Source organism: Fibrobacter succinogenes, from assembly GCF_902779965.1.
In the GTDB taxonomy this organism is placed as follows: domain Bacteria; phylum Fibrobacterota; class Fibrobacteria; order Fibrobacterales; family Fibrobacteraceae; genus Fibrobacter; species Fibrobacter succinogenes_F.
In genome coordinates this window covers 1-57,317 of the sequence record NZ_CACZDK010000033.1, presented here as the reverse complement: position 1 = coordinate 57,317, position 57,317 = coordinate 1, and the positions used below count along the sequence as shown (strand labels likewise).

Genomic DNA, 57,317 nt, shown 5'->3' with positions numbered 1-57,317 from the left:
CTTGGAACATTTCCAAGGCTTTTGCCCACTCTTCTTCTGTGTGTTTCTTATACATGAAAACCCCGAAAGTTGTGTCCAACTTTCGGGGTTCACATCAAATGACGGGGCCATTTTTGCACATATACTTTAATTCAAAATAAATTTTATCTTCATATTTAACACCTTTTTATTCATTTATTTCGTTATAATAGAAGAGTCCCTCATAGATGAATTCGCACAGAATTTTCGACTAGACCTAACAAAATACTTATCGTTACAATACATATCGTCAATTTCAAAATCCGCAAGAACAAAGCAAGAATCATCAACAGACACATTTAAAAGAAGTGAATCGTTATTTACCTCTGATTCATAAAACTTGGAAACCGAATCTATTTTTTCTATTTCATTTCTTTCATTCACTCTCCATTTTTTCATTGTCGAATCTACTGTTAAAGCAAAACTATATGCTTCCTTTTTTTTTAATCCAATCATTATAAGGCATTTTATGGATTGAAAAATGACCATTCTGTATTTCCAATGTATCATTCAAGGAATCAATAACAATCTTTGAAAATACAGAATCTTTTCGAAGATCCAAAACAACCTTACTCGTTGCAGAGAATGTCAAAGTTGTATTCTTTTCATAAACACCATTATAAAAATACCTATCAAACGCATAATATTTTGTCAAGAGCACGTCATGTCCAAAGTTGCCTGAATCTGAAGAGCAACCAGCATTCCATTCTTCTGTAGAGCAACCCCAAAAAACAAATATACTAAGAATCAGTAACAGGACCTTCATTTTACATCCCCATCCAATTTATAATTTCTTTCAAAACAATACTCCAATATTGCATTTTTTGTTATCATAATTGGGCCAAGAATTCCTTTTGAAGAATTATTATTATCGTCATCTATTGTAATAAATTGTCTTTTAATATATAAATTTACACAAATAAAATCAAGATTTTATGTATAAACAAATTGTACTGCCAAAACTCCTCACCACCGGCGCTATTGTGGAGAAGATCGTGGGCAGTGGGAAGTAGGCGGTAGGAAGTAGGAAGTTGGCAGTAAACAGTGGTTAGTAAACAGTGTTTACGTCATTGCGACCCTCGTAGAGGGGAAGCAAGCCATCCCATAGATGTATGAAGTGAAAGCATCCTCGGAGCCGTCATCCTCCACTAGGAGATCCATACAGTTCTGAATACGCTTGTATTTTATGCACACGATGTGAGAACGCAAAAAAGGTGGCCTGAAGCCACCTTTTGATTTTATGAAATAATGGATACCCTCCCAAACGTAGATACGAGAAATGATGGTTTCCCTCCCTTCGGTCGAGAATGACAAGCTCCGAGGATGACAGGGTCGAGAATGACAACAAAGGAAAGGAAGACTCTACTAAGTTCTAAGCTCTAAGAGGTCGCCTAATGGCGACCGAGCCAAGTTCTAGACACGCTTGCCTTCGCGCTTGTAGCGTTCGATGCATTCCTGATAGAAGTCGAATGTCTGCTTGGCAATCGTCTTCCAGCTGAACACGTCAATAGCGCGCTTGCGGCTGACTTCGCCCATTTTCTTCGCAAGTTCCGGATTTTCGAGAATCTTGTTAAGCTTGTTCGCAAAGTCCGTCTGGAAGGCCTTCGGGTCGGCCGGTTCAAAGTTCGTCGCAGACACAGCCTTGAGCGGCACAAGGTAACCCGTTTCGCCATCGACGATGATTTCCGGGATGCCACCGACTGCAGAACCCACAACCGGAGTGCCGCAGCTCATGGCTTCGAGGTTGATAATGCCGAACGGCTCGTAAAGCGACGGGGTCGCAAACACGGTCGCATGGCTATAGAGCACGCGGAGTTCCGTATGCGGTACAGCATCCTGAATCCAAACGACGCCATCACGCGTTGCCTGAACCTTTTCAATCAAGCTCTTGCATTCGTCGGCAAGTTCCTGCGTATCCGGCGCACCGGCGCAAAGCACAACCTGGGCGTTCTTGTCGATTTGCGGGATAGCCTGAATCAATTGGCTAATGCCCTTCTGGCGCGTAATGCGCCCCACGAACAGCACAAACGGACGCTTCGGATCCACGCCCCACTTCTTCAAGATTTCTTCATCGAAAGTAGGCTTGTAAAAGTCCGGATCGATACCATTGTAGATAACCTTCACACGATCTTCCGGCACACCATAAAGCTTCATCACATCGCGTTTCATGCCTTCGCTCACGGCAATCACACCATCAGCGGCTTCGTAAGCGGTGCGTTCAATCCAGCAACTCATGTTATAGCCGCCGACACCCAGCTGTTCGGCCTTCCACGGACGGTGCGGTTCGAGCGAATGCGTTGTGAGAATGAGCGGGCACTGCAAAAGGCGACTTGCCACCACGCCACCGAAATGGCTATACCACGTATGGCAATGAATCACATCGATATCCTTGAGCGAAGACATCCACTGAAGATTGATGTCCAGCGGCTTCAAGATTTTCTTGAAACGTTCGTCTGCCGGATTGTGTTCGAGCTTCTGGCTAAAACCAATGGCACGAATATTGTCAGCATCGTCGTTCTGCGGGCCAAAGCAGCGGGCTTCGATGTGGCAGAGCTTCGAAAGTTCCTGACTCAAGAACTTGACGTGAATACCTGCACCGCCATAGATTTCTGGCGGAAACTCATTAGTAAGGATAGCAGCGTTCATAATACAGCAAACAGTGTTTAGTGGGCAGTGGTTAGGTAGGTGTCCGCAAACTGTTTTCACTGATAATATTAAAAATTTAAACCCTGAAAATCAATAGTTTCACTGTAGCAAACTATTGAATTGTCTCCTTCATCACTTTACAAATTCTTGCGCTTTTTCAATATTGCGAATAATCTTTGCCGGAACGCCATTTCGCTTGGCAAATTTTGGCCACTGGCGCACGGCATCTTCGACTTCGGCAAGGATTTTCTTAAAACGCCCCTGTTTGAGCCCTGCGAATTTCGCAACCGCCTTGAAATCGTCAAGTGTAAATCCGCTGCGCTTACCATTGAACGTCATCTGGTGCGAACCCGTCCATGCCCCCTCTGGATTGTAGGCGTAAGTCATATCGAACGCCGGCGCAAGCGTCCACACGCCACGCTTATCCATGAGGAACCCGATATTTTTCGCATGATCATCCTGGTTCCTTGCGCAAATGTTGAACACCGCACGGCGATACATTTCTTCCAAGGCATCGTAACCCAAACCGAGCCGTTTGACAATATCCAACGCTTGTTCGTAACTATACGCTCCGGGCAAATTAAAATCGTAATGGGCAAGTCCGCAAAGCGACTGGTAATGCAATTTTTTCCCACCATCCAAACGGTCAAATCTTCGCGTCATAAAGTGCTTATGACCAGAGCATTCATAAAGTCTGCATTCCGTCATGTCAATGCCCGCGGACTTCACCATCTGCGAATACGAGTATTCAATGGCGCCATAACCGAACAGATCAGCGGATTCCTTGTCGCTATTGTTCTCGACATCATCGAGTTTCAAAAGCCAATAACTGAATTCAGGCGAAGTCGCCACTTGCCCCGAACGCATCTCACCTGTTTTTTCATTGTAAGCCACGAGAATTTTTGCACGGGCGCCGCCCGCTGAAGTTCCTACGCGCAGAATTTCCTCAAAGGACTTTTGCTTTTTTCGGCTCAGCGATTTCGTCGAAAAAGTTTTTCGTTGATTCAAGACTTCGGCCGCAAAGGATCTCAAGTTTTCAACATCCAGCGATTCGCTTTCTGCAGAATCGGGCCCAAGCAAAGGCAAAAACTCCAATGCCCCCATGCCGCGGTTTCCCGTATAGCAAAGGCGTTCGAGTGCGGTAAAGCTTTCAGGATCACGCCCTTGTCGCACAAGCCAGGAATCAATTACTTTGTTTCCAAATTTATCTGGTATAGAGTCCACAAAAAGTCCTGGCAAGCCATGGAACGTCCGCGAAAGCAACGGGAACGAATAAATCTGCTTGGACACCGGCATCACCATCGGCGATGGCTCCACACCTGCCCCGACAAAAGTCGGAGCATATTCGAAACGGGCAACAGTCTCACCCTTTTCCATCGAGAGCGCCCCGATAGTCGTTCCCCAAAGTTTGACTTCAACCGCAATCATATCTTACCGCTACTTATCCTCGTCCCAAACCCAAGCTGTTTTGCGCTCTTGCATATCGCCATCGGAATCATCGTCAAAAGCAGTATATTCAGCGGAATTATCCGCAACAGCATTGCTAACCCGAGCCTTTTTGCCCGACGTTCTTGCCCGCTGACGGAGCTTCATTTTGCCCATGTACAAAAGTTGCATCGGTGAAGGGGTTTCATCAGGGAATATGTTCAAAAACACATCTACATTGCCGCAAGCACGCAATACCTTGACCAAGTTCAAAACCTGCACTGATTCACCACGTTCAATGCGCTCCACCGTTCCCTTGCCAACGCCAGCTTTTTTAGCAAGATCCGCCTGGGTCCAGTTATTCCTGACCCTAAACGACGCCAATCGCTTTCCCAAAAGAGCAAGAATCGATTCATCCGTCTGTGCAGAATATTGCGAATGAAGCTTTTCCATAAACACACCCTCCGTTTATAATCAATATACTATTTTTTTCCGAAAAACACAATTAATAATTCTCTAATATTACAGAATATATATCAAAATATACAGTTTTCTCTTTAAAATAAGAGAATTATTTTCACAGCAGCCAACAAATCATTTTCCCCCAAAGTCATTCCATAACACAAAACAAACGTCCCGACCACAAGGATCGAGACGCTTGGTGTTTTGGAGTGTTTAGAATGAAAAATTAGAAGTTCTTACACTTGCCGTTCCAATTGCCATCGCCACCAATGATACGCTCATTAATGTACTTGCCACTGGCGCCGACAAAATCAGCCTTGCGGAAATCTTCGCCACCGAGGTGCCAACGCATCCAGGCAACCGTTGCAGCCATGCCGCCCCACGGACCAGAACCATGCCCCCAGTCAGCGCCTTCCATCATGATCAAGCAAGCCGGAGCCTTCACGCCGCCATTGTTGTAGTCGGCTTCGGCATTCGGGCGTTCCATACCGTTGTTTCCATAGACAATGCCAATGGTCTTATCGGTCGGAACCTTCGCCATTGCAGAATGACCAAGGTCACCGCTATTGTTGAGCATGGCGGTAATCACGCGCTTGTCCTGAATCACCATCTGTTCGGATTCGAGGCCGCCCATGGAGTGGCCGGAGCAACCGACCTTCGTCATGTCAAGTTTCTGGTAAAGCGGATCGTTCGGATCGTTATTCTTCTTTTCGAGCCAATCAAGAGCAGGCTTGCCCTGAGAAGCGTTACCCGGAGATTCGCGGAGCGCAATCACAACAAAGCCATGAGAAGCGAGACGATGGATCATTCCACCATATGCGCCCGGTTCAGTACCGCCACCCGGTCCCCAAACGACAACAGCATGCTTCTTGTCGCTAGAAAGGCGTTTCGGATAAGCAAGAATTCCACCGCCGTCAAAACCGGTATGTTCGATGTAGTTGACTTCCATCTGGTCCTTTTCTTCTTCCTTACCATCGGCAAGGAAAATGCCGGACTGTTTCGGGGCTTCGCTCGAAGATGATTCGACCTTTTTTTCGGAGCTAGATGAGCTAACAGCAGGGACCTTTTCAGAACTGGAGCTTTCAACCTTAGCTTCGCTAGAGGAACTTGCCGGAGCAACATCTGCGCTAGATGATGGAGCCGCTACAGAGCTGGAGCTTGCGGCAACATCAGCAGAAGATTCCGGATTATGAGCAGTCGCGCTGCTAGATTCTGCAGCAGAGGAAATTTCGGTGCCACCTTGCTGGTTTAATTCACCACCCTGAACATCGGATGTAGAACTAGACGAATCATCGACCAGCTGAACTTCTGCAGCAGAGCTAGACGAAAGTCCGCTATAATTCGAAATTGCAGATGTGGCAGCATCGTCACCACAATTGAAGAAGGCTAGCGAGCTCGCTAACACCATTGTCTTTAAGAGTTTGGATTTCATTTTTTGTTCTCCTATTTACCATAACCTGATTAGAAATTACCTTATATTTCCGCAGGTTTTCTTCATTTTGAACAAAGTCTCGTGGATAAAAAATCCAAGCAGTTAATTTATTTAAAACACACCATCTGCAAATGGTTTAATTTTCAAAATTACAATTCGCAAAAAGTAAAATCTAATTTATTGCAAATAAAAAAAATCCCGACCGCATGGATCGGGACTTTTTGGTTGTTGGAGTGTGGAAATTTCTATTGTTTAATTAGAAGTTCTTGCACTGGGTTTTCCATTTACCCTGCTTGCCAATAATGGAGCCGTCAATGTACTTGCCACTGCTGCCGACGAAATCAGTCTTGCGTTCCGTTTCGCCACCGAGATGCCAACGCATCCATGCAACAGTTGCAGCCATGCCGTCCCAAGAGCCGGAACCGTGACCGTAACCGCCTTCGGAGTTACGCGGGCCACCCGTCATTTCGATGAGGCAAGCCGGAGCCTTCACGCCAGCGTTGTTGTAGTCGTTCTTGGCGTTGTCCTTTTCCATACCGACTTCACCGAAAAGAATTGCAATCGTTCTGTCCGTTGCGACCTTGTTGGCACCTGCACCATTCCAGTCACCACTGTTGTTGAGGAACGCCGTAAGCACGCGCTTGTCCTTGATAACAGCCTGTTCAGATTCGAGACCGCCCATGGAGTGGCCGGAGCAACCGACAACATTCATGTCGAGCTTGCCAAACAGCGGGCTATTCTGATCCTTGTTCTGCTTGTCGAGCCAATCCAAGGCCTTGATAGCCTGAGAAGCATCACCCGGAGATTCCTTGAGGGCGATTACCACAAAGCCATGAGAAGCCAAGCGACGGATCATGCCTTCGTATGCGCCCGGTTCGGTACCGCCGCCCGGTCCCCAAACCACGACACCGTGCTTCTGCGTCGAAGAAAGCTGCTTCGGATACGAGAGGATTCCACCGCCATCCCAGCCGGTGCGAGTCTTGTATTCCACTTGCATCTGGTCCTTTTCTTCTTCCTTACCGCTAGCAAGGAAAATGCCCTTCGGGGCTTCGGCACTAGAACTAGATTCTACCTTCTTTTCGGAGCTGGAGCTTTCCACCTTTGCAGAGCTAGATGATGCCAGAGCCTTCTCGGAGCTGGAACTTACGACAGGAGCCTTATCAGAGCTAGAGGCCGGATTTTGCACATCGGCGCTGGATGCAGGATCCTGAACGTCAGCACTGGAGCCCGGTGCAACATCGCTGCTAGATGTCGGATTCGAGCCCGAGCCGCAAGCATCAGGCAAGCTAGAAGCCAAGCAACTTTCATCAACACTGCTAGAGCTAAGCGTTTCAGCCGTCCCCGTAGAACTGGACGAAACTCCAGAGATTTCGCCCTGTTGCTGACCAGCTTGTTCCGCAGAGCTAGAAGAGGCCCCATCGCCCAGCTGGACTTCACCAGAACTAGACGAAAGTTCTCCATAATTGGAAATAGCAGATGAGACTGATTCATCTCCGCAATTGAAGAATGCCAGTGAGCTCACCAACACCATCGTTTTTAAGATTTTTGATTTCATCTTTGTACTCCTCATTTTTTCAAAAACCTTACAACCCATCCATTAGCCTTTAAGGAGGCTATTTTTTAAACTAAATCAAAAAGAGAGGAGGATTTATATATGTAAAATTCCTTTTATTGACAAAAAATCCATAACGCCCCTAAAAAAAGAAAAGCCGGAACGAAAGTATCCGGCAAAACTGCGTAAAACAAAATTTCAGCCCCCAAATTTCGCCCGGTTTTAATCCGGGATAGGGCCCCAAAAAGCATTATGGACTATCTAGGAGCGTAAATGCGGGACATGAACTCAGCGCGAGTCTTTTCGTCGGTCTTGAAACGACCCAAAAGCTGCGTCGTGACCATCATGGCACCCGGCTTTTTCACACCGCGCATCGTCATGCACATATGGCTCGCTTCCAAAACGACCGCGACACCCTTCGGCTGGAGCACTTTCTGGATGAGTTCTGCAATCTGGCGCGTCATGCGTTCCTGGATCTGCGGCATGCGGGCGTAATATTCCACCACGCGCGGAATCTTCGAGAGGCCGACCACGCAATCACCCGGGATATAGGCCACGTGGGCCTTGCCCGTGAACGGCAAAAAGTGGTGTTCGCACATGCTTGCAAACTGGATGTCCGGCACGATAATCATTTCATCGTACTTCTCGTGGAAGCGGGTCTTGAGGATGTCTTCGGCCTTCATTTCGCCCGTAAGGCTTGTCATGAGCTCAGCGTACATCTTAGCAACACGCTTCGGCGTATCGATAAGGCCTTCACGGTTCGGGTCTTCGCCCATGCCTTCCAGAATCATCCGGAAGCCGTCTTCCATTTTCTTAAAATCCATAATGTACCCGCAAGCTATGAGGTATGAGGTCGGCCGCCTTCGGCATCCTTTGAGGTATAGAAAACACCAAGAATCACCAAGGCGGTGTAAAGATAGAAAAAAGTTAAATCGATAATCTCTAGTAACTATTGACTAGTATCTAGTAACTGCGGCATAGCCGCTACACCCACTCGACTTCGTTACCGACGCGAGGCGTTTCCGTACGGTTCGGGAGTCCCGATTCCGTATCAGCATAGCCAATTGCAACAGAGGCGTAAACGCGTTCATCTTCCTTAAGGCCGAGGCCGCGCAAGTATGAGAGAAGCGTCGGGTCTTCGTTCAGCCACTTGAGCTGATTGATATAGCAACTGCCGAGGTCGAGTTCATTTGCGGCAAGCATCATGTTTTCGACAGCGCAGGCGACATCGGCCATATTGTTACCGTATTCCTTCTTGTTCGCAACGACGATAAGCACAGGCGCCGTGTAGCAGAAAGAATAATTGCCCTTGCGCGAAAGCGTGATGGAATTCTTGAGGCTCTTGTAAAGGTCATCACGAAGTTCCATCGCAGCAAATGCGGACTGCACAAGTTCCTTGAGCTTTGCAATCACCGCCGCATCCGAAATCACAAAGAAGTGGTTCGTTTGGCAATTTCCGCCGGTCGGGCCGAACTGCCCTGCTTCGACAATGGCTTGCAATTTTTCGATTTCAACAGGCTGAGCCTTGAACTTCCGCGTACTGCGACGCGTCTTGATATTTTCCAGTGTATTCATATTTTAAATGTAATATTATTCTTCTGGCTTTTCTATGCTTTTCAAAATCCATTCACCACTTAAAGACGGCACAAAGTTATAAACAGTCCCATCAAGATCCACAGAATAATTATAGGGGCTATTAAGCGTTCCCCCAGCAAAACGGCTCAAGTCTAGAGGGTCCGGCAACGAACACTTTTCCGTTTCTTTCAATTTAACCATTCCCCAACGCAATCCGTCTCCATCCTTGACACACCCCCAAAGCGCCGAGGTTTTCTCGTTCCAATGCAAGGTTTCATTCGAAAGAGTATCGCAACTACCAATGCTATCGCGATACGCATAGCCGACTGACGTTACAGAATCTACAGCAAACCACATGTTCAACGCCGTGCATTGATAGTATTTCCCGTCGTACCCTTTTACGGTATTAAGCAACTCCCAGGTACAAATATCCCCAGCCTTTTCTGGAGGCGTAAGTTTTTCCTTGTCTACAGAATGCCATTCGCCATCCTCGCACATGTAAAATTCGCCATCGTAAACTTTTTTCAGATAGTTATAGGTGAAAACATTTTCACACGTATCCATGTTAATCACAGGAGGAATCACTTCTGCACTATCAAGCTTGCGCCATTTGTACACCGCGCTGGAATCGTCCTTTTTCTCATCACTCTTTTCACAAATAAAATAATTCGCACTATCTCTAGATACTTTTTTTAGCGTCTTGGCAGTGCACGGTTCTCCCGCATAGACAGGCCAAGGGATTTCAGCCCACACGGTATCGCCAGCACCGTAATCAGCAAAATTACGGCACCCATAATAAATCCCGAGGTACTTCCCTCTCACATTATCCTTTGCACAGTGGCCGATATGATACGTCAACGAATCCACCTCAAGCCATTTTGAATTAATGCACTGCACATATAATTCATCCAGCTTTTTCGTAGCGCCATAACCATTGGTATAGCACCCTCCAAATTTTTCGACCGCTTTCGCTTCGATATATTTTGCAAAAATCGCAGAATCTTTTCGAGAGACTTCTTTGCCGGCGTACTTATCGTTCCAGGCGCAATTATTCGATTTGTCGCATTCGCAAATAAACAACGAATCCCTCGCAAAAACAGCTTCGCCATTCTTGGAACTCACACAAGATCCATAATAGCTATACAGCAGTTCATCATGGTGCACATTCTTTTTCCAAATGTTCGAGCCATTTTCGCATAAATATTCACTATCCTTATACACGGCAAGAGACTTTGTCATACGCAGGCACAGTCCAATAGTATCTTCGATGGGATTTTTTAATCTCCATTGTGCATCATACTCGCTATAGCCATCACGGTCATAATAAAAGCATTCCCCATAAAACTTACTAGACTTTTTTTCGATTCTCACAGAATCTTTCGTCGTGAATTTTATTTCATAAACTTGGCTAAAAAAGTCCTTCTGCATATTCTTCAAGCCCACGGCTGTATCCCTCGAAATACTTCGAAATACAGTCTCGTGCGAACCTGTATCAGGAACATTTTCAAAAGTCGAAAGCCACGCATCAGCAGCTGTAATAGCCATCGCCGAATCCACTAAGCTCTTCTCGCCATAGTATTCGCGCAACTTCTTAAAGTCGTTATAGAACAGGCTATCTGAAATCTCGTGACGACAAAGAACATATATAAGCAAATCATCAAATCCAATGTTGTAAGAAGGGAATTCATAGGTCTTGATTGTATACGCGCTGAGGCCAAATCTTTTCGACATCTCGTTCAACACCGAATCCTCGGCATCTGCAAAACTGTAGCCTTCCTTCTTTACAAAATGTTCAATGCGCGAAGCCGCAAGTGCCATAAAAATATTTTGACTATTTTCGTTATAACGCGACGTCCCTAAACGGTAATACTGCGAAAATTCCATCTTAGATTTTTCACCATACGGGAACTCCGTTACAATCCTCAAAAGTGGATATTCAATTTCCTGAGAACTCATAGAAAAACGGTTCCCCTTCCAATCCGTAGAATCCTTCGACAGCTCAATCGTATCCACGGCATTCAGTTGCTCATCGACAACCTCAACACGAACCGCCGAAGGCTTCATCGTCGGCAAATACTCGACAACAACACTTATCGAGTGTGGCGAATACTGATATCCGGTTTCGTCAAAACGGGCAATGACACCACCTTCATCATTATCAGAACAAGCGGCAAAACACAAAGCCGCAAACATCGTCAAAACAAAACTTTTAAAATTCATCATACCGCCTATTCGCCCTCGACTAAACGCCATTTATTCGCATACGAGCCCGCATACCATTTGCAACTCACAGATACGCTATCGAGCTTTTTTACTTCGCCGTCATGCTCACTCGAACACTTCCCAAATTCTCGAACCGCTTTTGCATTCAACACTGAGTTATACAGCTTATCACCTTTCTGGAACACCGTATTTACATACTTGTCCGTCCAGTCACACTTATTCGAGCTATCACATTCGCAAACAAATAGAGAATCTCCTAAACAACCCGATTCACCATCGGATATAGACCGCCCCCTACAATATCCATACATTTTATTCAAAATAGTATCACGATTAGATTCTACATTCCACACCGCAGAGCCAAGCCTGCAGCGATAATAAGCGCCATTGCTCACAGCAGCAGAATCCTTTCCATACAAACAAATTCCAATTGAATCTTCTAGCAATGTTTGCAGGCGCCAAAAGCCAAGAGCCTTATCATAGACAAAGGTACGTCCATAATACAAGCTAGACTTGTTTTCAATACGGGAATATATTTCTGAACCCGTTTCCCAGACCTCCGTGGTCAACTGCACAGGAGCTCCATAGGCACGCCTAAGAAGGTTATAATCACAGCAGCTCACCCCAAAGACAGAATCCCTCGACAAACTTTTAAATTGAGTATGCCCATCCATATCGTCAAAAACTTCAAAAGTCGAAAGCCACGCATCCGCAGACTTTACAAGCAAAGCGGAGTCCGCAATTCCCGACTTGGCAAACTTTTCACGATATTCCTTGAACGTGCTATAGAAAACGCTATCCGAAATTTCATGGCGGCAATAAATGTACATCAAGAGCCCGTTAAGCCTAGCCTCGTTTGCAATATACTCATAGACATACATTTCATAAGACATGACATCGGACATCGTATTAAACGATTGACGCATTTCATAAATCGCCCGCGCCCGCGCCGAGTCGAAATCCAGTTCCTTTTCACGCATCAACGTTTCAATACGCCCAGACATCACCGCCTCTGGGAGATTCAGCGCGATGTCAATATTGTATTCTCTCAAGCGCACATACTGCGCGAATTCCATCTTTGCATTTTTATCCAGCGGGAACACCGGCACAATCTTTACAAACGGGAATTCATAATCACGATCATCCACCTTAAAGGCATACTCCCCGTCATCATTCTTTTCAACCGGCACTTCAATAGAATCGATAGGATTGAGCTTTGCATCAACGCTTACAATCTTGACCTTTTCCGGTTTCAGGTCTTTCAGGTATTTGACCGTTCCACGCAAAAACGTGGGGGAATACTGGACGCCATCATCGTAGCGAGCAATGACTTCGTCATCGCCATCAATGCTAGAGCATGCGACCACCCCCAAAACAAGAAACAGCAAAGACGCTTTTACAAAGTTCATCACAAACCTCTAGTTTTCGTCCTTATAAAGTTCCAGATCCGACTCATTTGCAATTTGCCAGTAATACAGTTCCTTACCTTCCGTAACAATCCTACGGCAAACAAAGAATTCTTCACCGTACTTCTTTATTTCCTTTTCGTTTTTGGAAGTGCAGGAGTCGCCCTTCACGACAGGCGCATAAACGTCCTCTTCTGAGACCTCGTTCCATTTTTCATTTTTACAATGGAAATACTTGTCATCATATTTTTTATAGATATCGGCAGTCACCCAGTTGCACAAGTCCCCTTTTACATCGGCATACGTGCACCGTTCCCACTTCTCTCCGCCATAAGCCCTGCACTTATAGTAATCACCATTTTCCATCTGGCCAAATTCATCCCTATTGGAACTATTTTTGCAAATTCCCATGTAGTATGAGAGCGTATCGACTTTAAGCCACTTTGACCAGTGACAACGCACTAGAATACTATCCATCACATGCTTTTCGCCATCATGTCCCCTGCATTCGCCATAAAGCTGTGTAGCCAAGACACTGACCGTCGGCGTATCCAGCACGGTTGCCTTAAAGTCCTTTTTGACTTCGGTCCAATTGCACTTGTTCGCAGATTCACAATCGCAAACATACATATTATCTTTATAGAAACCTATTTCGCCATAATCGCCATAAGATTTTCCCTCACACCTGATGTACTTGTAGCTCAAAATGGTATCCACATCGCTTACAGGTTCCCACACAAACGATTCATCGCGGCATAAATAAAAGACCCCATCAAGTTCCGCATAACGACTCCTGAAATACAGACAGGCACCAATCTTTTCTTCAAGCGGGGCCTTCAGGCGCCATCCGCAAGAACTCAAGTTGCATCTTTCCTCATAGACAAACATACGTCCATTGTATTCGCTATGTTCATTTTCAATCTTGACGGAATCTTTCCAGGCAGCATCAAACCCATATGCCCATTTAAAGAAGGCCGTATCCAAACGTTTCAGAACTGAAAACGTATCGCGACTTGAACTTTTAAAAAGTTCACGCTCCATAGAATCCGACGAAATCTTAAAAGTCGAAAGCCAGGCATCGGCCGCTCGCACCTTTATCGAAGCGCTAACCGTCCCATCCTTAGCAAAGGAATCACGCAGTTCCTTGAAGTCGCTATAGAACAAGCTATCCGAGATTTCATGCCTGCAAAGGATGTAACCCCATAGGTCAAAAAGTCCCTGTTTTCCATAATCATCGCGGTCGTAAAAAGCCCTACTTTCAGGACTTCCAATAGATTCTCCCAATGCATTGTTGAGTTCCTTGTAAGCCTGTTCTTTCGCATCACGCAGGCAAAGGCCCTTATTACGGACTAGTGTTTCAACACGTCCAGAAATCAAGGCGCCATAGAACTGCAAAAAGATATTCGAGTTATACCTTTGCAAGTTCAAATACTGCGGAAACTCCATTTTCCCGTTTTTTCCTAGCGGGAAAATCGTCACGAGTTTCACATACGGGTATTCGTAGTCACGTGAGCCCACCTTGAATCCAGTAGAATTCCAATCCAGCGAATCTATCGGCACCTCAAAAGAATCCACCGGATTTAGCGATGCATCGACAACTACAATCCTGACAGACTCCGCCTTCATCGAAGGCATATACCCCACAATGCCATCTATTTCCGTCGGGGAATACTGGACTCCATTTTCATCGTAACGGGCAAGGATTTCTCCACCATCATTACCGTTATCAGAACATGCCATCAAAAACAACAGCGAAAAGAGCAACGCAAATGCAGCCTTAGACACTCTCATCATTTCTCCCTATTTTTTGTAAATATACAAACTCTATTTTGCACAGAGTATATAAAATAGATAATCCGGCCTTAAGGCCGGAGGGATTTTTGAAAGGAGGAACTATTTAACAAAATGGAGATTCCCGATTGTCATCCCGGACTTGTTCCGGGACGGGAATGACAGCGATTGCGAAATGTCCGCGGATTACTTATCCAGCGGGAGCATCAAGATTCTGGACTTGCGCTTTTGATTGTAATGTTCACGCTTGCTCTTTGGCAATTCTTCGATTGTTCCGTCTTCGAAACCAAGCTGGTAGAACCAATCGAGCGCCTGCGTCGTAAGCAGGAACAACTTCTTATAGCCCTTCATGCGGCCAAGCGAAATCAGGTGGCGCACAATCGCATCGCCAATACCCGACTTGCGGTAGTTCGCGCCAACGGCGATTCCTGCCACTTCGGCCATTCCGTCTTCGAATGCATGGAGCGCTCCGCAGCCGTGGATGCTATTGTCGATGCTATAGACAACATAATCTTCCAACTTTTCGGAAATGGAATCCTGCGTGCGCGGAACCAAATAGCCCTTTGCAATGTAGTCCTGCATAATGCGCAAGATATCCGGAATATCTTCGATATTCGCCGGGCGGATACACGAATACTGGTTCGCGTACACCATGGTTCCGTCACCACGCGCCGAGAAAACTTCTTGCAGAACGCTTCCCTGAAATTCACCGCTCAACAAATGCACACGGTTTGCACCGGCTTCGCAAGCATGGATGGCATTCATCAAGTAATCCATTTGCGCAAAGTCGAGCACATCGGAATTGAGTTCCAAAAGTTCCTTTGCCTGGTCCACATCCATTGCTGAAATGAGCCCGTTATCCGTCGGTTCCAGATACTTCGTGTTCTTGCCGGTCACAAGACCTTCAAGCTTGATGCCACTTTCACTTCCGATAAAGAAGAGCTTTCCGACCTTCAAGTATTTGCAAAGTTCCGTCGCCAGTTCCGTACTCGAAATGTTATATGCATGACCAATCTTGTTCCAGCCAATCGGCGGAATGATAGGCACAAACTTCTCGTCCATGAGCTGTTCCAGCAAATCGCGCTGGATGCGTTCGATGCGTCCGGTGCGCATATAATCGACACCGTTGATCACGCCCATGCTGCGCGCCAGAATCCAGTTGCCCTGAATGCCGCTGAGACCGCTCGCCGTAAGGTGGCTCATGATGCGCTGCGCAACACCCAAAGACGCCTGCTCCACAAGCGGGAGCGCTTCTTCGTTCGTAAGTCTTACGCCGTTATGGAATTCCGTTTCAAGGTCCCAGGCCTTGAGCTGAGCGTCAATGCTATTTCGCGTTCCCGGCACAATGATAATGCGAATGCCCGCCTTGTGCAAAAGGGCAATATCGCGCATCAGCACGGGGAACATCGGATGGTCCATCAAGCTATCGTCGATCTTCAAGACGAAAAGCTGGCCCTTGAACCTGTCCATGTAGCCAAACACTTCCCGGATGAATCCGGCCACTTCGAAGTGTTGAGAATAAAAATCAGACGCTGCGTTATTCATGGCCTAAAAAGTAGCAACAGAAAAAGCGAAGGACAGAACATCCTTCGCCATTTGAACAAATATTTAGCACTTTTCGTGCGAACCGGCTCTCGCCCACAAAGTTAATTATTGGAAGGGAACACCTGCAGCAATTCCACTTCGAATACCAAAAGCGAATTAGACGGAATAGATGGCGGAGCACCAGCTTCACCATAAGCAAGATGACTTGGAATCCAGGCCCTTACCTTTTCGCCAACTTTCATGTCCATGAGCAAATCCTGCCAGCCTTCAATCACAGCCGACACCTCAAACTCCATCGGGGCGCCGCGCTTGACGCTATTGTCAAATTCCGTTCCGTTGAGAAGAGTGCCCACATAATGAACTCGAACTTTATCGTTTGCCTTGGGCTTAACTCCAGTTCCTTCCTTGAGCATTAAATACTGCACACCTTTTTTCGTGACCCAGATTCGCGGATCCTGGATATTCTTTGCAAGGAATGCGGCCTGATCGCAAAGCGCCTTACGTGAAGCAGCCGACTCATCGATTTCCTTCTGCACCTGCATCTGGTTCAGCAGGTCTTGAAGAGCGGCCTCGGACTGCGAATCCGTCATGAGAACTTCACGGCTAGAATCAAGGACATCGCGCATGGCATCCACAAGGACATCAAACTTTACAGGCACGTTGATATTAGAAACGGCCCTGCCAAAATCAACACCGAGCGCATAACTATAGCGGTCAACGGCATTATTCAAGAACACTTTCTGCTCTTGAACTGGAGCAGGTTCTGGCAATGGCGACAAATCGGGAACAACGGGAGCCGGTTTCACGGCTGGAGCAGGTACAGGGCTCGGATTAACAGCTGGTGCAGGTTTACCACCACAGCAGGCTACAAGCCCATTCACCGCAAGAAATGCCAGCAAATAACAAATTTTTTTCATAAAAATGTTTCCAATCCTAAACTTTTAAAAAAAAGATACCTTTTTTGGCGAAAAAAAACGAAAAAATTTGTGACTTAAATCTCTAATTTTTACAATTGTAAAATAATTCACACATTTCCCCTTTAAAATTAGGTATTTATTTACTATCTTGAAATATCAGAAGGGAAGTACAGAATGAAAAACAGCTTTAAGTGTTATCTCGATTCGGCCGCAGCCCAAAAGAGGCTGTTCGATGAATCCATTAATAACGTTAAAGATTCTTTAGTAAAAGTTGTAGCTGAATCCACATTGCAAAGCAATAACGAGCTGCAATTCCTAAAGAAACCAGAACCCGTTTACTCAACCGGTTGGCTCAGGGGTTCTCTCTCTTATCCTTGGGCTATTATCGTCGGTATCATCATCCCATCGTTCTTTGGGAATAAATTTTAATTCAACTTAAATAAATTTTTTTGGGGGCCCGCCACAAGCGGGCTTTGTTTTTTAAAGATTATTCCTTAGCTTTTTTCCAACTCAAAATGCGCGATAGCAAATCAACTAAAACGACAACAAGCTATCGTTGTGAGAATAAAAGCGTCGGCCACAACCGATCAAGGCGAGTGCCGCGGCCATACTTGTATGGCCATGGTTGAGCCGTAAGGTTGGCGCTTGCGCCAGGATGGGGAGGGTGCAGGGAGGGGCCTGTGCGGCCTTCGCAAAAGAGCATCAAAGGCGAATGCTGCGGTTGCACTTGTGCAAACATAGCTGAGCCGTAATTGCTGATGCTGAAAGCATCCACTCTGAGCTGGGGCCCCGCCCGCATAACGTACTTTTTTTACTATTTAAAAAAACACCTTTGGCGGTCCACCCAAATTTTTTAAATTTGCAAAAAATGGAGATTTTATGGCAGCACTCATTTTAGACGGCAAGGCTCTTGCCAAGACTACTGAAGAAGAACTCAGCGCCCGCGTGGCAAAGCTCAAGGAAAAGACCGGCAAGACCCCTATTCTTGCAACGATTCTCGTGGGCGACGACCCGGCTAGCGCCACTTACGTCAAGATGAAGGGCAACGCCTGCGCTCGCGTGGGCATGGAAAGCATCCGCGTGGTGATGGACAAGAACACCACGACCGAAGAACTCTTAAACAAGATTCAGGAACTCAACGAGAACCCGAACGTGCACGGCATCCTCTTGCAGCACCCGGTTCCGCGCCACATCGACGAACGCGCCGCATTCGAAGCAATTGACGCCCGCAAGGACGTGGACGGCGTGACATGCCTCGGCTTTGGCCGCATGTCCATGGGCGAGAAGGCTTACGGTTGCGCAACGCCGGCCGGCATCATGCGTCTCCTCAAGGCTTACAACATTCCTCTCGCTGGCAAGCACGCCGTGGTCGTTGGCCGTAGCGCCATCCTCGGAAAGCCGATGGCCATGATGCTTTTGAACGCAAACTGCACCGTGACCATTTGCCACAGCAAGACCGAAAACCTCCCGGAATTCGTGAAGCAAGCAGATATCTTGGTCGGCGCCGTCGGCAAGCCGGAATTCATCAAGAAGTCCTGGATCAAGCCGGGTGCAGTCGTCGTGGACGCCGGTTACCATCCGGGCGGCGTGGGCGATATCGAAAAGGGTCTCGAAGATGTAGCATCCGCATACACTCCGGTACCGGGCGGTGTCGGTCCGATGACCATAAACACCCTCATCTACCAGAGCGTCGAATCCGGAGAATCGCTGATTAAGTAGATTTTAAGTATTAGGTTTTATAGGGGTTAGGCAATGCAATCCTTGAAGCGAAGCCGATAGGGTCAATGCATTCCAAGGCATTTAATGATTGATTCATCCGTCAGCAAATGGCTTAAAGTAACGAAGAGCGCCCTCGTGGCGCTTTTCGCTTTGTGCACACAGCATGCCTTTAGCGCTCCGACCACCGCATCTGAACTGCAAAAGCAAATGGTGCGCGACATGAAAAAATGCGGCAGCACCACCGAAGAAGTCGCATGCGCAGTCGAAGGCAAGGACGGCTGGCTCTTTTTGCAAGAGAGTTTATTAAACGCCACCAAGCGCTGGAACGACAACACGCCGCAAATCATCGCCTTCAAGGATTCGCTCGAAGCGCGAGGCATCAAGCTCATCGTCGTTCCCGTCCCCGACAAACTCTTAGCCGTTCCCGAACAATATTCAGACAAGGCGAAAAAAGGTATCAACCTTCCGCAATACAAGAAGTGGGTTCAGAAGCTCCGCAAAAATAAAGTTACCGTCATCGACGCGCTCGATAAAATCAAGGAGCTTCACAAGAACCAGGGCAACGAAACGTCCATGTTCGAACCATATGAAAGCCACTGCACGGGCCATGCAAGACTAGTGCTCGCAAACATGGCAGCGGATTCCATCGCTCCGCTCCTCTACGGCATGAACCGCAAGCACTACCCGCTACACGATACCATTGTCGATGGCACCGGGAACCTCTACGACCTACTCCACGGCGAAGAAATTGAATACAAAATAAAAGAGAAAAAAGTTTTGGGTACCGATGGCTACAAGTACCGCGGTTCCAAAAAAGCCCCCATCATCATCATCGGCGATAGCAACGTAAGCCAGGGCAAATCTTACGGAGCGCAAATCGGCGCATACATCGCAGCAGCGACAAGCGTCGAAACGTTTTCCATCAGCAAAGTCGGCGGAGGCAACATCGGTCCGCAAATGTTCAAAGGCAAAGAAAGCTTTTTAGAAGGCAAAAAAGCTGTCGTCTGGGTATTCGACGGCCGCGAACTCTACGGACATTTCAAAGCGCCGGAATTTTAAATCGCGATAAAATAAAATTTGAGGACCAACTACTTCAGTTTTTCCAAGAATTTTTTTGCGTCACACGATTCGACGAGGTCTTCGCCTAAAAGTTTTTGCAAACGCAACAAGTCATGGCGATCGACGCTATCGAGCACAACCGCCTTCTTAAAGCGGTCGCGGTGGCGCAACAGGAATTCCAAATTATTGATATCCGTCTTCGGGAAACCGTAACCGATAAAGTAAATCTCTTCGGCATTTTTCAGGTAGTAATCGGCCTTGGACCATAGCAAGTTGAAAAGGCTCCCGCGCAAGAACGATTCCTTCGCATGGGCCATCGGAATAAATATCGGCGTATCTTCGCAGTAAATCGGGAAACTACGATCTTGCGGTTCAACTACGCAAACGTTTTTCAAATCGAGTTCATCACTTGCGCCCTTGACCGGGAACCAGTTGAGCGACCCATGCAACTTGATAAGGTCAATCGTATGGGGTTTCAGGCCGCGTTTTGCAGAACGGTCAGCAGGGTCAATCTTGACGCCATAATCTACAGAAACTTTTTCAAAAAATTCTGCATCGTTTGCTATCGCCGTTTCAATCAACGTGTCGTAATTGAACGAAAGCAAGAGCGTCTCGCGAGAACCCGATGTAGAATCGTTTTCGCACGAGACCAAAAATTTTTTGAGAATCGCAGCCGCCGGTTCATCAAGTGCATTGTCGTTACGGATAACGCTTGCAATAAAACGCAAAAGTTCGAAGCGCAGCGATGCATGGTAAAGCCGTTCGCGCTCGCCCGGAAAAATCTGCGCCGAGAGAATCGACGTCGCTAAAGGCTCAATGCCCAAGTACTCGTCATCACCATTGCACAGCGCCAAAAAGCGTTTGCAGTAATCGCGGAAATGCGGAAACTCGTCCGGGATTCCAAAAGGGATAAGCTCGTTTAAATCGCGGAGCGTAGGCATCTGCGGCGAGAAGGACTTGCTGAAACCAGAACCAAGTACAAAAATACGTCTATAGCAATTCGACTGCATCATAGACTTAATGTATATTTTTTTAGTTACTAAGTGCCTTCGGCACAGTTACTAGTTAATAGTTACTTCGCCCTACGGGCTAGTTATTAGGACTTAGTTACTAGTAACTCGGAGCTGTTGCGAAGCAACCTTAACAACTACCCATTTACGCTATGGGCAAGTTTGCGTTTCTGGATCATAACGTTTGCTACCGCACCAGCTATAGATTTTCCCTCCTCTGCAAGTCTGCGATTCAAAATCGTAGACAATCTTTTTTTCTCCATATACGCCACGTACTTTTCCATTCTCACAGATTTGATCATCTGGAGCATATCTTTGCCCACCGCAAAGCTCGTACGGCACGCCTTCGTAACAGAAATGAGTTTTCACATCATATTCCTGTTCGCCACAGGTTCACCGCTCACCTCTTATGCATAAAGTAATAAAATACATTCGTTTACAACAAATGTTTTATTTATTTTACATGTTATATTAAGAATAGGATAACGTTACTAGAAATGCAGCCAGCCGGTTTCCATCGCGGTTACAGGAGCCACCTTGATATTGCCTTTTTCGGGAACTTCAAAGGCAAGCCCCGTCAAAAAATTCATCCAGCATTTCGGTTCAAACTTGAGACCGCAAAAATGCGAAAGGCATGGAACAATCCATGCGTCATGCGTCACGAAGATGTTGAAACGGGAATCAGCTTTCGCAAACATCATCTCGCGCATCTGTTCGGCACGCTCATGAAGCGGGTAAAACGCGTCATGCTCACCCGATTCAAGCCACTTGCATATTCCTTCGTAAAAGCCTTCCCTCAACGTCTGCTCGTAAGCAGGCACATCACGAACAAAAAAATCGCCTAAAGCATCAAGCGGCGTGACAGTTATTGAGGCGCCCGCGCCATCCATATATCCTGCAAGCTTTCGGCCTTCCGCAATGCACTGCGCCGTTTCCACGCAGCGTCCGACCGGACTCGAAAAATACACAGCATCGCCAAATGCCGGGAAAACGCGCCCCAACGAAACCGCCTGACGGCGCCCACGTTCCGTAAGCCCTACATGCGCCCCGAAATCCTTATCCTGCGGCGTAATGTGGTTGCGTTCGGCATGGCGCAACAGCAAATAAATTTTCGAATTCCAGTCAACCTGGGCAAAAAAATCTGAAGCGGGGAGAAAGTCGTTAGTCATAGGGTATTAGTTGGCAGAACTTAGGGACGTCATCCTGAAGCCTGTAGGGCTGATATAGAATTGTTGGTAATTTATTACCCTACAATTCTTAGGTTCGAAGGAGCAGGATCCAGTGAAATTTTAGTTGGCAGAACTTAGAAGAATCAAGCACCTATGGCGGCAGAAATCGGAATCCACAGAGCATGCCCAAGCACAAAGCTCAAGACGCCAAGCAAGAATCCGCAAACAATATCCGAGAACCAATGCACGCCAAAGTACACGCGCAAAAGCCCCCACGTGAGCGGCAAAAGCATCATGACCCAGCCATACTGCGGCACGCAATAAAACACCGTACTTGCCACCGCCAAATTGTTCATCGTATGGCCCGACGGAAAACTGTACTTATCAAGCGGCGGAACTTCGGCCTTGATTTGTGGATTTGCTGCAAACGGGCGCGGACGCTTGGTGCTGAGCTTAACGCCTTCATAAATCACAAGGCTCATCGCAAGCGAAACAAGAGCCTGCCAAAGAATCGGCAAGAAACTTTGCCAACCGATTTTCCAAACCAAAAACGCAATAAACAGAGCCCAGATATAGCCATCACCTAGGCGCACATAAAAGCGGAGCCAGCCGTTTACCTTTTGCGAAAAATGCCGATTCGTCCAATAAACCGAAACGCGGTTGTCAAAAACTTTAATTTTATTAAGCATCAACGTCAATTTAGAATTTTCCACTCGCAACTCCGCGTCAAAATTCCTATTATTTGAAAAAACAGGTGGCAAGTATTAGGTCCATTCCGCACTTCGTCATCCTGAACGACAGTGAAGGATCCAGAGAATTATCAAGAAACAACTGGATTCTTCGGCTACGCCTCAGAATGACGACTTTAGGACAACACCTAAACGAACAGTAATAAGTTCAGAAAATCCTTCCTACTGTCTACTGCCTACTAAACACTAACCACTAACCACTGATAAAAACATGCGCGTACTCGTTCTTAATTGCGGCTCATCCTCGGTGAAGTTCGCCGTCATCGACACACAGACCAAGCAGTCCATTGCAAGCGGACTCGTTGAAAACATCGGCGTCAACGGTCACACTAAAGCAAAGGGCCCCGAAGGCAACATCGACTTCAACTTCGATTGCCCCACGCATGCCGAAGCCGTCGATCAGGTCAAGAAGTTCCTCGATGCACAGAAGCTCACCTCTACAATCGAAGCTATCGGCCACCGCGTCGTGCATGGCGGTAAATATATCAAGAGCGAAAAGGTCTCTCAAGAAGTTATCGACTACATCCGCAGCATCACGCTGTTTGCACCGCTCCACGAACCGGCACACGCTACCGGCATGGAATGCGCTACCAAGTTCTTCCCGGGCCTCCCGCAAGTCGCTGTGTTCGATACAGCTTTCCACCAGACTATGCCGCAGAAGGCTTACCTCTACGGTATCCCGTACAAGTTCTACGAAAAAGACGGCATCCGTCGTTACGGTGCTCACGGCACAAGCCACCGCTTTGTGACTGCCGAAGCTTGCAAGGTTCTCGGCACCAAGCCCGAAGAAACTTGCCTCATCACGGCTCACCTCGGCAACGGCTCCAGCTGCTCCGCCATCTTGAACGGCCAGTGCGTCGATACCACGATGGGCTTCACCCCGCTCGAAGGCCTTATCATGGGCACCCGCTCCGGTAGCCTCGACCCGGCCATCCTCTTCTACATCGCAAAGAAGTACGGCGAAGAATACGGCACCATCGACAAGCTCGATCACCTCGTGAACAAGGAATCCGGCTTGCTCGGCCTCTCCGGCCTCTCGAACGACATGCGCACGCTCACGCAGGCCGCAAGCGAAGGCAACAAGCGCGCCCAAATCGCTCTCGACGTTTTCTGCTACCGCCTCACTCGTGAAATCGGTGGTCTTGCCATGGCTCTCCCGCGCATCGACGCTATCGTTTTCACGGGCGGCATCGGCGAAAACAGTTTCTACGTTCGCAAGCAGGCTCTCGACAACCTCAAGCTCCTTGGCTACCAAGTTGATGAAGAACGCAACCTCAAGAGTGGCAAGGAATCCAACCACCTCATCACGAAGGATGGCACGCCGAAGGCAATCGTCGTCGCAACAAACGAAGAATTGCTTATCGCTCTCGACACCGAAGCACTTGTGAAGTAGGCAGTAGACAGGGGGCCCTTCGGGCCTATCTGCTGGATTACACTTGTAACGAAAGAAGGCTCCGCATCCGGAGCCTTTGCTTTTTAGCAGTTTAACCAAAACCTTTCACTTCATTCTAGGATAATTTTTTACCTAGAGGCAACTAATTATACTTATTATCCCTATTTTCGAATTTTTTTACTGTAAACCGGCTGTTTTTCCCCAAAAGCTTTATTCCTGCCCATTTTGCGACCAAGAACATTATAATAAGCCCGCGTTGTTTGAGAAGATTCTAAAACAGCATCACTTTCGCCACCGACATGACCAGAAACCCTTTTGTATAACCCCTTGCCATTTTTTTCGCAAGGCGTTTCAATCCACCACCAAGAGTCTTGCGCATTTGAACTAATCCAGCCGCGTTGAGTTCCTCGCTCTGGATTCAGCGAATAACATTTTCCCGGTTCCATATTGTGTAATCCGCTACTATATATTTTTCCTAGAGTATATTCTTGATCGGCCCCCGCTACAAAAACATTTCCTTCACTTGACGAAGACATTTGTTTTGAACTACTCGATTCTACTAATTTCGAAGAAGAAGACCGTTCACTATTAACAGAACTACTCGACTTATCCTCTATTGATGATGACGAAATTTCAATGGTCTTTGAGCTACTGCTGGATTTTACATTCGACGAAGAAGATTTTGCGCTAGAGCTACTTGATGATATTTGACTACTAGATGACCGATCGCGCGACCGACAATAATCAAGTCTAGGCCTAATAAAATCAAAAACATCTTCTATCGTTCTGTTTTCTTTTTTCGGTAACTCAAACGTTCCAAAAGTTCTCTCAACCCCGTTCAGAATGCAAAAAATCATAACATCCGAATACGTACGCGCAGCTTCATTCGCAATTTTTAAAACTTGCTCATCCGTAATATTAGGCGGACTAACATGAGTTCTTCTGTACTTCAAGTTTTCTGTAATAGCAATAGATGTTGCATACGATGGCGTTGCACACCCCATAGACGTAGGCTCCCCCTGAACACAGTAATATACATCCCCTTCAATCTTCGGCGGCAAATCATCACCCTGCCCGCAATTATTTGAGTCGTAGTAACAGTCATAATAAAAATTTCCTTTTTTTTGTGCTGGAACGTTGGAATTGAAAGTTAGATATCCTTCACCATCGCTATAATACGCGATGAAGCCATCATCAGGGTCACCATTAAATTTGAGAGTCCCAACCATAGGCATCGGAGACCGACTCACGTAGGTAAACACAGAACACTTGCCGTCAAGATTGGGTTTGTAGCACGGAATAATATCACCCACGCTGCTGGAACTACTTTCGTCATCATCATCGTCGTCTTCGCTGGACGATGAATCGATTTCGTCTTCGGAACTAGACGATTCTACATCTTCACCGGACGAAGAACTTATTGCATAGGAACTAGAAGATTCCAGTTCCTCTTCTTCGGATGAGGAACTTTCTGCTTCGGAGCTGACAGGAGTCTCAGAAGAACTGCTTTGTTCATCTTCACCTACAGAAGAACTAGACTCGGCACAGCCGGGAAGAGATGTGCTTTTCAGCGGACTACAGGATGGATGTTGATCAGTATTGTAATATCCACCCCAATCGTTTGAAATGCCGTCATACACGCAATTATTCCTTGTCATCCTGCATTGCTTAGTGCAAGCGACGGTATCTTGTTTTAAACGATCTTGGACTTTTTTCGATGTACACGTATTGCAACCATAGATTATAACATAGCCATCACTACGTTCAATTCCATCACAAGAAACTGGTGACGATTCACTGGCTTCTACAATTTTGCCGTAATAGATTCCGCCTCCACCCATAAGAGACGAACATTCTCGTTCAAGCAAAGTATTATACTCTACAGCAACCGTGTAGGAATCAATCAAATCACAATTCGCACTCAGCTTTGATATCAGGACAATTGCGCATAACACAACGAACTTTTTCATCACACGGCAAATTCCTACAGCCTTCCAAACATAATTTACCATGTGTCGGCCTGCTCTTTGGTCCTTCCAATCGAATATCAATAACACTGCTACTATCCTCCAAAACAGTTTTCGTTTCTTCACTTCGCTTATTCAAATCGCTTGGGTGTTCTTTCTTCTCCGAACACCCCACGTTTAGCAACGCAAATGCTATAGCGAATATCAAATATTTAACTTTCATACAAAGTTCTCCTAAGATTAAAATAATAATATTTTATACAAAATCAAAATTCACAATCTACATTTTCAAACAAAGACAAAAAAAATCAATAAAGAAAATGCCCACCCGAAGGTGAGCATGACACTCTAGTAACTATCGACTAGTAACTGCGCGCTCTGGCGCTTACTTAATCGTCCATGTCTGATTGTTGACGCGGAGAATCTTGCGGCCCTGAATCTGAGCAGAAACACTCTTGACTTCAGCCGGGTTCACAGGCAGCTTGGCGTTCCAAATCACACGGCCCTTCATATCCATGATCTTTACGGTACCGCGCTTTGCCATCACAGCATTCTGCCAAGTGTTCTTCGGCTGAGCGATTTGCGGCTTCAGGCCTGCACGTTTTTCATCGACAATGATGTACAATGGAATCGTCACATTCATACCGCTCGGGTCAGAAACCTTGACGCCGATAGCGTATTTGTTACCTTCCTTGTACGCAAGATCCTTAATAGACGTTACGGTAAGTTCAGAACCCTTCAAAGAAATGGTCATATACTTTGCCAAGGCGCTTGTTTCGTTCGGCACGTAGGTAAGCGTGTCACCGTCAACGTCCTTAACAAACGTTGCAAGATTCCACTTGACATTCCAATTAGAAGAGCGCACATAAACCGTATCGCCATGCAAAAGCACAGGCTTGTCGTTCACCGGAGTGATATTCACGCAGAATTCAAAACTCTTGGAACCGGACTTTTTGTCCGTTGCCGTCACGACTACATAAGCCTTGCCCGAAGAATCTGGTGCAGAGTTGATTTCGAGAACGCCCTTGTCCGTAATTTCGACCTTGAGCTTTCCATCCTTGCTCTTAGCACTGAATGTCAGCGAATCGCCTTCCGGATCCTTGAACCAAGAGGCCACCACAGACTTCGTGTACTTCAAGGCTCTCGAAGTCGGGAAATCTTCAGTCACAGTCGTATCAAGCGTCTTAGCATCCACGACAACAGTCGGGAGCAAGTTGCGCTTATCGACCACAATCGTCACCATAGCAGCGTTGGACTTCGTACCATTGACAACAGCAAAGTAGCCAAAGTAATCAATACCTTCGAAACCGGCTTCAGGCTTGTAAGTAAAGCTACCATCCTTGTTCAAGGTGAGCGTACCATTAGCAGGCATCTGGGCAACAACAGCTTCCATGCCTTTCGTGACACCTTCTGGATATTTGTCATTGGCAAGAACACCCTTCTTGGCATCCACAGTCAAAGTGCTGTCATTAAACGTGGAGTATTCATCCTTCTCGGCCTGAGCAACATCCTTCGGGGAAACTAACTTCACATAAAGGGTTACGCCCACAGAATCCCTTCCATCCGATGCATAGAAGAAGATAGAAGCAATACCACTAGCCTTGGCCACCGGCTTCAAGGAGATGAAGTAGTTGCTTGCATTCACGCTATCAACTGTTGCAACAATTTTCGTTCCGATAGCCTTGTAAGTGAACTTCTGCGTGCCCTCAGTCACTTCACGATCGCTAAAGACCAAGGCCTTGGTCGAAATCTTGATTTGCGAGACGGTATCTTCATCAAAGTCCATGTCAATAGCCAAAGTATCCTTGAGGAATGTACTATCAACAACTGTAACAGTCGGCTTAGCATTAACCGGTTCCACATGAATAACCACAGTAGCCTTGTTACTAATCATATCGTGGTTTGCAGTTTCCACGAGCACATAAGTCAATGTGTCATCGCCACGGAAGGAACTATCCGGCGTATAGACAAACGAGCCCAACTGAGAAAAATCTGTCAACTTACCATGCTTGGTCGAATCTATAGGCACAACGAGGAAGTCATCGCCATCCAAATCATAACCAATTACAGCAAGCCCACGAACAATGGGTACTATCAAGACTTCACCTTCGGTAACCGTGTACGAAGTATCGACAGCAACAGGCGGGGTGTTCGAATCCTTAATAGATACGACATAGCTGACATGAACCAAGTCCGACTTTCCATCCGTTGCAGAGACGGCAATAACGACAGAAGTATCCTTTTTGACTCCAGACGGAACAATCTTGATGGTATCCTTCAAAGTAGCCTTATCGAGCGAAGTCAAGACCTTCATCAAGTTGGCAGACATTTCCACAACAAAGGTAAGCTTGTCGTTATCTTCGTCAGCGAACAAATCACCAAGAGGAATCTTCAACGTGTCCGCCTCGTCCATGCTCTTAACCACGGCTTCGATAGTATCATACGGAGCAAGCACCTTTGTGGGGTGGTTCTCTGCAGGAGGATCGTCGGGGCATTCCGGGTCACCCGGGCAAGTCGGACCAACCGGTCCTTCACCTTCATCGGTAATTGTAATATTAAACTGTGTCTTTGCAGATTCCGTTCCGCTCAAAGCAAGAACTGTAAGCGTCAAAGAAGTATCCTTATCGAGGTTCTTCGAAACATAGACAAGCGTATCCTTCAAAGCCGGAGCCCCTGCAGGCTTGACCATTGTCAAGATGTTGGCGGCGGTCAAAGACGTTGCAATCGTCACCTCGGCACCTTCTTTCGCAGCAAAGATCTTCGAAAGAGGAATCTTCAAGGAATCCGATTCTTTCATAGTTACGGTTTGAACTTTGTCATAGGGTTCAAGAAGCTTAAGGGTCGGTTCTTCAACAACCGTTTCGCATTCACCAAGAGAAACTGCGGCAAACGTAATAACGTTCTTATTTCTCTCGGAATCGCTTGACTCAAGATTCTTGGCAATGCCTTCCTTGTAGTTCACCTGGATGGCCTGCTGTTGCGTCAAATCCAAACTGACTGTAGTGCCCCAGCCACCTTCCTGAGCCAAGCTCTGGAAGTCAACATACTTGGCGGCAAATTCTTCTTGTGCAGGAAGGACTACACCGTAAAAATTATAATCCGTTACCGTAGGCTGCTTAAAGTCCACTCGGAAAGGACGATCCGCCTTATAAGTGAAACAAATACCAGAATATGCCGAAAGGTCTGTCGGAGCATCCTGGCCATTCACAGATTTCCATACGAACCCAAAACCAGCAGTGCTATAATCACTCGAATTCAGATCCAAAGCTACCGTAAACTGTTTATACCCTTCCTGGGTATCAACCAGTTTACCCGTAGTAGAACCACCTTGTGCAAAGCTGAACCAATTTTGTTCGGGCTGCACATCGTTGCCCGTAGGCTTATCAAAACTCCAAACCGTCGCGGCGTGACCCATCGTGACACCGGCCAACGCCATCACCAAAGACAAAGATAGCGATTTCATCTTCTTCAACTCCTCTAAGTAAAACACCTGACACCCATCAGGATAAATCTATATTATCCTTACGCAAATGTCACTAGGGGAGCTAAAAAAAATCATCCCAAATTGTCAAGGACCTCAAATCGTTCGTAGGCCTGTTCGAGAGCCGCCTCGGCATCCGAAATCTTTTTCTGGAGCTCCACAATGAGGGGCGCATTCGTGTAGACCTCGGGTTTGGAAAGTTCTAGCTGAAAATCGGCAATTTCCTTTTCGAGTTTTTCAATTTTTTCGGGGAGGGCCGCGTATTCGCGCTCTTCGTTATAGCTGCGCTTTTTCTTTTTTGCAGGCGCGGGGGTCGCAGAAGCGGCGCCGGCGCCGGCATTAGAGCGGGCTTGCTTTTCGGCTTCGCGTTCGGCGGCCAGGCGGGCTGCCTGGGCGGCTTCCTTGTCGCGGAGCTTCTTGTTCGCCTCGTAATCGGAGTAGCCGCCAACCGCCTCGAAAACGCGCCCGCCATCTTCGATGGCGAGGATGCCTGTGGCCACAGAATCGAGGAAGGCACGGTCATGACTGACAGTCAGGACGGTGCCGTTATAGTCCGCCAAAAGTTCCGCCAAAAGGTCGAGGGTCTCCATGTCCAAATCGTTCGTCGGTTCGTCAAGCACCAACACATTGCTCGGGTGGCTAAAGAGGCACGCGAGCAAAAGGCGATTGCGTTCACCACCGCTAAGCGCGCTAATCGGGCCTCGGGCGCGATCGGCAGAGAACAAAAAGTCTTGCAAATAACTTAACACATGACGTTTGACGCCATTCAGCGTGATGTAAGCTTGACCGTCACCGATATTCTCGATGAGCGACTTGTCTTCGCGCAAGCGAGTACGCATCTGGTCGAAATACGCAATGTGGAGGTTGCTGCCCAAACGGACTTCACCTGATTCCGGCTGGAGTTCGCCAAGAATCAAGCGCAAAAGCGTCGTCTTTCCAGAGCCATTCGGCCCCACAATGCCGATGCGGTCGCCACGGCTAATTTCCGTCGAGAGGTCGTTAATGAGCGGGCTGCCATCGTATGAATAGCTCACGTTCTTGAGGCGCGCAACAAGGCGCCCCGAACGGTCGGCTTCCGTAATCTGCATGTTCACATTGCCTGTACGGGAGCGGCGAGCCGCGCGTTCTTCGCGCATCTTGATGAGGGCGCGGACTCGCCCCTCGTTGCGCGTACGGCGGGCCTGGATGCCCTTGCGGATCCAGACTTCTTCTTCGGCAAGTTTCTTATCGAAAAGCGCGTTCGCCTTTTCTTCTTCGGCAAGAGCCTGGTCCCTGAATTGCACAAACTTGTCGTACGGGAAATCCCAACTGCGCACGCGCCCACGGTCCAGTTCAAAAATGCGGGTCGCTGTACGGCGCACAAAAGCGCGGTCATGGCTCACGAACATCACCGCACAAGAAAGACGCGTTACAATCCCTTCTAGCCATTGGATAGCAGGAATATCCAGATGGTTCGTCGGCTCGTCAAGCAGCAATAAATCCGGGTCCTCAGCCACAGCTCGTGCGAAAAGCACACGGCGCTTCTGGCCTCCGCTCAAGCTATCGTAAGGCGCATCTGCATCGATGCCCGTCTTGCCAAGAATCGCCTCGGCAGTCGCGTTATGCGCACCATCGTCCAAAATCTTCTTGGAAATCACAGATCCACCGCTCACCACGGACACGCGACCCATAACGATGTCGCGAACTGTCCCGTCGAGATGCGCCGGAATTTCCTGAATCATGCGCGCAACCTTGAGCCCCGACTTCTTCACGATTTCGCCGGAATTGGTATCCATCTCGCCGGTCAGTACTTTCAACAGCGTACTCTTGCCTTCGCCGTTACGACCGACAAGGCAAATGCGGTCGCCCGCCTCGATATCGAACGAGACATTATCCAAAAGCGGAGGACCGCCAAAACGCAGCAAAATATTCTGAGCCGACAAAATGGGCATAAATTAACCCTTCCATAATAACTTTTTCACTTCAAAAAATAGAAAAAACGTTTATTTATCTATTTTTGCGCGAAATGCGTTTCTTGACCCAAAAGCTACTAGCACTTGCAGCCTTCGCGGCACCTGCTCTGGCAGGCGCAAAGGCCTCTGTGGAAAGCCCATTAGATAGCTCCACAACCGTAACAGCCAATGATTCGGCAGACGACTTCCAGCGTTTTTCTGCCGTCCCCGTACTTGGCTACACCGAAGAAACTCAGTACCAGTTTGGCGCCATGGCCATTATATTTTTCAAGCCTGATTTCGAAGGCGGGCATGCCTCCGAGCTGGACCTTTCCTTTTACGGGACCTCGCGCAAACAAGTGACAGGCTCCATATCCCCTAAATTCTATCTCTTGAATGACCGCATTTTGGGCAATGTAGAACTCCACTACGAAGACTGGGTTGGCAACTACTTTGCACGCAAGAACAATCCCGATATTGACGACTACCGCAAGTTCGATCGCCAGACCTTCTACATCAAGACGCATATCAATACAAATTTTGGTACGGCACAATGGCATCCCGACTTTAATTACGGGCTGTTCCTTGAAATCAACAAAACCAACGTCGACTTCAACAACTACCACTATCACGGTAGCATTAAGGAACCTCAAAACAGCGATGGATGGCGCAATGGCATCGGCTACCACCTTTCCATCGACACCCGCGACAACACCAACTGGGCCCGACATGGATACCTAGTCCAATGGGGGCACTACTTTTACAACAAAGGAATGGGCGATTACAACTACACCCATCAAGAACTTGACATCCGCGGCTATTCTGAATTTATCTGGAATACATCCATGGCAGTCGGTTTCCTTTGGCAACGCGTCGACGGGAACGCGCCTTTCGACAAACTAGCAGGGTCTGACGGGCTCAAGCGGTTCCGTGGCGTCGAAAAGAACTACTTCTACGGCAACCAGGCGATGTTCATGCAAGTAGAATTCCGCAAGAAACTCTTCTGGCGACTTGCAGGCGACATCTTCTTCGAAGGCGGGAAAACAGGCGATTACTTCAGCGACCTTATGCGTAACAAGTGGCACAGGAGCCTTGGCTTCGGGGGGCGGTTCGCCCTCAACAAGAAGGAAAACTTATACGCCCGCTGCGAACTTTCATGGGTAGATTTCAAGAACGTCGGCATGACGATGTACGTCCGCGACGCGTTCTAGTGGTTAGAAACGTCATCCTGAGGCAAAGCCGATGGATCCAGTCACAGTTCTAGTAAGCAAAGGAAGGGTCTAGGGGACAAAAAAAGCGGATGCAAACCTGAAAGCCTGCATCCGCCATTTTGAGATAGAATAATCAACGATTTAAGGATTAATCCTTAACGCTGTTCCAGTCGAGGACACCCTTCTTCAAGAGGTAGATGTAACCTGCTTCGAGAATCAGGAGGAATCCGAGAAGGATGAACAGCAATTCCCAACCGCCAGCGAGGAACTGGATGGTCCAGGGATAAATAAAGGCCACTTCGAGGTCAAAAACCAAGAAAAGCATGGCGACCATGTAATATTTGACCGGGTAACGTTCGTTTGCCGTGCCGGAAACGTGAGCCAGACCACATTCATAAGCAGAACCCTTGATGATAGTCTGCTTGATCTTGCCCGGGTGGAGTACCCAGTTGGCAATCAGAAGAATGGTCGGAATGCAGAGAGCCATGATCACAAGAACGGTCATAGCGAAGGTTGTGTCGAATATTTCAACATTACTCATAGTGATTCCAAAGATAGTAAAAAAGTTTTTGCCATATCAATTCATTTTTGTAAACTATATTTGGTATATCATGAAGAAAAGAATCCTATTAATTGGTGTTATAGGGATTACGACATATTTGGTTGGATGTTCTGATGACGCTCCGAATCCGGTAGCGTCCCCAGTTGGATATAACGAATCCTCCTCCTCAACTGTGACGCAGTCATCCTCCAGCTCTGTCCAGCAGTCGCCCACCTCGTCGTCCGAAGTCACCATCGGCAGCAGCGGAAGCAACACCGTCTATGAGAAAAAAATCATCAACGTTCCGGCACCGGACGTCGATTACCCAGACTTAATCGAAGAAAAGGTATTCTGCTGGACTCCCGGCTGCGAAGCAACCGTGGTACCGCCATCATCTTCGTCCAAGGTCACTCCGAAGTCCTCTTCTCAGAACGCAATCACAATCGACACTCCCGAGAACAAGCCGCCCGTTATTAATGGCATGACGATGACGGATGCTCGCGACAACAAGTCTTACAAGCTCATGCAGATTGGTGGCAAGCTCTGGATGGCGCAAGACATTGACTATGCCGGTGTCACAAGCGAATGCTACAACGAACAACAAGACAAGTGTGCCTCTAACGGCAGACTCTACACCTTCAACTCGGCTCAAAAGGCATGCCCAACAGGTTGGAGACTTCCCAACCGTGCAGAAGCTCAAGCAGCTCTCGACGACGAAAGTGTTCCTTGGACTTACAGCGGCCGTTGCAAGGACGGCGACTGCAACTTCCTGGGTGACATGGGCTTCCACTGGACATCCAGCGAACCGCAAAGTACCGACAAGAAATACAATGATAATGGTGGAAGTAGCGGAGCCCTCATCATCGTGGAAAAATCTCCCGATTACTTCAAGCCCAAGGAAGACGACCCAGACGATAAGGCGAAGTTCTTCCAGGTAGACTCGAAGGCCAAGCGCTTCAGCGTCCGTTGCGTCCAAGATTAATTCTCAAAAAGTTTCCTCCTTACACAAAGGACCTTACCTGCTTATGCAGGCGAGGTCCTTTTCCTTTTTACACGAGAATCGTACATCCAACTTTACTAAATTCTCTTTTATGCTACGTTCAAAGTACCAAATGTTCACGGACTCGCTATCCGAGAACGTTTTCAAGACGAGGACCCAGGCCAACCCTATCATGTTGGTGGTGCTAGGCTATCTTCTGCTGATCGTTATCGGTACGGGGCTCCTAACCCTTCCGCAGGCGGCAAGTCGTCCCATTAGTTTAATCGAAGCATTCTTTACAGCCATGTCCGCCGTTTGCGTCACAGGTCTTTCCGTTGTCGATATTCCTTCCACGTTTACGCACACCGGGCTTTGGATTATAGTAGTCTTGATGCAATTCGGCGGTCTTGGCATTATGACCGCCTCTACAACGCTTATCTTGCTCGCTGGGATGCACCCGGGATTTAGCCACCAGTCCGTATTCCTTTCCGAATTCACGCAAGAAGGCAGCATCGACGCAGGCCGCATTCTCAGGGCCGTCATCCCCTTTACGTTCGGGCTAGAACTGATTGGCGGCGTTGTCTATTTCACGCAGTTCGAGTCCATGGAAATGTACGACCGCGTCTTCTGCTCGATTTTCCAAGCGGTCAGTTCCTTCTGCGGTGTGGGCTTCACGCTGTTCCCCGACTCGCTCGTCAGCTTCCAGTACAACCCTGTCATGAACATCACCACCTGCATTCTCGTGCTTGCAGGCGGCTTTGGATTCCTTGCCATTGCAGAACTCCGCTACCTCTTCGATTTTAAGCACAAAGAAGTCCGACGCCTTTCTTTGCACACGCGCATCGCTACTTACGGCACTTTTATTGTCATTGGCGTAAGCATCGCCGTCTTTGCATTCACCGAACACAACAACCTCTTTAGCGGCCACACTTTCGGTGAAAACATCCAGTCCGTATTGTTCATGACATTCTCAAGCCGTACCGCCGGACTCAACTCCATCAACATTCCCGACCTCACGCAAGCCTCGCTGTTCTTCTTCATCATTATCATGTTCATCGGCGCAAACCCCGGCAGCTGCGGAGGCGGCATAAAGATTACTACGGCAGCGGTCATCGGGCTCCTTGGCGTAAACAGGCTTCTCGGTAGAGAAAAGACCCAGGTCATGGGACGCACCATCCCGAACAACACCATCGACAAGGCCATTCGAATTTTCGTCGTCGCCATCGTGGTCATCGGAACAGCAACGCTCATCCTCCTCTGCACGGAAATCCCGTCCGGCACAAGATTTTCCGCCGACAGCGGGCCATTCCTCGAAATCCTCTTCGAAGTCGTGAGCGCCTATGCCACATGCGGACTATCGATGGGACTTACCGGAGAACTCTCCCTCGTCGGAAAAATCGTCATCTGCGGCGTGATGTTCATCGGCCGCATGGGCCCCTTGTTCCTAATCTCCGCAGTCGCCGCCAAGCTCCAGGACACGGCCTATTACGCCGAAGAAGACGTAATGGTGGGCTAGCGCGCCCTATCGGGCGCAGTTGGCAGAACTTAGTCGGCAGAACTTAGATAAAGCACATCAAATCCGTTTTTTTTCACTCTAATTTCTAAACACTAAGTTCTAAGTTCTAAATACTAAGTTCTATATTTTACCCATGGCTTCTAGACAATTCGTTATTATCGGTCTTGGAAATTCGGCAAACTACCTTGCGCGTCATTTGACCTCGCTCGGTCATGACGTCATGGTCATCGACTCGCATCCCGAAAAAATCCAGGACATTTCTAGCATGGTCTCGCAAGCCGTTGTTGCAGACAGCACGCGCAAAAAGCAGCTTGCCTCCATCCCGTCGCTGACCAAGGCCGATAGCGTTATCGTCTGCATTGGCCAGGATCTCGAAGCCTCGCTCCTCACCATCCTCAACCTGAAGGAACTCGGAGTCAAGCACATTATCGCCAAGTCGAGCAGTGCCGCGCACACAAGCATTTTGGAAAAGCTCGGCGTCACGGATATTTTCCACCCGGAACGCGATGCCGCCATCAGCCTTGCCGAACGCCTGAACCGCCCGAACATGGTGGACTTCCTCCCGTTCATGGAAGGCTACTCCATCGTGGAACTCGTCTGCCCCAAGATTTTTATCGGAAAAACTTTGAAAGCGCTGTCACTCACGCACAAGTACGGCGTACAAGTTATTGCCATCCGCGATCCACAAGAACCCACACCTAAAATCGGTAACATTGCGGACGTCATCTTGCAAGAAGACGACGTGCTATTCCTCATCGGACCGAACGAAGCGCTCGATAAGTTGAAAGATTAATTTTTACCCGAGCACTTGTCACAAAGCCCGAACATGTAAAGCGAAGTCCCCATCAAAGTAAATCCCGCAGGAATCATTTGCGAACAATCCGGCGGTGCCACGAACACATCGTAAACGCGACCGCAACCTTTGCACTTGAAATGGCTATGCGGCGTGCAATCTGCATCGTAGCGCAAAAAGCCGTCGCCAAAATCCAGCGAAATTGCCAAATCGTTTGTTATCAACAGCTCAAGCGTGTTGTAAACTGTCGTGCGTGAAAGCGACGGGTATTCCGGCAAAAGCGCCGAATAAATTTCATCGACAGTCGGGTGCGTCTTGACGCCACGCAAATAGCGATAGACACAGACCCTCTGCAACGAAGGCCTGATGCCATGATCTTTGAGTATGTTTGCCGTTTCTTGCATAATCACACCCTCTTAAAAATTCCCTTAACACCCTAAAAAAAGGCGGCCCTCATGAAGAGAACCGCCCCTACACCTCAAATTACTTGAAGTAACGGCCGAGCAAGCCCTGGAATGCGCCTCCGTGGCGAGCTTCGTCCTTGCACATCTCATGAACGGTATCATGGATTGCATCGTAACCGAGTTCCTTGGCGCGCTTGGCGAGAGCGAGTTTGCCTTCGGTAGCGCCAGCTTCTGCAGCAACGCGGAGCTCCAAGTTCTTCTTGGTGTCGGCATAGACGACTTCACCCAGGAGTTCAGCGAACTTGGCAGCGTGTTCGGCTTCTTCGAAAGCGATACGCTTGTAAGCTTCGGCAACTTCCGGGAATCCTTCGCGGTCGGCCTGACGGCTCATCGCGAGGTACATGCCCACTTCGGTACATTCACCCGTAAAATTCTCGCGCAGGCCCTGCACCACTTCGGCATCGAGGCCCTGAGCCACACCGATCTTGTGTTCGTCTGCCCAGACGATTTTGCCGGCAGCCGGCTGTTCGACCTTTTCGAAGAACTTGCTCTTCGGAGCGTGGCACTGCGGGCATTCATCCGGAGCTTCCGGACCCATGTGAACGTAACCGCAAACTTTGCAAACCCAGACCTTCATATTTTCTCCTTTCCGCTATGCGGAATTGGTTAAAGAAATTTGTAATCATTACAAATATATAATTATTTCAAACTTTGTCAAGTCTAAAACAACCATGTTATATAAATATTCAAAAAAAATTTCGGGAAATGTTCAAACAAATAAAAAAACGACTCTTTAGAGCCGCTTTCATCGAATAATTTTATATAGACTAGAATACCGGAGCTTCAGCCGGCTTTTCACGGACGCGCTTTTCAGCTTCAGTAGCCAACTGGCGGTGCGTTACAGAGCCGACGGCATAATAACGTCCGCTCTTCTGGATGACCGCTGTATAGGCATCCAAAATCTTAACCGAGAACCATTCCTGGTACAGATTATGGACATTTTCCTTGAGGGTTGATACTTCATTGATTCCCGGAGCTCCAGAGGGCTTGCCGTACTTGAGCGTGAACTGATCAGACATGTAGGCGACAGCTTCGAAGGTTTTACTCAAACGAGCACGTTCGACACGGCCTGTGCGAATTTCAAACGCATAAAACTTGTCGTTCTTGTTAAAAATGAAATCAACCTGAACAGGCAGTTCACCAAACATATACACGGGAATAACCACGCGTTCGCCGATACCAGTCTGACCGTAAGGTTCGTAACCTTTTTTCATCATTTCTTCAATGACGGTTTCGCGAGTGGAGCCAAAAGGAATGCCCGCAAAATTATTTTGAGACTGCGCTTGCACATGCAGCGAAAGCGCAAGAATCAAAAAAGTGATGACCATTCCAAACTTGGACACGATAGACTCCTCTATATATTGTAAAAGATAGTAAACTTTTTTCAAGTGAGTAAAATTTTTTCACAAAAAAAAGTTTTTTTAAAGCAGTATCTATATTTGGTGACATGTCTAGCACTTTTGGAAAGATATTTTCAGTCACTACATGGGGTGAATCCCATGGTCCCGCCGTCGGAGCCGTCCTCGATGGATGCCCCGCAGGCCTCCCGATTACCGAAGAGATGGTTCAGGCCGAACTGAACCGCAGGCGTCCGGGCCAGGGCAAGGTCACGACCGCCCGTAACGAAAAGGACCAGGTGAAAATTCTTTCCGGCGTTTTCGAAGGCAAAACGACTGGCACGCCCATTTCTTTCGTCGTTTTTAACGAAGACCAGCATAGCAAAGACTATGCCGACATCGCCAAGTGGTACAGACCGGGGCATGCAGACCTCTGCTACGACCTCAAGTACGGTTTCCGCGATTACCGCGGCGGCGGCAGAAGTTCTGCCCGCGAGACCATCGGTCGCGTAGCCGCAGGCGCCGTCGCGAAAGCGTTCCTCAAGGCAGTCGCCGGCACAGAATTTCTCTCTTGGGTATCTTCCGTTGGCGAAGTCGATTGCCCCGCATTCGATGTGAGCAAGCTCACGCTTGACCAAATTGAAGCCTCCCCCGTGCGCTGCCCGGACGAAACCGCCAGCAAAAAAATGGAAGAAGCCATCCTGGAAGCAAAGTCCAATGGCGATAGCATCGGCGGAACGGTTTCGCTTTTCGTGAAAAACGTCCCTGTAGCCCTTGGCGAACCGGTATTCGACAGGCTCGACGCGCTCCTCGCACAAGCAATGCTTTCCATACCAGCATGCAAGGGATTTGAAATCGGTAGCGGATTTGCCGCAGCGCGCATGCACGGCAGCGAGCATAACGACGAAATTTTCGTCGAAGGCAACACCTACCACACGCGCACAAACAATGCGGGCGGTAGCCTTGGCGGTATTTCGAATGGCGAGCCCATTTACTGCCGCATGGCGTTTAAGCCGACCGCTACAATTTCGCAGTTGCAAAAGACCGCCGGCCGCGGTCTTGAGAATGGTGAACTTGCCGCCAAGGGAAGACACGATCCTTGTGTTGCAGTCCGCGCTCCGGTGATTGTGGAAAGCATGGCCGCTCTCGTCCTTGCCGATTTGTACTTGCAGCAGAAACGCAATTGCCTCGATTAAGTAAAAGCATTCTTCGCCAAGAATCCGTCATGAAAAGTATCAAAGCATAGCCAATGATACTCGTAACGAAGTTTTTCCGCCTTATCGCAGCCGCATTCTACAGAATTGCATACAAACTGCATCACAAATTCTTTTTGCGTCCGCAGCCGCAGCTGCGGATTCCCGTCGTTATCGTCGGGAGCTATTTGGCCGGTGGCGCAGGAAAGACGCCTTTCACCATCTGGCTCGCAAAGTACTTTCAAGAACAAGGTAAAAAAATAGCAATCCTTTGCCATTGCGCCGCATGGGATGAATTTACCCTATTAAAACAGGAACTCCAATTAGATCTGGCACAGAATTTGCATACAACATTACAAAGCAACACTCAGCCAATCATTCATGAAATAAGCGTCCTTGCGACCAAAAACCGCTACGCTACGGCAAAAGAAATTCAAGACAAATTCGATATCATCATTTGCGACGACGGGTTCGAAGACTCCCGTTTTACAGGCGCCATCCGTTTCTGCTTGGACTGGCAAGAACCGCCAGACTCCTGGACAAGCCTTATGCCCGCCGGAAAATTCCGCAGCCTAAAACAAGACCACAGCGAAAACGAAATCGTCCACCTTAACTGCTTCGATGCAAACGCTCCCGATATCCGATTTTCCATTGAGTCCATTACAAATTTCACTCCCGGCACTCCTCTTACCGCAAAAATCATTTGCGGACTCGGCGCCCCCAAACGTTTTATCGAAGACGTCCACGCATTCGGAAACAGATTCGGCATAGCCATCAAAAAATCCATAACTCGCCCCGACCACGACAAGCATTTCGCACAAATCATCGAAGCCGAACTTTCAAAAAACAGTGACATCATCATATCGCAAAAAGACGCTTGCCGACTTCCACAAGCGCTACTTACCCACCCCAAACTCCACATTACGATTCAGAAGATGACTATTACAAATAGAACTATAGCCATTATCCACAGTACTATCAACAAGCCAACCGAACAGCCTCATTAAAAGCAAATTTTAATTAACACTTCGCCTTTTTTATTGTATTTTTAAAAGTATGAACTAGGGAGAGTTAACATGAACCTGCGTCAACGTTTCGCCGAACTTCTTCAAATAATTACAAAAAATATTCCCGAAAGAGAATATCATGTGCAGTTGGGCTTCCTCACCACGCTCATTCAGGAACCTTTTTATTTGTACGGTCGCCCGGGTTGCGGCACATCCCTCATTATCCGCAGAATTTCAAGCGCATTCAAGGATGCAAAAGTTTTAAGACTCGGTAAAAAACAAAAACAGCTCCCAGACAACTTGAACGATTTCACCCAAATTATTTTTGATAATTTTTCGCCAAACGATGAACAGATCAAGAGCAATCTTCAAATTGCAATTCACGATCACGGAAAAAGATCTATCATCATTTCAGGCAGCCAAAAGCCAGAATCAGCATTGAGCCGATCCGAAGTGACGGACCAGGTCACTCTCACCATCTCGCTCCCTGAAACTATTTCGTCCGACGCCCTTTGCACGTTGCTTCAAATTCAAGGACACGAAAGCGACGTCGACATTCCAAGCGATATCGCCATCAGCGCCGAGGAGCAGGCCCAGTGGCTCAAGGATATAAGCAAGGTCACGCTCTCTCCGAACACACTTGCCGTTATCGGCAAAGTCGCAGAATCTTGCACACGCAATGGAGTCTATGTTTCCATCCGCAGGTGGATTGCCCTTTCGAACATGATCAAGGCTATCGCCTACCTCAACGACCGCAACGAAACAAAGCTCATAGACACATTCTTCCTGGGAACCTCCATCTGGGGACGCAGCGCATCGAACTCCGCCATTTCTGAAAGTTACCGCCAAATTCTCAAAGCGCAACTGTACAAGAACACGCCGAGCCTTCTCGAACAGCCCTACGATGCAGACGACCTGCTCATGCGCGTGAACCACCTTATCCACAGTTCGAACAACCTTTACGAGACCAAACCGTTCAACGGCGAAGATTGTCTCGCCTACCGCATCACCATTACAGGTGAAACCGTACCGCTTTACGCACCACACAAATATATCGAAACCGACATCGATTTCAACCCCTACAACGAACTTCATCAAGTCGAAAAGCGCGTCCGTTGCAACTACCACGGAACATCGAACTGCACAATTTCCATCGATCCGCAAGTCCGTTCGAGCGGCCTTCGCGGTTCAGTCTTCCAGACAAACAGCAGCGTTTCTGCAAAGTTCGAAGAATTCGGCACGCTCCCGACATACATTTTGAGAGAGAACGCTCCCGAAATTATCGAGCAAAAGAAAACTATCCGCGATGCATTGATCAAAGAAATCAAGGAATCTATGGAACGCGAAGCGACGAATCTCGTTGCGCTCCGCAACACATATAAACTTTTCAACGAATCCAAGGACGACCTATTCTGCTTCACGCAAATGTTTAACACCGTCCAGGACGAAATTAAAGCCCAGTTCGACAACACGGCAAACATCATCAAGACTATCAAGAAGGCCGGCGAAACGATTGCCAAATTCTCGAACAACATGCTCAAAACGTCTAGCGGGGTTGGAAGATCACATCTCATATTCCAAACAGCGCCAGAACAACAAGCTCAAACAGGCGGCGAAAAGTAATATTATTTCAGTCAAGATTCCGCGAAGCTACCAATATTTGCCTATATTGGTCACGTGAACTTGGTTTTCCTTTGGATAGGGCTTGCCATCCTTTGGCTGATCTGCATCTGCATGACCAAAAAAGGTCGTGCAGTTATTCGTATTTTTTGGAGAAGCATTAAGGTCAAGCTCGCTCTCATCGCTTGGATTCTTGGGATTGCAGCAATCGCGACGGCCTACGCCACGCACCCCGAAGAAGAACCGCGCCCCACCATTGACGAAAAACAGGAATACCAAAAGTACACCACGTCCGCCATTCAAAAACTCTGCGACCTTGGCGAACTCATCATCGACATGAACTGCGACCTCGACAGCGCTGCGCCAGAACTCGCCTACATCCTCCCCACAGTTATCAACAACTACAACTTCATCGTCACGCGCCCCACAACGCCAATCCTAGAATCTATCAAGGATACATTACAGATAAAGATGATTGGCTACAAGAAATTCACGAGCAGGGGAATTCGCTTGATAAAAGCGCTACAACGCGATCTTGGCATCCGTTACGAATCCGTCATCATTTCCGACAGCACCACGCACACGCTAAAAATCACTTACCTCGGAAAGCCTTGGGACAACGAACACCTTTGCAATCTCCCCGTGCTTGAAGCCTGCCTGCGCGAGCGCACGGACCCAGCCATTCTCATGTCCATCATCCATCACACTTCCGGATTCCAGATGAACTATCACGGCAAAAACAATTCGTCTGGATTGCTCGCACTCGACACAGGCAAAGGTTTAGAACAAATCGACATAGGCGCCCGCCGCCTCCACAAAGTCCTCGCGACATCGCCCACGCTCGCCGATGCCATCGCACAGTTCTATCCCGATGCAGAACACCGCAACAAATTCGAGAACTGGCGCAAGGACCCGCAAAAGCATTACTGGGTAGGCCAAGTCCTTACAGACATCCAATATTACCGCAGCAACGGCATGACGCTCAAGCCACGTAAAAGAGCGGAATAAACTTGTCATGCCCGACTTGATCGGGCATCTCCCTTCTGCCAACTAATCTAATTTGTACTTATCTTTCGCAGCTTCAAGTTCGGCACTTGCCTTTTCCCAGGCGGCGTAAAGCTCTTCGGTCAGCTTCTTGTTGTCATCCATGTCTTTTGCAATGGCGGTAATGGCGTTGCCATCACCAGATTCCGAAGCGGCAACGAGCTTTGCTTCGAGTTCGCCGCCAATCGCTTCGGCCTTTGCAATTTCGGCTTCGAGGCGTGCGGTTTCTTTTTCAAGCGGCTTGATGACCTTGCTGCGTTCGGCAATGTAGTCTGCTCGCGCCCTGCGGTCTTCCTTGGTGCGCGGCGTCGAGCTTACAGGCTTATCGTCCGTGACGTCGATATTCGAGACCTTGATGTTTGCAGAGTTCGCGCCGCCCGGCTTCTTTTCAGAAGCCCAGCCAACCTTTTCAAGGAAGTCCGCGTAAGAGCCTTCGAAGATACGGCACTTACCACCGTCGAAGACGATGAGGCGCGTCGCAAAAGCGTGCAAAAGTTCTTCGTCATGCGTCACGACAAGTGCGGTACCATCATAATCTTCGAGCGCATCGATCAAGCTCTCGATGCTTTCCATGTCCAAGTGGTTCGTCGGTTCGTCAAGCAAAAGCATGTTGCTTTCGTTCGCCAAAATCTTGCCCAACAGCACACGGCTGCGTTCGCCACCCGAAAGCACCTTGACCTTCTTCACCGCGTTATCGCCGCTGAACATCATAAGCCCAGCAAGGCTACGGGCGCGGCTTTTCTGCGACACATCCGCAATTGCCGATGCAATTTCTTCTTCGACCGTATTTTCAAGATTCAGGCGATTGATGTTCGTCTGTCCAAAGTAATTTATCTTGAGGTTCGGGTTGTAATTGATTGTACCCTGGGTCGGTTCAAATTCTTTCGCAATCAAGTTCAGAAGAGTTGTTTTACCGCGACCGTTCGGGCCGATAATCGCAATGCGGTCGCCCTTGAACACTTCCATTTCCAAATCCGAAATCAGCTCCGGGCCGTAACCGTCCTCGTTCTTGTACGCAAAATGCAATCCATGGATTTGCAACATGCGCTTGCCCGGAAATTCCGCATTCTTGAAATTGAAATCCAAATTGCGTTCGTGCGTAAGGCGTTCGCCCGTCGCAAGCTTTGCCGCAGCCTTAATCTTTGACTGCACCATCGCAGCCTTTGCCGCCTTGTAGCGGAAACGCTCAATAACCTTTTCGAGCTGTTCCTTTTTGCGCTGCTCGTTTTCTTGCGTGCGCATTGCCACTTCTTCTTCTTCGGCAATCGTCTCGCGCAGCTTTTCGACCGTTCCCTTGACCTTGCGCATCTTGTGGCGGTGAATCCCCACCGTGTGCGTGCAGACCTCGTCCATAAAGTGGTGGTCATGCGTAATCAAAAGCACTTCGCCCTTCCATGCGCGCAAAAAGCGGCTGAGCCAACGCATGGAAACAATGTCCAGGTAGTTCGTCGGTTCGTCCAGCAAAAGCATGTCCGGTTCCGACGCCAAGACCTTCGCCAAATTCAAACGGATCTGAAAACCGCCCGACAAAAGCATCGGGTCCTTCTGCATACTCTCTTCGTCAAAGCCAAGACCAAAGAGAATCGCCTCGACCTTGTGTTCTTCGAGCCAACCGTCCTCATTCACCTTGAGCACGCTGCACGCTTCTTCGTGAACCGTCGGGTGCGTGAACTTGATGTGCTGCTGCAAATAGCCAATCGTATAGCCCTTCGGGATGTCGATGTTACCGCCATCGAGACATTCCTGCCCAAGAATCATCTTGAAAAGGGTCGATTTGCCGCAACCGTTGCGACCCACAAGACCGACGCGTTCATGGTCGGCAACAAGCATGCTAGCACCGTCCAAAAGGACCTGCATGCCAAAAGACTTAGATACATTCTGAATTTGAATCACGAAATCAAAGATAGATTTTTAGTGGTCAGTAGTCAGTGGTTAGTGATTAGGAATCAGCGATTAAAACTCGGTCAATGTGAAGATAATTGCTTTATTTCAGCATTATCGTTTTCTCTTGAATTCTTAAAATTGCAGGGAGCATCGGCGTTTGGATTATTCCCGAACGCGCCCATCCTTGTTGCAAAACGCTTCCATTCAAATCAAACAACGTATAAGCATCGTCACTTTTCACACCTTTCAAGTAAAACCTGTTCTCGCCTATTTTTGTTGCACGAACACCTATCGAATTGAATTTAACCAACGGCAAGGATGTTTTTGACGTATCAACTAAAGAACAGCAATTCGCCATTTCAGGTCCAATTAAATAGTAGGCTCCTTCTTCTTCAGTATAATACACCAAATCAATATCTTTACATCCAGACACATTCTTCATTTTATCGATTTCTTGAAGTAGGAAAGCTTCCAATGAATCACGATTATTTTGAATCACTCCATATTTCTGCAAACGCATAAGTTCCGCAAAAAGTACTTCGCTAAACAGAGCCGTTCCAGGCGTGCCTTCGGCTACAGCACCTGTAGAAATATCCTTACAAGTCTGATTTTCCCTTCTCACCTTTAAATAGGCAGCTTCATTTATATCTAAAGAAAAAACAACTGAATAATCCAACGGTGAATTATATTCAATAACATCACCCATTGCAACGCATAAAGCACGATATCTAGCAGCTTCATACTTTGGCAAACCAGCGTAAATAGAATCGCATATTTCATCGCCAATTTGCGACACATCAATTTTCAAAGACTTGAAAATTATTTCATTCGTCTTTGGGGATACAGCAAAAGAAATTTCCGCAAAAATAGCAATGATAAGCAATAATTTGTTCATTCAATTACCCCATTAGCATCCATTCAAAATATTCTCAATAACATATAATAACAAAAAAGCGACCCCCAAGCCAATGGGAGTCACCTTATTAAATCATTCAAAAATAAGGGAGCCTCTAAAAAATGCTTTGGTTAAGAAAATTTGAGCGAGACCGAGTGCAGGCAGGAACGAAAAGTGGTGAATACTGGAGGTCTTTACCACTTTGAGTGACGAAACTGCACGATGTGTCGCAGCCAAATTTTTGAAAATAAATTTTTTAGAGGCGACCAGAGATTACTTCCAGTCGAGAACTTCGCGGTTCCAAGAAACCGGAGAACCCGTCATGATCAATTTCTTATCAAAGCCGCTGCCATTGCTCATCTGCTTTGCAATAAAGCCAGACTTGTACATGGTAGCCTTCTTGCCGTCCTTGTTCTTGCCATCATAGACAATGTCAAATCCGACCCATCTGTAAAGGACAAAGCCGAAGAAGTTTCTGCGGTATTCCCAAGAGTCACTCGTGATGATGAGCTTCTTGACCTTGTAACCCTTCACGAGAGCCTTGAGTTCCTTTTCAATCTTCGGGCCCTTCCAAGTCTGCTTCGGGAGGTCAGCCATCTTGACCGGAGTCGGGCCGCGCTTGATAGCTTCCTGAACTTCTTCGATAGGAGACTTGCCCACGATTTCCTTGAAGTCGGTCACTTCAACTTCGTAGAACTTTTCCGGGAAGGCAACGCCCCTGTAAACGCCCTGGTCGATATAGCCGTATCCTTCCGGCACATAGAAGAACTTGCCGCCCTTCTTGTAAACGAAAGCCATCGGGAAAGCGTTCTTGTCGTTGTGCTTTATGATAGAACCCAAGCGGTAAGCGCGCACGAACTCGCTTTCGCCCTGCTCCTTGTCCGACGGGCCAATCCAGCGGGACTTGAGGTTTCTGATATCGTTGTCCTTCGTGATCATGTAAACTTCAGCCGGCAATTCGCCTTCGAGCATCGTCTTGGTGGTATCGTCAATCTTCTTCGGATCCCAGTCATACACGAGAGCCTTCGGAGTATTCGGGGTCGGGCCATCGACAACCGGCTTACCAAAGCACTTGACGCACTTTGCAACATGGTCTTTCCAGAAAAGGACATTACCGTCGGCATCTCTGTAAAGCACGTCGTAATTCAAGACATCCGGTTCGCGTTCTTCGGCAAGTTCATCCGTGTGGATAAACACCTTGATGATGCCTTTTTCCTTGTTGTCCTTCCAGTGGTAGAAAACGCGTTCGAGGTAACGGTTCGAAATATCGGCACCCACCGGGAGTTCGCTTCTAGCCATCGTCGGCTTGTCAGAAGCAGGGGCCAAAGCGGCATCGGCAGGAACATCATCCTGAGCATTCGCCATAGAGAAGGCGAAAAGTCCTGCAGCAAGAGTCTTGAAAATCAGTTTCATTCCATTCAACCTTGCGGGTTCCATGAGTCAGCGACATTCCTGGCGAACCCACATTAGCCAAAAATGCGCATTTTTTGTTAATGTAAATAAAAAAGAAACGTTTGGCAATAAATCATGATGAAAATGCTACAAAAAACTTGAAAATTTTAAAAGTTTTCAACATCTATCAACACCTCTTTGTAAATAAAAAGCAGACATAAAGAAAACCTCGCATGTAACCCGTTAAGTTTCAAAGAGTTACTTTCTGCGAGGTTTTATTCCCGAACTGTTGATAAAACGTTTATATACTTTTTCTAAGTTCTAACAACTAAGTTCTGCCAACTGCGCCATAGGCGCATTTATTTCTTGCCGTGACGGCGGACGCCAAAGTTAAAGGTATCGTCTGTCTTTCCAACAACTTTATCATCCTGGAAAATCTTGAACCTGAGTTTCGCGATATACACACCCGTTCCGACCCAGCGCCCTTTGCTTGTGTGAGCGTCCCACATCAAGAACACGTTACCCGGATTCTCCACGCAGTCCGTACCGAATACGTTCTTGTCGTTACAGGCAACGACACCGCTCTGCGAATTGACAAACTGCCCAAGCGTCGAGAAGTATTCCACCTCCCACTTGATTTTCGCTTTCGCAAGCACAGAGTCCCTGCTACCATTCGAATTCATCAGTAAAGACTTTCCAACTTCGCTCAAGTCAAACTTAATCAGCTCGCCTGGGAGTCCTGTTTCTGCCACGATATCATCAATCTTTTTCGTCACGTCAACGCGGACAGGAGCAACATCATTAACATGCGGCCACTTTTCCGGAGCCCAGTCTACAGGATCAATCGCAACAACACCCGGCGATTCCACACCAACGCGCTGTTCACCTTCGATACGGAGCCACGGATTATCCACGTGCGGCACGTTCCCTTGCAAATCAGGCAACACACCCGGAATCAGGCGCACCATAAAGCCCACTTCCGGAAGAACCATGCTTTCATCTTTCTTCTGGAACAGCACATCATAATAATTGCTATTCCTATTCGGTGAAATAGATATAACCGTGAGAAGCATCGGGTCCACCATTTCTCCGGTCCTGTCCTTGAATTCCAAGAACTGCGTTCCATTGAGCACTCCCACCTGCGTCGCCTCGCTGATATACACCGTTAGCTTGTTTATGCGTTCACCAACCGGCTTCACAATCGGCTTATCCACAAGAATAGCACCTATACGGTCTTCAATCGCAAGCCCATCCAAGTTGAGCTGCGCCATCTGTCCCGTTTCCTTGTCCATGTACGTATAGTGATACCTGAAGGAACCTTGATAGGAGTCCTTCGCGGCGCCCGTAAAGACTTTATCCAACAAGCTATCCGCATAGATAGACAAACTCTTTTCATCACGCATCAACTGGGTCACATTTTCTACAGAGGCGACCGTATGCCAATCGTCACTGCCAAAAGACCACGCAATCGTATCAGGGATAGTCTCGCCAAACGGTTTGTTGAACACCACAGCAATACTATCGAGCACGCCATCGCCATTGCGGTCGTGAGCTTCGCCCAAGCTTGCAAACGGCACAGGCGGTTCCTTGAAGTGGATGTTCTTCCACGTAATAACGTTTGCGACACCGCTTCCAGAAATTTCAAAGCTTGCGTTTGTCACCGAGGAATCGCCAACGACATAGAACTTCGCTACACCCGTCGAATCTGTAATCAACCTGTTCACCCTCTGCTTCTTTTCGTCCAAGAAACTGATCGGGAACGAAGTCTTCAAATCCAAAGCCGCAAAGCAGTCCTTGCAAAGGCTCGCGATATAAAACACGCCCACTTGCAAAGGAACCGTATCGGGGTACGCCACATGCGTAAGGAGCGTATCGTTTACGGAGCCGTCAAAGGTCAGGCCGCGCAAGCTAATACCAGTCGGGTCAAACGCGGTAGGCTTTTCAAAACCGCTAAACACGTCGATAAACGCAATGTCCGGAAGCGGGTACGCCGGTACCGTAAAGAACACTTCGCTAGACTGGCTCGGATCGCTAGCCAAGGAGAACTGCAACATGTACGAGCCCGGCGCCAACGAACGGTTACGCACAATCTCCACCGTATCTATCACAAAGCCAGCCATGTTCGCATCAATATTGATACCCGCAATAGATCCCGGCAAAAGCTCCATGCCCTCCGACGGAATCCGCTCGTCATCGCCGAACAGCACAAACGAAGATTGTGCAGGCATCGTATCGATTTTCGAAGTGCTCGACACATCGCAACTGATCGATTCATCCATCAGCAACTGCAAAATGGTGTATTTAATCGTTCCGTCCGTTGTCTTTTCTTCGACCGGGTAATACGTCTTTTGCGTCTGCAAGTTAATCGACGTGCGCATCTTGAAGTTCGAACCCGTCGCATTGCGTTCCGAGAAGAATATATGGAACGGGTATTCACGACCTTCAATCAACTTGAGCGATGGATCGTTCTTGCCGATTGTATCCAGGTTCACGCCACCTTCAACAGGACTATGGCAACCGCCGATATCGACAACAAGGCGGTTGTTGATAAACACCCACACATCATCATCGCCACGGAATTCAAAGTACTGCCCCTTCACATACCTGAACTGCGCAGAAACCTTCATCGCAAAGCTATAGTTGTGGCGGCAGCCCTGGACATTCCAGTCAAATTTCGGGTTGCGCACAGTCCTTGCAGAATCCAGATACTCCAAGTCGTCAATCGGATAGAATCCCGGATTGATCGTATCGTTGCAGTCGCCTTCTTCGTTCGTAAAGTCGGCCTGCCAAAAGCCTTCTTCATCAAGCGAAAGGCTGATGTCACGGCAAACGCCGTTCTTGTATTCCCTGCCCGCAGCATCATGCGCCACAACTTGCGGAACAAACCACTTCTCTATTTCATGCGCCGCCGAGCACAGCGACCACGGATAGACAAGGGAATCCACACGCGCAGGCGCGCCATTCACAAGCGTATCCTGCACCATGCCTGGCACATGGCCACCGCACGTCTTAAATTCTGTCAATTCTCCATTCTGGTCGAGGCCAACAACAGTCGTGTAGTCGTTACCACCATAAATGCCGCCAAAATCAACATCTATGCTATCCTCATGCGATTCGCCGGCCCAATCGAGAACAAGTGCCGAAATCTTGAGCGACGGGCAAATACCAAGAATTCCCGGATAGCGCGTCGTATCTTTCGGCTCATAACGCTGTTTCGGATTGGGGTACACCCAGACCGTATCGTGCTTCGCCATCAAGGAATCCAGCGAAATCAAGGAATCAAGGTTATCCAATTCTGCGACAACGCCCTTGCCGCCATAGCGTTCCATGCCAAAGGTCTGCTTAAAGTAAACCTTCCAGTCCGTTGCATGCTTGTAAACCGTACCCGTGTACCAGCCACAAGTATCCGCAAGAGGCCCCATCTTGATGACATCATTCGTAGACTCAATAATCATGGACGGCGACTGATTTTCCCACGGGCTCTTCAAACGGATAACTTTAGGTTCCGGCGGATAAAACACCAAATCAAGCGTTTCAAGCGAAGTCGAGGTATAAAGCCATGTCTCATAAACACCCGTCGGGAAAAGCTCACTTGCACGCGGGCGCGACATTTCCGGGAAATACGGGTGTTGCGGCCAATCGTTCTTTCCGCGTAAAATCTGCACAAAAGTTCCCTGAGAATTCCACTGCGAAGACCCCACAAGCGTATCAGCAAAATCGATATGGCGCCAATACTTGTATTCGCCTTCGGTGCTGAGTCCCGTCGGTTCATTCAAAATGTTATTATCAATCTTGATAAAGAACGTACTGTCGCGATAAGTCGAATTCGTACGCCACGGGTGATAAATATGCAAACGCCTCGTTGCGTCAAAGCATTCGCCCGGGGTCCCAATCTTTTCAGAAGCCACAGGATTTTCAACCGTACCATCCACAAAAACCGTGTCTTGCGTTTGGAAAAGCGATCCAAAGACAACAAAAGAATCCCTATCTGCAGGAACAACGTACCATGGCGCCTTGTAACGCGTAAAGTACCCCACCGAAATCGGGTTGGACGCAATCATGGAAGGTGTCAGTGCGCCATAGAACCAGCCGCACTTATCCTTGTCGCCCTCGTTAAAACGCATCAATATGGAATCGGTACCAAAAATAAGCTGAGGCAAGACCTTGTTGCCCCACGGACTCTTGAACCAAACAATCTTTGAACCCGGCGCCATGAAAGACTTTTCATAGGACTTGCCCGCCGCATCCGTATAAAGCCAAATTTCCGTTTCGGTACCAAAGAACGACGTAATTCTGTTCTTCCCGCCGCCAGTCCACGAAACGCAATTGTTGTTATTGTAATTATTGTCGTCGGTATTGGGGCACGCCTTGAATTCAAAATCCTGCCAATCCTGGAAATCGGCAATCGTCTTGCCCTTCCATGTATAAACGTACCAATCGTCGCCTTCGCTCTGCATCATCGTTCTGGACATAGCGCCAAAACCCGGATTATAATCCGTTACGCCACCAACAATATGCGGAGTATAGCTTGAAGCCGTCGCATCATTGCGGAATGGCGACTGCAAATGAATTGTCAAATCGGCCCATGCTGAGGCCACTAATGTCAACGAGGCGGCAATACCCAAACAACAGTGTTTCATTCAACACCCTCTTTATTCTTCCCACACTTCTGTCTAAAGATATATTCAATTCATAGAATTACAAACTTCATAATGAAAAAAAAGCAAAAAGACCTGCCCAGCGGGCAGGCCCAAATACTATTGTCCAAAAATTCTATTTAATCTTCTTGGTTCTAGTCTTGTATTTGTCGTTACGACGGATACCGAACGTGAATGTTTCTTCGCCCTTGCCCACAACATCCTTATCCGAGAAAATCTTGAACTTGAACTTGGCAATATACACGCCCGTTCCGACCATACGACCCTTGTTACTCATAGCATCCCATTCGAAGAACATGTTCCCCGCATCTTGGATACAGTCCGTCTCAAAAATCTTCTTGTCGTTACATGCGTATTCGCCCTTCACCCAGTTCACGTATTGACCAAGGCTTGAGAAGAATTCGATATCCCATTTTACCCTGACAGTACTCAAGATTTTCTCATATTCAGGAGTGCCTGGCTTTATATTACCGGCGTCAAACAACTGTGTCGTGGCATAATCCTCAAGTTGGAACTTGACCAAAACACCAGGCAAGCCTTCCTGTTGAATGATTTCCTTGAGCGTAAGTTCCTTATCTACACGAACCGGAATAACATCGTTCGTATCACCCGGCCACGGATTATCCTTAGTAAACATGCCCGGATTGATAGTCACGACCTTCGGACGTTCCGTTTCAAGCGGCTGTTCGCCTTCAATACGGCGCCACGGATTCTGTTTATGCGGTGTATTGCCACTCAAATCCGGCAAAACTCCCGGAATAAGGCGAATCTTGAAGCCCACTTCAGGAACAATCAAATCAGGACTCTTCTGGAATAACAAATCATAGTAATCGCTTTCATCTATTGGAGTCACTGAAATGACCTTATATTGTGTTGGCGAAATATCTTCGTCATTTTTGCCCTTCAGCTCGATAAAGCGCGGATTACCAAGGGATGAATTGTTACAACCTTCCGAAAGCTGGATTGTCACCTTTACCATCTTATCCGATACAATCTTGAGCATCGGCTTTTCAAGGATAATGGCACCAATTTTATCCTGAATCTTTGTATAAAGCGTTTCCGATTCCTGAGTCGATGCGGAAGCTGCATCATAATAAACATAGTGGTAGCGGAAATTACCATCAACAATAGTCTTTGATTCACCCGTATAAACAGAATCAATCAATTTTTCAGCGGTAAAAACAACCGTAGAATCATTCTTAATGAAGTCTGAAATATCTTTAATGGAACTATACTCATGCCAATCCTTGTTGCCAAAATTCCAGGCAATTGCATCCAAATCATGATCGGCAAAAGCACCGAACTCAAACGGTATATAAATACTATCCGCGATACCATCACCATTGCGGTCGTAAATACCACCCGTCTTCGCAAGTGGAACCTCAGGATCCTTGAAGTTGATATTATCCCACTTGAGCGTATTCTTGACACCGCTAATGCCAACGACGCTAAAGGAGGCTCCACTAACAGCTCCTTCGCCAAACACATAGAATCGAGCACGTCCCGTTTCATCGGTTTCAACGGTATTGATCTGCTGATCCATTTCATTATAGAACGTCAAGTTGCCATTACTCGGCTTCAAGTCTAGCACGACAAAACAATCTGTGCAAATGTTACCCATGTATGTCACCACGATTTCGAGGTAACTCATTTCTGGATAGCGCACATGAGTCATCAAGGTATCGTTTTTACCCGTGATAATTGTTTCACCTCTCAAGTTCTTGTTTGTCGGATCAAACTTTTTCAAAGAACCATCAGTCGACGGATTGAATACATCAACAAAGGCAATTTCCGGCTTTGGATATTCAGGAATCGTGAATTCATAGGAATCATTCAAGCTCATATCCGATTCCAAGAAGAAGTACAGCGTGTATTTACCCGGAGCAAGCGAACGCTGCTTCACGATTTCATCGATATTGATATTAAAGCCAGCCTTATCTTCGTTAATCTGGATACCACCAAAATTCGTACCAACGCTCAATTCAGCCGCTTCGGAAAAATTACCGCCATCGAGGTAGAATATGGAAGGAGCTTCCGTAATTTCGACATCCGTTTGAGCGCTCGGGTCGCAGCTAACTGCAACAGCATCCATTTTCAACTTGAGAATACCAGTTATATCATTTGTCTTGGAATCGTCAATCGAGGGAAGATAAGTGTTCTGCTTCTGCAAGTTGATAGAAGTACGCATCTTGAAGTTCGAACCCGTCGCATTGCGTTCCGCATAGAAAATATGGAACGGGTATTCGCGGCCTTCGGTGAGATTAAGTGTATCGAGGTCAACAGAGCCTTCCACCTTTTCGTGAATACCGCCAATGTCCACGACGAGCTTGTTGTTAATAAAGACCCACACGTCATCGTCGCCACGGAATTCAAAGTACTGACCCTTTACATACTTGAAGCTTGCAGAAACGGACATCGCATAGCTATAGTTATGCTTGCAGGTATCAAGCTTCCAGCCATCGCCATGGTTGACATAGCCTTCGACATTCCAGTCGAACTTGGGATTCTTAATGGTCTTTGCCGCGTCAAGATATTCAAAGTCATCCAACGGGAAGAAGCCAGGACTTACAGGATCATTGCAGTCGCCAGATTCGTTCGTGTAATCGGCATACCAGAAACCTTCGTCATCAAGCTGGAGTTCAATATCCTTACATACGGAGTTCGTATATTCCTTACCACCCACAGTTGCAACGACTTCCGGCTTAAACCACTTGTCGATTTCATGGCCTGCAGCGCACTTATCCCACGGGAACTTCGTGGAATCCACACGAGCCGGGCGTCCATCCACAAGCACTTGTTGGACCATTCCCTTAATTTTATCACCGGAATTACAAGTACGATATGTAGCGGTATCAATAATGACCTGAGTATAACTGTTACCGCTATGAGTATGGCCAAAGTCAATATCAATGCTATCGTGATAGCTTTCACCGGCCCAGTCCAAAAGCATTGCAGAAATCTTCATATGCGGGCAATCACCAAGACGGCCAACCGGATATTTCGAAGACGCATCCGGACGGCTATAGTTCTTGTTCTTATCGGACGGATAAACCCAGGCCGTATCGTGCTTGCTCATCAAGGAATCAAGATTCACCAGAACTTCAACTTCATTGCCCTCGCGGATAACTCCCGTCATATCGTACTTTTCAAGCCCGAAGCTCTGCTTGAAGTACACCTTCCAATCCGCAGCATGCTTATAGTAAATGCCTTCGAACCAGCCGCAAGTATCCTTCGAGAAAGCAGACATTTTCACGACATCATTGTTTGCATCGACTACAAACGAAGTCGGCGTATTCTTCCACGGGCTCAACAAACGCACAACTTTACGATCCAGCGGCGCATAAGAAATATCCACTTCACCCATTTTAGAACTTGTGAAGAACCAGGCTTCATAAACACCAGACGGGAACAAATCACCAGCTAAAGGACGCTTATTATTACTGAAATAGGTAATCGGTATATTTTCCTTAAAGCTACGGGTAATCTGCACCTTGGCATCTGGAGCTTTCCATGCCAGCGAAGAAACGACAGAATCCGGGAATGTCACGGAAAGCCAGTACTTGTAATCTGCATCAAAAGAAAGGCCAGTTGCAGCCGGGCCAGCAACGTTTCCTCCGGTAGCCGCTACAGAATCCTGCCAGACACCATCGATAGTCAAATAAACAGTACTATCGCGGTAGATGCTATTGTTGCGCCACGGGTTGTAGACATGCAAAGTGCGGCTCTTATCGAAGCACTCGCCGACCGTACCCATCTTATTGCTAACGGAAGGCGTTGCCTCAGTACCGTCCACGTAGACAGTATCTTTCTTCAGCGCATTTTCAAGATCAATAATCTGCTTTTTGTCTTGAGGAACAGACATCCAAGGAGCATTGAAGCGATTGAAGTGCGCCGTACGAAGCACATATTTAGCGAGCATGTCTTGTGTAATAGCGCCATAGAACCATCCGCATTTATCAGCATCTTCCGAATAATGCATCAAAACTGTATCTTGCTCAAAAATCATCTGCGGGAGCGCTTTATTGCCCCAAGGACTCTTGAACCAGACAATCTTTGAGCCAGGTTCATTAAAGGACTTCGAGAACGTTTCTGTAGCTTGAACCGTATAAATCCAAGCTTCCTTACTCCCATCAAAGAAATCACGGACATTATAAGTAATGCCATCGCCAAAATCGCTGCACGTTGCAGAGCTTGTCGCGGTGGAAGAGCACCACTTAATGGTAAAGGTATCCGAAGCCTTAAAATCAGAAAGCGACTTTTTCCAAGTAAAAGCATACCACATATCGCTTTGTTCATCCACCATAAGGGTAGAAGATTTTTCCGATACATCGGGCTGCTCTGAATTAAGAACAAGATGTGGAACCAAATTGCTGCTTACATCATAACTTGACTGTACGTGAACAGTCAAATCAGCAAAGGCAGAGGACGCGAAAGCGCCGAAAACACAAAAAGCTAAATACAGGTGTCTCATAAGGTACACTCACTCTCTCGGTTATTCCACACCCTATTTGTAAAATATATCATTTTAATGTAAAAAAACAAAAATATTAAAAAAAAATTAAATCTTTTGACAAGAAATTATATATAGGAATTGCTTTCCCCAAATATGCGCCAAATTAGCGTAAAAAAGGCATTTTATACAAAGTATAAGATTCATCTTGGTTGCAAAATCAAGAATAAATTAATTCAATAAGGAAATTATCGAACTGTCGTAAAACGTCATGAAACACCCGTGCAGTAAAGCATCGCCCAGAAAACGCGAAAGGGATTGAAAAAATCTATAACGTTCTCCACCGTCGAATAATAGGAGCAAACGCCAACTCTGCAGAATGACTGCTTCGCAGCGGAGCGCCCCTTGCAGGACTATACCATGAAATGCGCAATGCATGAGAGCGCAAAGGGAACCGCGGAAAAAGGCCCCGATATCCCACGGGACGGTGGGAGGCCATGCCGGCCCAACTCCTTCGAACCAAACTCTACTAGAGCAACACGTCGCCAAGTATCGTATATCGACGGACCCAGGGACCTGCCTGGTGTGCAGCGCAGAATGCCAGGATGACGTGATCGTACCGGAGAGTGTTGCGCCTGTACAACAGGCATGTTCGCAATCCGGGATGTGTACGCTGTTACGGGACGCGCGCGAATGTGGTTGTCGCAGCGGGATGCGCGCGGGCGGCACAAAAAAAGAAAGGGCCCCTCGAGCGTCTTGCTCAAGGGGCCCGTGAATCCAGCGGCGACCTACTCTCCCGGACCCGAGGGCCAGGTACCATCGGCGATCTGAGGCTTAACTTCCGTGTTCGGGATGGGAACGGG

41 protein-coding genes and 1 rRNA gene are annotated in these 57,317 nt (G+C 47.6%); 12 read left to right on the top strand and 30 right to left on the bottom strand.

Annotation, left to right across the window (positions count from 1 at the left end; all coding sequences use genetic code 11):
- Nucleotides 1-442: 442 nt before the first annotated feature.
- The 13 genes from HUF13_RS13665 to HUF13_RS13605 all read right to left on the bottom strand — a co-directional run bounded on the left by HUF13_RS13665 (nt 443) and on the right by HUF13_RS13605 (nt 16,992).
- Complete coding sequence (locus HUF13_RS13665; RefSeq protein WP_173475644.1) at nt 443-784, bottom strand: hypothetical protein; 342 nt, start codon at nt 782-784, stop codon at nt 443-445.
- 647 nt (nt 785-1,431) lie between these two features.
- On the bottom strand, nt 1,432-2,664 hold the full coding sequence (gene glgA / locus HUF13_RS13660) for a glycogen synthase (protein WP_173475643.1): 1,233 nt from the start codon (nt 2,662-2,664) through the stop codon (nt 1,432-1,434).
- Nucleotides 2,665-2,796: 132 nt separating this feature from the next.
- Nucleotides 2,797-4,092 carry a type II toxin-antitoxin system HipA family toxin gene (locus HUF13_RS13655; RefSeq protein ID WP_173475642.1) on the bottom strand — a complete coding sequence of 432 codons (1,296 nt, stop codon included), beginning with the start codon at nt 4,090-4,092 and terminating at the stop codon, nt 2,797-2,799.
- A 9-nt stretch (nt 4,093-4,101) separates the two neighbouring features.
- Entirely contained in the window at nt 4,102-4,542 is a 441-nt protein-coding gene (locus tag HUF13_RS13650) for a helix-turn-helix domain-containing protein (RefSeq protein WP_173475641.1), read from the bottom strand.
- Between the two features lie 235 nt (nt 4,543-4,777).
- Complete coding sequence (locus HUF13_RS13645) at nt 4,778-5,983, bottom strand: alpha/beta hydrolase (RefSeq protein ID WP_173475640.1); 1,206 nt, start codon at nt 5,981-5,983, stop codon at nt 4,778-4,780.
- A gap of 256 nt (nt 5,984-6,239) precedes the next feature.
- A complete protein-coding gene (locus tag HUF13_RS13640; protein ID WP_173475639.1) occupies nt 6,240-7,538 on the bottom strand; it encodes a S9 family peptidase in 1,299 nt (432 codons plus the stop codon).
- 254 nt (nt 7,539-7,792) lie between these two features.
- Entirely contained in the window at nt 7,793-8,359 is a 567-nt protein-coding gene (gene folE / locus HUF13_RS13635) for a GTP cyclohydrolase I FolE (protein ID WP_073425275.1), read from the bottom strand.
- Nucleotides 8,360-8,519: 160 nt separating this feature from the next.
- Complete coding sequence (locus HUF13_RS13630) at nt 8,520-9,110, bottom strand: nitroreductase (protein WP_173475638.1); 591 nt, start codon at nt 9,108-9,110, stop codon at nt 8,520-8,522.
- Nucleotides 9,111-9,125: 15 nt separating this feature from the next.
- Nucleotides 9,126-11,333, bottom strand: coding sequence for a hypothetical protein (locus HUF13_RS13625; RefSeq protein ID WP_304039189.1), 2,208 nt, complete (start codon nt 11,331-11,333; stop codon nt 9,126-9,128).
- 5 nt (nt 11,334-11,338) lie between these two features.
- A complete protein-coding gene (locus tag HUF13_RS13620; protein ID WP_173475637.1) occupies nt 11,339-12,742 on the bottom strand; it encodes a hypothetical protein in 1,404 nt (467 codons plus the stop codon).
- A gap of 9 nt (nt 12,743-12,751) precedes the next feature.
- Nucleotides 12,752-14,533: a hypothetical protein gene (locus HUF13_RS13615; protein WP_304039187.1), complete on the bottom strand. Its 1,782-nt coding sequence runs from the start codon at nt 14,531-14,533 to the stop codon at nt 12,752-12,754.
- A gap of 183 nt (nt 14,534-14,716) precedes the next feature.
- On the bottom strand, nt 14,717-16,075 hold the full coding sequence (gene argA / locus HUF13_RS13610; RefSeq protein ID WP_173475636.1) for an amino-acid N-acetyltransferase: 1,359 nt from the start codon (nt 16,073-16,075) through the stop codon (nt 14,717-14,719).
- Nucleotides 16,076-16,176: 101 nt separating this feature from the next.
- Nucleotides 16,177-16,992: an FKBP-type peptidyl-prolyl cis-trans isomerase gene (locus tag HUF13_RS13605; protein ID WP_173475635.1), complete on the bottom strand. Its 816-nt coding sequence runs from the start codon at nt 16,990-16,992 to the stop codon at nt 16,177-16,179.
- Nucleotides 16,993-17,166: 174 nt separating this feature from the next.
- Between HUF13_RS13605 and HUF13_RS13600 the strand changes: the two genes are divergently transcribed.
- The 3 genes from HUF13_RS13600 (at nt 17,167) to HUF13_RS13590 (ending at nt 19,770) form a co-directional block, all read left to right on the top strand.
- Complete coding sequence (locus HUF13_RS13600) at nt 17,167-17,421, top strand: hypothetical protein (protein ID WP_173475634.1); 255 nt, start codon at nt 17,167-17,169, stop codon at nt 17,419-17,421.
- 450 nt (nt 17,422-17,871) lie between these two features.
- Entirely contained in the window at nt 17,872-18,711 is an 840-nt protein-coding gene (folD, locus tag HUF13_RS13595; RefSeq protein WP_173475633.1) for a bifunctional methylenetetrahydrofolate dehydrogenase/methenyltetrahydrofolate cyclohydrolase FolD, read from the top strand.
- Between the two features lie 84 nt (nt 18,712-18,795).
- The gene (locus HUF13_RS13590) at nt 18,796-19,770 is read left to right on the top strand and encodes a hypothetical protein (RefSeq protein ID WP_173475632.1); all 975 of its coding nucleotides are present in this window, start codon (nt 18,796-18,798) and stop codon (nt 19,768-19,770) included.
- Between the two features lie 29 nt (nt 19,771-19,799).
- Here the strand turns inward: HUF13_RS13590 and HUF13_RS13585 are convergent, their stop codons facing one another.
- From HUF13_RS13585 to HUF13_RS13570, 4 genes are all read right to left on the bottom strand, one after another.
- On the bottom strand, nt 19,800-20,783 hold the full coding sequence (locus HUF13_RS13585) for an SIR2 family protein (protein WP_173475631.1): 984 nt from the start codon (nt 20,781-20,783) through the stop codon (nt 19,800-19,802).
- A gap of 147 nt (nt 20,784-20,930) precedes the next feature.
- On the bottom strand, nt 20,931-21,149 hold the full coding sequence (locus tag HUF13_RS13580) for a hypothetical protein (protein ID WP_173475630.1): 219 nt from the start codon (nt 21,147-21,149) through the stop codon (nt 20,931-20,933).
- 122 nt (nt 21,150-21,271) lie between these two features.
- Nucleotides 21,272-21,949: a histidine phosphatase family protein gene (locus HUF13_RS13575; protein WP_173475629.1), complete on the bottom strand. Its 678-nt coding sequence runs from the start codon at nt 21,947-21,949 to the stop codon at nt 21,272-21,274.
- A gap of 143 nt (nt 21,950-22,092) precedes the next feature.
- Nucleotides 22,093-22,662 carry a phosphatase PAP2 family protein gene (locus HUF13_RS13570; RefSeq protein ID WP_304039185.1) on the bottom strand — a complete coding sequence of 190 codons (570 nt, stop codon included), beginning with the start codon at nt 22,660-22,662 and terminating at the stop codon, nt 22,093-22,095.
- A gap of 247 nt (nt 22,663-22,909) precedes the next feature.
- Between HUF13_RS13570 and HUF13_RS13565 the strand changes: the two genes are divergently transcribed.
- A complete protein-coding gene (locus HUF13_RS13565) occupies nt 22,910-24,091 on the top strand; it encodes an acetate/propionate family kinase (protein ID WP_173387977.1) in 1,182 nt (393 codons plus the stop codon).
- 161 nt (nt 24,092-24,252) lie between these two features.
- On the opposite strand, the gene HUF13_RS13560 is transcribed toward HUF13_RS13565, so the two are convergent.
- The 3 genes from HUF13_RS13560 to HUF13_RS13550 form a co-directional block, all read right to left on the bottom strand.
- Entirely contained in the window at nt 24,253-26,103 is a 1,851-nt protein-coding gene (locus HUF13_RS13560) for a hypothetical protein (protein ID WP_173475628.1), read from the bottom strand.
- Between the two features lie 340 nt (nt 26,104-26,443).
- Nucleotides 26,444-29,521: an Ig-like domain-containing protein gene (locus HUF13_RS13555; RefSeq protein WP_173475627.1), complete on the bottom strand. Its 3,078-nt coding sequence runs from the start codon at nt 29,519-29,521 to the stop codon at nt 26,444-26,446.
- Between the two features lie 92 nt (nt 29,522-29,613).
- Nucleotides 29,614-31,470 carry an ATP-binding cassette domain-containing protein gene (locus HUF13_RS13550; RefSeq protein ID WP_173475626.1) on the bottom strand — a complete coding sequence of 619 codons (1,857 nt, stop codon included), beginning with the start codon at nt 31,468-31,470 and terminating at the stop codon, nt 29,614-29,616.
- A 74-nt stretch (nt 31,471-31,544) separates the two neighbouring features.
- Between HUF13_RS13550 and HUF13_RS13545 the strand changes: the two genes are divergently transcribed.
- Nucleotides 31,545-32,681, top strand: a complete 1,137-nt coding sequence (locus HUF13_RS13545) for a hypothetical protein (protein WP_173475625.1) — start codon at nt 31,545-31,547, stop codon at nt 32,679-32,681.
- Between the two features lie 148 nt (nt 32,682-32,829).
- Here HUF13_RS13545 and HUF13_RS13540 read toward each other — a convergent pair whose 3' ends face one another.
- Entirely contained in the window at nt 32,830-33,222 is a 393-nt protein-coding gene (locus HUF13_RS13540; protein WP_173475624.1) for an NADH-quinone oxidoreductase subunit A, read from the bottom strand.
- Nucleotides 33,223-33,292: 70 nt separating this feature from the next.
- Here HUF13_RS13540 and HUF13_RS13535 point away from each other — a divergent pair, with 70 nt between their 5' ends.
- The 3 genes from HUF13_RS13535 to HUF13_RS13525 all read left to right on the top strand — a co-directional run bounded on the left by HUF13_RS13535 (nt 33,293) and on the right by HUF13_RS13525 (nt 36,510).
- On the top strand, nt 33,293-34,204 hold the full coding sequence (locus tag HUF13_RS13535) for an FISUMP domain-containing protein (protein WP_173475623.1): 912 nt from the start codon (nt 33,293-33,295) through the stop codon (nt 34,202-34,204).
- A 109-nt stretch (nt 34,205-34,313) separates the two neighbouring features.
- The gene (locus HUF13_RS13530; protein ID WP_173475622.1) at nt 34,314-35,717 is read left to right on the top strand and encodes a TrkH family potassium uptake protein; all 1,404 of its coding nucleotides are present in this window, start codon (nt 34,314-34,316) and stop codon (nt 35,715-35,717) included.
- Between the two features lie 133 nt (nt 35,718-35,850).
- Nucleotides 35,851-36,510: a TrkA family potassium uptake protein gene (locus HUF13_RS13525; RefSeq protein WP_173387987.1), complete on the top strand. Its 660-nt coding sequence runs from the start codon at nt 35,851-35,853 to the stop codon at nt 36,508-36,510.
- On the opposite strand, the gene HUF13_RS13520 is transcribed toward HUF13_RS13525, so the two are convergent.
- The 3 genes from HUF13_RS13520 to HUF13_RS13510 all read right to left on the bottom strand — a co-directional run bounded on the left by HUF13_RS13520 (nt 36,507) and on the right by HUF13_RS13510 (nt 38,317).
- Entirely contained in the window at nt 36,507-36,914 is a 408-nt protein-coding gene (locus tag HUF13_RS13520) for a Fur family transcriptional regulator (protein ID WP_173475645.1), read from the bottom strand. The genes HUF13_RS13525 and HUF13_RS13520 overlap by 4 nt on opposite strands.
- Before the next feature lie 79 nt (nt 36,915-36,993).
- Nucleotides 36,994-37,551: an NADH peroxidase gene (locus HUF13_RS13515; RefSeq protein WP_173387989.1), complete on the bottom strand. Its 558-nt coding sequence runs from the start codon at nt 37,549-37,551 to the stop codon at nt 36,994-36,996.
- Between the two features lie 190 nt (nt 37,552-37,741).
- Nucleotides 37,742-38,317, bottom strand: a complete 576-nt coding sequence (locus HUF13_RS13510) for a hypothetical protein (RefSeq protein ID WP_173475621.1) — start codon at nt 38,315-38,317, stop codon at nt 37,742-37,744.
- Nucleotides 38,318-38,421: 104 nt separating this feature from the next.
- Between HUF13_RS13510 and aroC the strand changes: the two genes are divergently transcribed.
- From aroC to HUF13_RS13490, 4 genes are all read left to right on the top strand, one after another.
- Nucleotides 38,422-39,507: a chorismate synthase gene (gene aroC / locus HUF13_RS13505; protein ID WP_173475620.1), complete on the top strand. Its 1,086-nt coding sequence runs from the start codon at nt 38,422-38,424 to the stop codon at nt 39,505-39,507.
- A gap of 53 nt (nt 39,508-39,560) precedes the next feature.
- Nucleotides 39,561-40,511: a tetraacyldisaccharide 4'-kinase gene (locus HUF13_RS13500; protein WP_173475619.1), complete on the top strand. Its 951-nt coding sequence runs from the start codon at nt 39,561-39,563 to the stop codon at nt 40,509-40,511.
- A 69-nt stretch (nt 40,512-40,580) separates the two neighbouring features.
- Complete coding sequence (locus tag HUF13_RS13495) at nt 40,581-42,134, top strand: hypothetical protein (RefSeq protein WP_173475618.1); 1,554 nt, start codon at nt 40,581-40,583, stop codon at nt 42,132-42,134.
- Nucleotides 42,135-42,188: 54 nt separating this feature from the next.
- Nucleotides 42,189-43,139, top strand: coding sequence for a hypothetical protein (locus HUF13_RS13490; RefSeq protein ID WP_173475617.1), 951 nt, complete (start codon nt 42,189-42,191; stop codon nt 43,137-43,139).
- A 42-nt stretch (nt 43,140-43,181) separates the two neighbouring features.
- Here the strand turns inward: HUF13_RS13490 and HUF13_RS13485 are convergent, their stop codons facing one another.
- The 6 genes from HUF13_RS13485 to rrf form a co-directional block, all read right to left on the bottom strand.
- A complete protein-coding gene (locus tag HUF13_RS13485) occupies nt 43,182-45,032 on the bottom strand; it encodes an ABC-F family ATP-binding cassette domain-containing protein (RefSeq protein ID WP_173475616.1) in 1,851 nt (616 codons plus the stop codon).
- Between the two features lie 127 nt (nt 45,033-45,159).
- Nucleotides 45,160-45,954, bottom strand: coding sequence for a hypothetical protein (locus HUF13_RS13480; protein WP_173475615.1), 795 nt, complete (start codon nt 45,952-45,954; stop codon nt 45,160-45,162).
- Between the two features lie 273 nt (nt 45,955-46,227).
- The gene (locus HUF13_RS13475) at nt 46,228-47,367 is read right to left on the bottom strand and encodes a hypothetical protein (protein WP_173475614.1); all 1,140 of its coding nucleotides are present in this window, start codon (nt 47,365-47,367) and stop codon (nt 46,228-46,230) included.
- 338 nt (nt 47,368-47,705) lie between these two features.
- Nucleotides 47,706-51,986: a fibro-slime domain-containing protein gene (locus tag HUF13_RS13470; RefSeq protein WP_173475613.1), complete on the bottom strand. Its 4,281-nt coding sequence runs from the start codon at nt 51,984-51,986 to the stop codon at nt 47,706-47,708.
- Between the two features lie 133 nt (nt 51,987-52,119).
- Complete coding sequence (locus HUF13_RS13465; RefSeq protein ID WP_173475612.1) at nt 52,120-56,475, bottom strand: fibro-slime domain-containing protein; 4,356 nt, start codon at nt 56,473-56,475, stop codon at nt 52,120-52,122.
- A gap of 754 nt (nt 56,476-57,229) precedes the next feature.
- A 5S ribosomal RNA gene (gene rrf, locus HUF13_RS13460) occupies nt 57,230-57,317 on the bottom strand; the annotation flags it as partial.

Coding starts and splice junctions, on each gene's coding strand:
- HUF13_RS13665 (WP_173475644.1), bottom strand. CDS start 784: ATGAAGGTCCTGTTACTGATTCTTAGTATATTTGTTTTTTGGGGTTGC.
- glgA (WP_173475643.1), bottom strand. CDS start 2,664: ATGAACGCTGCTATCCTTACTAATGAGTTTCCGCCAGAAATCTATGGC.
- HUF13_RS13655 (WP_173475642.1), bottom strand. CDS start 4,092: ATGATTGCGGTTGAAGTCAAACTTTGGGGAACGACTATCGGGGCGCTC.
- HUF13_RS13650 (WP_173475641.1), bottom strand. CDS start 4,542: ATGGAAAAGCTTCATTCGCAATATTCTGCACAGACGGATGAATCGATT.
- HUF13_RS13645 (WP_173475640.1), bottom strand. CDS start 5,983: ATGAAATCCAAACTCTTAAAGACAATGGTGTTAGCGAGCTCGCTAGCC.
- HUF13_RS13640 (WP_173475639.1), bottom strand. CDS start 7,538: ATGAAATCAAAAATCTTAAAAACGATGGTGTTGGTGAGCTCACTGGCA.
- folE (WP_073425275.1), bottom strand. CDS start 8,359: ATGGATTTTAAGAAAATGGAAGACGGCTTCCGGATGATTCTGGAAGGC.
- HUF13_RS13630 (WP_173475638.1), bottom strand. CDS start 9,110: ATGAATACACTGGAAAATATCAAGACGCGTCGCAGTACGCGGAAGTTC.
- HUF13_RS13625 (WP_304039189.1), bottom strand. CDS start 11,333: ATGATGAATTTTAAAAGTTTTGTTTTGACGATGTTTGCGGCTTTGTGT.
- HUF13_RS13620 (WP_173475637.1), bottom strand. CDS start 12,742: ATGAACTTTGTAAAAGCGTCTTTGCTGTTTCTTGTTTTGGGGGTGGTC.
- HUF13_RS13615 (WP_304039187.1), bottom strand. CDS start 14,533: ATGATGAGAGTGTCTAAGGCTGCATTTGCGTTGCTCTTTTCGCTGTTG.
- argA (WP_173475636.1), bottom strand. CDS start 16,075: ATGAATAACGCAGCGTCTGATTTTTATTCTCAACACTTCGAAGTGGCC.
- HUF13_RS13605 (WP_173475635.1), bottom strand. CDS start 16,992: ATGAAAAAAATTTGTTATTTGCTGGCATTTCTTGCGGTGAATGGGCTT.
- HUF13_RS13600 (WP_173475634.1), top strand. CDS start 17,167: ATGAAAAACAGCTTTAAGTGTTATCTCGATTCGGCCGCAGCCCAAAAG.
- folD (WP_173475633.1), top strand. CDS start 17,872: ATGGCAGCACTCATTTTAGACGGCAAGGCTCTTGCCAAGACTACTGAA.
- HUF13_RS13590 (WP_173475632.1), top strand. CDS start 18,796: ATGATTGATTCATCCGTCAGCAAATGGCTTAAAGTAACGAAGAGCGCC.
- HUF13_RS13585 (WP_173475631.1), bottom strand. CDS start 20,783: ATGATGCAGTCGAATTGCTATAGACGTATTTTTGTACTTGGTTCTGGT.
- HUF13_RS13575 (WP_173475629.1), bottom strand. CDS start 21,949: ATGACTAACGACTTTCTCCCCGCTTCAGATTTTTTTGCCCAGGTTGAC.
- HUF13_RS13565 (WP_173387977.1), top strand. CDS start 22,910: ATGCGCGTACTCGTTCTTAATTGCGGCTCATCCTCGGTGAAGTTCGCC.
- HUF13_RS13560 (WP_173475628.1), bottom strand. CDS start 26,103: ATGGTAAATTATGTTTGGAAGGCTGTAGGAATTTGCCGTGTGATGAAA.
- HUF13_RS13555 (WP_173475627.1), bottom strand. CDS start 29,521: ATGAAATCGCTATCTTTGTCTTTGGTGATGGCGTTGGCCGGTGTCACG.
- HUF13_RS13550 (WP_173475626.1), bottom strand. CDS start 31,470: ATGCCCATTTTGTCGGCTCAGAATATTTTGCTGCGTTTTGGCGGTCCT.
- HUF13_RS13545 (WP_173475625.1), top strand. CDS start 31,545: ATGCGTTTCTTGACCCAAAAGCTACTAGCACTTGCAGCCTTCGCGGCA.
- HUF13_RS13540 (WP_173475624.1), bottom strand. CDS start 33,222: ATGAGTAATGTTGAAATATTCGACACAACCTTCGCTATGACCGTTCTT.
- HUF13_RS13535 (WP_173475623.1), top strand. CDS start 33,293: ATGAAGAAAAGAATCCTATTAATTGGTGTTATAGGGATTACGACATAT.
- HUF13_RS13530 (WP_173475622.1), top strand. CDS start 34,314: ATGCTACGTTCAAAGTACCAAATGTTCACGGACTCGCTATCCGAGAAC.
- HUF13_RS13525 (WP_173387987.1), top strand. CDS start 35,851: ATGGCTTCTAGACAATTCGTTATTATCGGTCTTGGAAATTCGGCAAAC.
- HUF13_RS13520 (WP_173475645.1), bottom strand. CDS start 36,914: ATGCAAGAAACGGCAAACATACTCAAAGATCATGGCATCAGGCCTTCG.
- HUF13_RS13515 (WP_173387989.1), bottom strand. CDS start 37,551: ATGAAGGTCTGGGTTTGCAAAGTTTGCGGTTACGTTCACATGGGTCCG.
- aroC (WP_173475620.1), top strand. CDS start 38,422: ATGTCTAGCACTTTTGGAAAGATATTTTCAGTCACTACATGGGGTGAA.
- HUF13_RS13500 (WP_173475619.1), top strand. CDS start 39,561: ATGATACTCGTAACGAAGTTTTTCCGCCTTATCGCAGCCGCATTCTAC.
- HUF13_RS13495 (WP_173475618.1), top strand. CDS start 40,581: ATGAACCTGCGTCAACGTTTCGCCGAACTTCTTCAAATAATTACAAAA.
- HUF13_RS13485 (WP_173475616.1), bottom strand. CDS start 45,032: ATGCAGGTCCTTTTGGACGGTGCTAGCATGCTTGTTGCCGACCATGAA.
- HUF13_RS13480 (WP_173475615.1), bottom strand. CDS start 45,954: ATGAACAAATTATTGCTTATCATTGCTATTTTTGCGGAAATTTCTTTT.
- HUF13_RS13475 (WP_173475614.1), bottom strand. CDS start 47,367: ATGAAACTGATTTTCAAGACTCTTGCTGCAGGACTTTTCGCCTTCTCT.
- HUF13_RS13470 (WP_173475613.1), bottom strand. CDS start 51,986: ATGAAACACTGTTGTTTGGGTATTGCCGCCTCGTTGACATTAGTGGCC.
- HUF13_RS13465 (WP_173475612.1), bottom strand. CDS start 56,475: ATGAGACACCTGTATTTAGCTTTTTGTGTTTTCGGCGCTTTCGCGTCC.